Raw genomic sequence first — 55,257 nt, 5'->3', positions numbered from 1 at the left:
GTGAAGGGCGCATGTCCCGCCGCGCGTCGCCGGCGCAGCCCCTCGACCAGCAGCCCCAGCACGCCGCGCGGTGTGGCCGGGCTTTCGAGATCGGCCGCGACATCCGGATGTGCCGGGTCGGCGTCGGGACCGCTGCGGTCGATGCCGTAGGCCTTTTCGGTGACCGTCAGCGTGACGATGCGGATCGCCGGATCGGACATCGGCCCGAGAACTGCCTCGGGCGCGCCGTGCGCCGCGACCACCCGGTCGATCGCGCCGATTACCCGCGCCCGGTCGCCCTGCGCGCCGCGCTCGATCAGCGTGAACAGCCCGTCCTGCGATGCCAGCGCCTCGGCCAATTCGGCCGAGCGCAGACTGACCCCGGCAATGCGCCAGTCGCCGCCGCAGGCCGCCAGCGCCGCGTCGGTGATCGCCGCCTGATGCGCGCGGTGAAAGGCACCGGCGCCGAAATGCAGGATGCCCACCCCATGCGCCGCCGGGTCATAGCTCGGGGCCACGCCCGTAGGCAGATGCGCCAGCGCTGTGCGCGACAGCCGGCTCATGGCTTGATGCCATGCTCGGCATGGCCGAGCGCGGTCATGATACCGCGCAGCTCGGCCAATCCTTTGAGCCGTCCGATCGCGGGATAGCCGGGCTGAGCCTTGCGTTTGAGATCGTCGAGGATGTCCTGCCCGTGATCGGGGCGGAACGGGATCGAGACGTCGGCGCGGCCCTCGGCCCGGCGCCGGGCCTCCTCGCGCAGCACCGCGGCGATGAACGCCACCATGTCGGTGTCGCCGCCCAGATGCTCGGCCTCGTGGAACGAACACGGCGCGCCGTCGCCCTCGCGCGCGACGTTGCGCATGTGCAGGAAATGCACCCGGTCGCCGAGCCGCGCCATCATGCCGGGGATGTCGTTGTCGGCGCGCGCCCCGAGAGAACCGGAGCACAGCGTGATGCCGTTGGCGCGAAGCTCCACCGCTTCCATCACCGCGCGGTAATCGGTCTCGCTCGACATCACGCGCGGCAGACCGAGCAGGGAAAACGGCGGGTCGTCCGGGTGGCAACAGAGCCGAAGCCCCAGCCGCTCGGCCTCGGGCGCCACCTCGGAGAGGAAATCGACGAGATGGCCGCGCAGCGTCTCGGCGCTCATCTCCGCATATTCGGCCAGATGCGCGCGCACGTCCTCGAGCTTGAAATGCTCGGCCGCCCCCGGCAGGCCGAAGACCACGTTGGTCGCGAGACGGCGGCGCGTGTCCTCATCCATTCGCGCGAAACGCTCGGCCGCGATCTCGGCCACGCCCTCGGGAAAGCTCTCGGCCGCGCCGGGGCGCTTCAGGATATGGATGTCGAAGGCCGCGAAGTCGTGCAGATCGAAGCGCATCGCCGTGCCGCCATGCGCCACCCGGTGGGCGAGATCGGTGCGGGTCCAGTCGAGAACCGGCATGAAGTTGTAGCAGATCACCTCGATGCCCGCGGCGGCGAGGGTCTCCATGCTCTGCTTGTAGGCCGTCACGTGGTCGCGCCAGTCCCCGCTCTGCTTCTTGATGTCCTCGGACACCGGCAGGCTTTCGACCACCTCCCAGGCGAGACCCGAGGCGCTGCCATCGGCCCGCGTCGCGATCTCGCGCTGCCGCCGCGCGATATCGTCCGATGACCAGACCGCACCGGTCGGCAAATGGTGCAGCGCCGAGACCACACCCTCGACCCCGGCCTGCATCATCTCGTCGATGCCGACCCCGTCCTTTGGCCCGAACCAGCGCCACGTCTGCCGCATGATGGATCTCCTTCCCGTTGGACAGGAGCCTAGATCGCGATTCGAAAGTTTACAAGTATGCTAGTATGCTTTACCACGGAAACAGGTCTACAGAGAGTGCCATGCCAGCTTCCTCCCCCCTCGCCCTCGACGCTTCCGCCCCGGTCGGCCTTCAGCTCATCGCCAGCCTGCGCGAGCGTATCGTCACCGGCGAACTGCCCCCCGGCACCCGCCTGTCGGAGCAGGACATCGCCACCGGCTACGGCCTGTCGCGCCAGCCGGTGCGCGAGGCGTTCATCCGGCTCGCCGGGGAAAAGCTGCTAGAGGTGCGGCCGCAGCGCGGCACCTATGTGCGCAAGATCGACGTCTCGGAGGTCGAGGTCTCGCGCTTCGTCCGCGAGGCGGTCGAGGCCGACATCGCCCGCCTCGCGGCCCAAGGGGCCGATGCCGCCGACGTGGTGGAGCTGCGCCGCCAGGTGGCGGAACAGGCCGAGGCGGCGCGGGATGGAGGCCGAAGCTTCGTGCAACTCGACGAGCTGTTCCACCGCACATTGGCGAAGATCGCCGGGCGCGCGGGGGCCTGGGCGCATCTGCAGCCGATCAAGATGCACATGGACAGGGTGCGCCACCTGACCGCCGCCGAGTTCCCGCTCGACCGGCTGGTCGGCCAGCACCGCGCGATCGTCGAGGCCGTCGCCGCAAAGGACGCCGAGGCCGCCGAGACGGCGATCCGCACCCATCTGCGCGGCGTGCTCGACGACCTGCCCAAGATCGCCGAGGCGCATCCCGATTTCTTCATCGCCGACCCCGCGCAGTAGGCGCGGGGTCTTGGGCCGATCTGTCGGGGTCGAAGGGTGACCACACCGACAGGTGCCGCTATTCCTTAAGGGCGGCTGTCACCTCGATCTCCACGACGAATTCCAGTCGGGTGAAACCCGAAACGACCATCAGCGTAGAAGCCGGCAGCGCCGCGATGCCATTGAGCCATGCATCGCGCGCGGTCATGTATCCCTGCATATGGGCGCGGTCGGTGACATAGGCGTTGATGCGCAGCACGTCCTGCCGCCCGATCCCGGCTTCGGCGAGGATCGCGTCGATGTTGCCAAAACAGATCCGTGCCTGCGCCTCGGCCCCGTCCGGCACGTTCCCGTCGCGACGAAGGCCCAGCTGGCCCGAAGTGAGAAGCACACCGGCGGCCCGGCTCGCGGCACCATGGGCATAGCGGGCGAAGGGTGGCGCGAGCGCCGAAGGGGTCAGGCTCTGGATCATGTGGCGGTCTCCTGTGTTTGCGCCACGTTTGATCACATGCTCCACCCGCGCCAAAGCCCCGGGCCGGATAGCCGGTCGAAACGCGCGCGTCGTTTCGGCAAATCGCAGGCGAATGCCGAAATTTCATGCACGTGGAGCGAGAATGCGCCGCTATCGGTGACCCAGCGCTGGCATGGCCCCCCTCAGGGAGCAGAGTGCCCAAGACACTGATGGAGAACCCAGAATGTTCCGCTTCGGCCCCAAGACGCTGCCCCTCGCCCTCTTTTGCCTCACCGCCGGACCAGCCGCGGCGCAGGACCTCGTTCCCGTCAGCTTCGGGACCAATTGGGTGGCGCAAGCCGAGCATGGCGGCTTCTACCAATCCGTGGCCGACGGCACCTATGCCGAATGCGGCCTCGACGTCACCATCGTCCCGGGCGGGCCGCAGGTGAACAACCGCGCGCTGCTGCTCGCGGGACGTATCGACTACCACATGGGCGGCGATCTGTTGCAATCCTTCAACGCGGTGCACGAAGGCGTGCCGATCGTATCGGTCGCCGCGATGTTCCAGAAGCATCCGCAGGTAATCCTCGCCCATCCTGAGGCGGCCGAAACCTTCGAGGATCTCAAAGATCTGACGCTGTTGATCGGCGACAACGGCTACCAGTCCTATTACCAGTGGATGATCAACGCCTATGGCTTCACACCCGAGCAGCGGCAGCCCTACACCTTCAACCCCGCACCCTTCCTCGCCGATGCGAAGATGGGCATGCAGGGCTATCTCAGCTCCGAGCCCTACCTCGTCGAAAAGGAGGGCGGCTTCACGCCAAAGGTGTTCCTGATCGCGGATGCCGGTTTCTCGACCTATGCCACGCTGATCGAGACCATGGCCGACACGATCGAGACGCGCCCCGAACAGGTCGCCTGTTTCGTCGATGGCTCGATCAAGGGCTGGTACGCCTATCTGAACGGCGACAATTCCTCCGCGAACGAGATGATCCTCGCCGCCAATCCGGAGATGACGCGGGACAAGCTCGACTTTGCGGTCGACCGGCTAAAGGCCGAGGGCATCGTGATTTCAGGCGACGCGGAGACGCAAGGCATAGGCATCATCACCGATGCCACGGTCGAGGATTTCTACGACAAAATGGTCGAGGCCGGGGTGATCGAGGCCGGACTTGACTGGAAGGCCGCCTACACCACCGAATTCGTCGGCAAGGGCGTGAGCCTCGACGCGGCGGAGGGGCAGTGAACGACGCCGTCGCACTGACCCCCGCAGGCTGCGTAGCCGGGGCCCGGCCCGGCCTCGCAGAGCGACCGGAGCTGCTGCGGCTCGAACATGTCAAAAAGCGGTTCCGCGGCGGGGTCGAGGCGCTGCGCGACATGAACCTGACCGTGAACACGGGCGATTTCATGTCGTTGCTCGGCCCTTCGGGCTGCGGCAAATCCACGGCGCTGCGGCTCATCGCCGGGTTGATGCAGCCAAGCGCCGGGCGGATCGAGATGCTGTCGGGCAAGGGAGCGAAACATGGTCCAGATGTCGGCCCAGATATCGGCGTGGTGTTTCAGGAACCGACGCTGATGCCTTGGGCCCGGGTTGCCGAGAACGTCTGGCTGCCCTGGCGGCTGCAGGGACGCAGCTATGCCGACGCGCGCGACGATGTGCTCGAAGCGCTCAAGCTGGTCGGGCTCGAGAAATTCCAACGCGCCTTTCCGCGCGAGTTGTCGGGCGGTATGCGGATGCGCGTCTCGATCGCGCGGGCCCTCGTCACGAAACCACGGCTTCTACTGATGGACGAGCCCTTCGCCGCGCTGGACGAAATCACCCGGTTCCGGCTCAACAATGACCTGCTGGCGCTGCGTGAAGCGATCGGCTGCACGGTGATCTTCGTCACCCACTCCGTGTTCGAATCCGTGTTCCTGTCGGATCGTATCGTCGTCATGGGCGCACGCCCGGGCCGGGTAATCCGGGAGCTTGAGGTCGATGCGCCCTATCCGCGCGACGAGGCCTTCCGCACCTCTGCAACCTATGCCGCGCATTGCCGCGAAGCCTCGGATGCGCTGCACCACGCCATGGGAGAGGCGGCATGACCGAAGCCCATTACGAAGCTGGCTTCGATGGGCCGGCACGACGGGAAATCGAAGATGCCGAGGAGGTGGCGCGCGCCCGCCGCACCCGGATCACCAGGATCGCCCGCTGGACCCTGCCTTCGCTGGTGCTGATCCTCTCGGTGCTGGCATGGCATCTCTATGTCACCTTGGCCGAGGTGCCGCATTACATCCTGCCCGGCCCGCTCCTCGTGATCGAGACCATGATCGCGGACTGGCCGACGCTGTGGCCGGCGATGCAGGCGACCGCCAAGCTGACGCTTCTGGCGCTCGTTTTCGCGGTGGCGGGCGGCGTCGGGCTCGCCGTCGCCTTCACGCAGTCGCGCTGGGTCGAGATGTCGTTCTTTCCCTACGCCGTGATATTGCAGGTGACGCCGGTGATCGCCGTCGCGCCGCTGTTGCAGATCTATGTCGAGTCCGCGTTCCTCGCGGCGCTGCTCTGCGCGTGGATCGTGGCGTTCTTTCCGATCCTGTCGAACACGACGACCGGGCTGAAATCGGCGGACCACAATCTTCAGGACCTGTTCACCATCTACGGCGCGACGCGCTGGCAGCGGCTGCGCCACCTCTCGGGTCCGTCGGCCCTGCCCTATTTCCTCGGCGGGTTGAAGGTCGCGGGCGGCCTCGCGCTGATCGGCGCCGTGGTGGCCGAATTCGTGATCGGCCGGGCGGGCACCGGTCTCGGCCTCGCCTCGACCCTGCTCGAAGCCTCCTACCGCTTCAACTTCGGCCGCCTTTACGCCGCGCTCATTCTGATCTCGATCATGGGCGTCGCGATCTTCGCGGTGATGAGCCTGGTCAGCCACCTCGCGCTGTTCCGCTGGCACGAAAGCGCGCTGAAACGAGAATGACGATGTATTTCAAAGCATTCCCCGAGGGGCCGCTGACCCTTCGCAACGTGACCGTGCCTGCCTGCCTGCTGGGCGGCGGTGATGGTGGCGGCGACCTGATCCGCACCGACATCGGCATCGATACAGGCCGCGTGACCCCCCCCGGTGGCACGCCGGTCGAGATGGGCGGCGCGATGCTGCTGCCCTGTTTCACCGACATGCACACCCATCTCGACAAGGGCCACATCTGGCCCCGCGCCGCGAACCCCGATGGCAGCTTTGCGGGCGCGCTCGCCACCGTGGGCCAAGACCGCGCTGCGCGTTGGTCGGCCGAAGACGTGTATCGCCGCGCCGATTTCGCGCTGCGCTGCGCGCATGCGCATGGCACACGGGCGATCCGCACCCATCTCGACAGCCTGTCGCCGCAGGACGACATCTCGTGGCCGGTCTTCGAGCGGCTGCGCGAGGACTGGGCCGGGCGGATCGACCTTCAGGCCGCGAGTCTCGCGGGATGCGACAGCGTCGATCTGCGCGGAAGCTATCGCCATACCGCGGATCTGGTCGCGCGGGCGGGCGGGGTCTTGGGTCTCGTCACCTACCCGGTGGAAGATCTGCGCGACCGGCTGCGTGCCTTCTTCGACCTTGCCGGCACCTGCGGCCTGCCGGTCGATTTCCATGTCGACGAAACGATGGACCCCGATGCCGAGACGCTGCGCCTGATCGCCGAAACGGTGATCGAGACCGGTTTCGACGCGCCGGTGGTCGTCGGTCATTGCTGCTCGCTCTCGACCCAAGACGAGGCGCGCGCCATGGCGACGCTCGACCTCGTGGCGCGCGCCGGGCTGGGGGCGGTCAGCCTGCCGATGTGCAACCTCTATCTGCAGGACCGGCAGGCCGGGCGCACGCCGCGCCGACGCGGAGTGACCTTGGTGCATGAAATGAAGGCGCGCGGCATCCGGGTCGCCTTCGCCAGCGACAACACCCGCGACCCGTTCTACGCCTACGGCGATCTCGACATGCTCGAGGTGCTGCGCGAGGCCACGCGCATCGCCCATCTCGACCATTCCGACCCCGACTGGGCGCGCGCGGTGACGACCACCCCCGCCGAGATCTGCGGCTTCGCGCAGGCCCGGCTCGCGGTCGGCGATCCGGCCGATCTGGTGATCTTCCGCGCCCGCGACTGGACCGAGCTTTTCGCCCGCCCGCAATCCGACCGCATCGTGCTGCGCGCCGGACGCGCCATCGACCGAACCCTGCCCGATCACGCCGAACTCGACGACCTGATGGAGACCGCATGACCCCCGATATCGCCGCCGTGAAAGCGGCCCTTGCCCATCTCGACATCGAGGAACGCGACACCGCGATCCGCTCCGCAAGCCGCGACTTCTTCTGGTATTCGCCGGTGCTCAAGCCCCGGCTCGACCATGTCCGAGCCGATTTCGTGGTCCGCCCCCGCTCCGAGGCCGAGGTGATCGAGGTGCTGCGCGTCTGCCACGCGCATGACGTGCCGGTCACCACCCGCGGCGCGGGCACCGGCAATTACGGTCAGGCGATGCCGCTCGCCGGTGGCTGCGTCCTGCACCTCAAGCACATGGACAAGGTGGGCGAAATCGCGCCCGGACGGGTGATCTGCGAGCCGGGCGTGCTGCTCAAGGATCTCGATGCGGCGTGCCGCGCCCATTCGGGACAGGAGCTGCGGATGTTCTCCTCAACCTGGGCCACGGCAACGATCGGCGGCTTCGTCGCGGGCGGTTCGGGCGGCGTGGGCTCGGTCCGCTGGGGCAGCCTGCGCGATCTGGGCAACATCATCCGGCTGCGGGTCGTCACCATGGAGGCCGAGCCACGGGTGCTGGAATTCCGTGGCGAGGAGCTGGCCCGCGTCAGCCATGCCTACGGCACCAATGGCATCATCACCGAACTTGAGATGCCGCTCGCCCCGGCGCATGATTGGGTCGACCTCTTGGTGGATTTCGACGATTTCGACGCCGCAATGGGCTTTGCCGACGATCTGGCCAACGAGGACGGCCTGCTGATCAAGCTGGCCAGCGTTTACGAGGCCCCGATCGCGCATGCGTATTTCGCGCGGATCAAGCCGCATGTGACGCCGGACAGCAACCTCGTCGGGCTGATGGTTGCGCCGCATGCGATGGACGGCTTCCTGACCTTCCTCGGACGCAGGCCCGAAGGGCGGCTGATCTGGCGCTCGGACGCGCCTGACTGGGACCGCGCGCCGGGGCAGGTCTTCGAATATGGCTGGAACCACACCACGCTGCGCGCGCTCAAGGTCGATCCCGCCATCACCTATCTGCAGGTCCGCTACGCCTTTCCCGAACACCGTGTGCTGGTGCGCGCCATGCGCGAGGAGTTCGCGCCCGAAGTGCTGCAGCATCTCGAAGTGATCCGCGAGAACGGCAAGGTGAGCCTCGCCGGTCTGAGCCTCGTGCGCTTTACCACCGAGGCGCGGCTCGACGAGATCATCCGCCGCCACGAAGAGGCCGGGGCACTGGTCTTCAATCCGCATCGCTACACGCTCGAGGAGGGCGGGCGGCAAAAGGCCGATCCGCGCCAGCTCGATTTCAAGCGCGAGGCCGATCCCAAGGGCCTGCTTAACCCCGGCAAGATGATCGCCTGGGACGATCCCGATTGGAGCTATGACGCCATCTATGCCTGGCCGGGCCTGCGCGCCTCGTGACCCGCCCTGTCCGACATGTCGGCGGCCCCGACCGGATGCGATGCATCGCGCTTTGCGACACGAACCGTTACGACGCGACGGTGCGCGCGCCGCATCCGCCGCGGCTGCGGCGCGAAATGAGGGCACGGTGATGCGCGCGCTCATCATCCACTGTCACCCGCGCGAGGAGAGCTACACCGCCGCCGTGCGCGACACGGTAATGGACCGGCTCGCCGCGCGCGGTGTCGAGGCGCGCTTGATCGACCTTCATGCCGAAGGCTTCGATCCGGTCCTTTCGGCCACGGCCCATGCCGATTATCTCGACCTTTCGGTCAACCAGCGCGGGTTGGAAGAGCATATCGCGGCGCTTGAATGGTGCGATACGCTGATCTTCACCTATCCGACCTGGTGGTACGGATTGCCCGCCATGCTCAAGGGCTGGCTCGACCGGGTGCTGCTGCCCGGCGTCGCGTTCGAGATGCCGACCGAGACGGGCGGCGACATCCGCCCCGGCCTCACAAACGTCACCCGGATCATGGTCTTCACCACCTGCGGCGCGAGCCGGTGGCTCACCGCGCTGGTGGGCGCGCCGGGCCGTCGCACCCTGACGCGCGGGCTGCGGCTCATCTGCGCGCGGCGATGCCGGACCGATGTGGTGGCGCATTACCTGATGGACAGCGCAACACCCGACAGCCGCGCCGCGCACCTGTCCCGCGTCGCGGCCCGGATGGACCGGGTCCTGCGCCGCGCCACGCCAATGAAACGAGGAGCCGCGACATGACCCGCCCCCTGGACTGGGCCGCGCGCCGCGCCCCGGATTTCGCCACAATCGACCCCGAACGCGCCATCGCCATCCTGCCCACCGCCGCGATCGAACAGCACGGCCCGCATCTTCCGGTGGGCACCGACCTGATGATCGCCGATGGCATGCTCGGGCGGCTGCGCGCGAGCTGCCCCGACGATCTCGATATCGCGATCCTGCCGGTGATGGCGGTAGGCAAATCGAACGAGCATCTCTGGGCGCGCGGCACGCTGACGCTCTCGGCCAGCACGGCGCTGGACGCCTGGACCGAGATCGGCCTGTCGGTCGCGCGCGCAGGTTACCGCAAGATCGTCATCGTCAACAGCCATGGCGGCAATCTCGACCTCGTCTCGATCCTCTCGCGCGAGCTGCGCGTGCGCGCCGCGATGCTGGCGGTCAAATGCCAATGGGGGAGCTTCGGCCATCCGGCGGGGATGTTCGACGAGGACGAACTGCGCTTCGGCATCCATGGCGGCGATGTAGAGACCTCGCTGATGCTCGAATTCCACCCCGAACTGGTGGATATGGGCCTCGCCGCGCGCTTCGAGTCGCAGGCGCGGGAGATGGCGGTCCCGCCCGTCGGGCCGATCAGCTGGGGCTGGATCTCCTCCGATCTCAACCCCGATGGCACGGTGGGCGACGCCAGCGCCGCCACCGCCGATAAGGGTCGCGCCACGACACGGCATCAGGTCGCGGGCCTGATCGACCTGCTGCGCGACGTGGCCGCCGCCCCGCTTCCGATCGCGCCCGCGGGCATCGACCCCCGCCCCTAGGATCAGAGCACGAATTTCGCTCGTGACCACCAATCGGGTCGCGGTCTCAGCACTCCGGCAGGTTGACGGCGATGCCGCCGGTGGATGTTTCCTTGTACTTCGTGCTCATGTCGCGGCCGGTCTCCAGCATCACCTTGATGCAGTTGTCGAGCGGCATGAAATGCGTGCCGTCGCCGCGCAGCGCCAGCGCCGCCGCCGAGACCGCCTTGATCGCGCCAAGCGCGTTGCGCTCGATGCAGGGCACTTGCACGAGGCCGCCCGCCGGGTCGCAGGTCATGCCCAAGTGATGCTCGAGCGCGATCTCGGCCGCGTTCTCGATCTGCGCGTTGCTCCCGCCCATCGCCGCCGCGAGCCCCGCCGCCGCCATCGCCGCCGCCGAGCCGACCTCGCCCTGGCAGCCCACCTCGGCGCCCGAGATCGAGGCGTTGGTCTTGATGATCCCGCCGATCGCGGCGGCGGTGAGAAGAAAGTCGCGGCGGCGCGCGTCGCTCACCCCGTCGCAATGATCGAGCCAGTAGCGCAGCACCGCCGGCACCGTGCCCGCCGCCCCGTTGGTCGGGGCGGTGACGACGCGGCCGCCCGCGGCGTTCTCCTCGTTCACCGCCATGGCATAGACGCTCATCCATTCGTTCGCAACATGCGGCGACGGGCGGTTGCTTTGCCGTTCGGCCAGAAGGGCCGCGTGGATCGCACGGGCGCGGCGCTTGACCTTGAGGCCGCCGGGCAGGACGCCCTCCTGCGTCAGCCCCCGGTCGATGCAGGCGTTCATCGTCTCCGACAGCGCGTCGAGCTGCGCATCGAGGGCCGCCGTGCCGCGCGCCGCCTCGTTGGCGCGCTTCATCGCCGCGATGGTCAGGCCCGACCGCGCGCCCATCTCCAGCATCTCGCGCGCGGTGCGAAACGGATAGGGGACATGCGACGGCTCGGCCCCGTCCTTGGGCGCGTCGCGCGCGGCCACCATCTCGGCCTCGGTCTGCACGAAACCGCCGCCGACCGAGTAATAGGTGGTGGTCAGGAACGGGTTCCCAAGCCGGTCGAAGGCGCGAAAGATCATGCCATTGGCATGAAGCGGCAGCGCCGGGCCGTAATCGAACGTCAGATCGGCCTCGGGATCGAAGCCGAGCGGCGGCAGGGCCTCATGCCGCAGCGCCCGGCTCTCGCGCAGCTTTGCGATCATCGCCTCGGCGGCCTCGGGGTCGAGGGTTTCGGGGCGCTGTCCCAAAAGCCCGAGGATCACCGCGCGGTCGGTGGCGTGGCCCTTGCCGGTGAAGGCGAGGCTGCCATGCAGCGACACCCGGATCGAGGCCACCTCGCCCGCGCCGGGGATGCGCTCGGCCCCGCCGCGCAGATCGTCGAGAAACCGCGCGGCGGCGACCATCGGCCCCATCGTGTGCGACGAGGACGGCCCAATGCCGCGCTTGAAGATCTCGAACACCGAAACGAACATCCGGATCCCTCCCGAACGGGGGCCAAGGTCGCGGCCCGGCCGATGCCGGGCGGTTCAGAACCCGGCGGCGATCTCCGCGCGCCCGGTTTCCAAAAGCGCGCGGACATGCGGCGCGAAGCTGCGCCAGACATCGAGGCGGAAGGCGTTCTCACCGTCGCGCCACAGCACCACCTGCGCGGTGTCGAACACCGTGCGCATGGCCCGCCCCGGCGCCAGACGGTCGAGATCGCGCGGGCAGGCGATGGACAAGAGCTCCCGCGCCGCCGGGCCGCTGACCACATAGCTGATCTCGCGGTCCGAGATTTCGACCAGCGCGTGCGGCGCGGACGCATAGGCCGCCGCCCCGGCCTCGACGATGGCGTCGCGCTCGGCTTCGGGCGCGTGGATCAGCCATTCGTCCGGGCCGAGGCACAGCGCCGTGCGGTCGCCGGCCCGCGCCGTCCGACCGACCGCGCCAGGCAGCTCGAGCCCGAGCGCCCGGCCCAGCGTCGCCGCGTTCGCGCCGCGCACCCTGAGCGAGAACCGCGCCACCGGGGCCAGCTCCTCGATCCGCAGAGGCCCGGCGGCATCGGCGGTCGTGTCGGTCGCCCGGAAATCATGCGTCTGGTGGGTCATGTCCTGCCCTTTCACAGCTTCAGCCGGTCGCCATCGGGATCGTAGAAGGCGGTCGAGGTGATCTTGGCCCGCACCACGCCGCCCGGCATCGGCACATGCACCGTCTCGCCCTCGCGCTCGTGCCCGCCCTCGATCAGCGCCATGGCGATGGAGCGGCCCAGCGTGGCGCTATGATAGGACGAGGTGACGTGCCCCACCATCTTCATCGGCAGGGGCTGATCCGGGTCGAGCACGATCTGCGCGCCCTCCTCCAGCTTCACCTTGCCGTCCTCGGTCATCAGGCCGACGAGCTGGCGGCGCCCCTTGGCCACGAGGTCGGGCCGCGCGAGGCTGCGCTTGCCGACGAAATCGGGCTTCTTCTTCCCGATCGCCCAGCCGAGATTCGCGTCCTCGGGGGCCACCGTGCCGTCGGTGTCCTGCCCGATGATGATGAAGCCCTTTTCGGCACGCAACACGTGCATGGTCTCGGTGCCGTAGGGGGTGATGCCATGCGGCTCGCCCGCCTCCATCAGCGCTTCCCACAGCGTGCGCCCATGCCGCGCCGACACGTTGATCTCGAAGCCCAGCTCGCCGGTGAAGCTCAGCCGGAACAGCCGGACGGGGAAGCCCGCCACCCGGCACTCGGCCACCGACATGTGCGGCATCGCCTCGGCCGAGATGTCGACGCCCTCGACCAGCCCTTCGAGCACGCGCCGCGCGTTCGGACCGTTGAGCGCCACGGTCGCCCATTGCTCGGTGGTGGAGGTGAGCCAGACGTCGAGATCGGGCCACTCGGTCTGGAGGTAGTCCTCCATCATGTTCAGCACCCGTGGCGCGCCGCCCGTGGTGGTGGTGACGTGGAACAGGTCGTCGGACAGCCGCCCGATCACCCCGTCATCGCGGATATAGCCGTCCTCGCCCAACAGCACGGCATAGCGGCAGCGCCCCGGCGCGAGCTTGGTCCACGGGTTGGTGTACATCCGGTTCATGAATTCGACCGCGTCGGGCCCCGCCACCTCGATCTTGCCCAGCGTCGAGGCATCGAAGATGCCGGCCGAGGCGCGGGTCGCGAGGCATTCGCGCACCACCGCCGCCTCCATGTCCTCGCCCGCCTGCGGAAAATACCACGCCCGCCGCCAGAGCGAGACCGGCTCAAACACCGCGCCATTCGCCTCGGCCCAAGGGTCGATCGGCGTGCGCCGCGTCACCTCGAAGGTGGCGCCCCGGTGATAGCCCGCAAACGCGCCGAAGGTCGTCGGCGTATAGGGCGGGCGGAAGGTCGTCAGCCCGACCTCGGGCGGGGGTTTGCCCACCGCGTCGGCGGCGATCATCAACCCGTTGATGTTCGACATCTTGCCCTGATCGGTCGCCATGCCGTTGGTGGTGTAGCGTTTGACATGCTCGATCGAGCGCATGCCCTCGCGCACCGCGAGGCGGATGTCCTTGGCCGTCACGTCGTTCTGGAAATCGATGAAGGCGCGCACGCGGGACGAGCGGCGATCCGTCGGCAGCTCCTTGTGGCTTTCGCCCGTCCCGGCCCGGTCCTGCGCCACGGCAATATCCGACGCCTGCGCCTCCTTGCCCAGTGCCCGCGCCGCCTCGGCCCCCACCGCCGCGCCGTCCGACAGCGCCGCGCCATAACCCCAAAGCCCGCGCCCCGCGCCCGCGATGTGGCAGTCCTCGGTCATGCGGCCGGGCAGGAAGGTGCGGCTCTCCTCGTCCCACGCAAGGCTGCCCTTGGTGTGCGAGAAGAGATGCAGCGACGGGGTCCAGCCGCCCGACATCAGCAGGCAGTCGCAATGGATCATCCGCGGATCGCCGACCGCGCCGCCCTGCACCGGGTTCACCGTCACCGAGGCGATGCGCAACCGGCCGCGCGTTTCGGTGACGGTGTGGCGCGGCAGCACCTCGATCCCGCGCAGCCGCGCCTCGGCGCGCAGATCCTCGCGCGGGGTGGCCCGCGTATCGACGATGGCGACGATCTTGGTGCCCGCCGCCGCGAGGTCGAACGCCGTGAAATACGCGCTGTCATGCGAGGTGACGATCACCGCGCGATCGCCGACGCGCACGCCCCAGCGGTGCAGATAGCTCTGCGCCGCGCCCGCCAGCATCACGCCGGGCCGGTCGTTGCCATGAAACACCAGCGGCTTTTCCAAGGCACCCTGCGCCAGCACCACCCGCGCCGCCCGCACCCGCCACATCCGCTCACGCGGAGCGTTCGCGGGGAGGGTGTCGAGGTGGTCGGTGAGCTTTTCGCACAGCCCCACCATGTTCTGGTGGTAATAGCCGATCGCGGTGGTGCGAGTCATCAGCCGCACGCCAAGCCGCGCCAACTCGGCCCGCGTCGCCTCCAGCCAGTCCCAGGCCCCCTGCCCGTCGATCTCCACGCCGGGATCCGACAGCAGCGCCCCGCCCAATTCCGGGTTCTCGTCCACCAGCGTCACGCGCACACCGGCATGGGCCGCCTCCAGCGCCGCCATCAGCCCCGAGGGCCCGGCGCCCACGACGAGCAGGTCGGTGTGCAGATAGCGCGAGGCGTAGATGTCGGGGTCTTCCGCGACCGGCGGCTTGCCCAGACCCGCGGCGCGGCGGATCACCGGCTCGTAGAGCTTGTCCCAGAAGCTGCGCGGCCACATGAAGGTCTTGTAATAGAACCCCGCCGAGAAGAACGGGTGCAGCCCGTCATTCACCGCGCCGAAATCGAACGACAGCGAGCCGAGCCGGTTCTGGCTCTCGGCAACCAGCCCCTCGCGCAGCTCCTGCACTGTGGCGCGGGTGTTCGGCTCGAACCGGCCCCCCGTCTCACCGGCCCCGCGCGAGGTGCCGATGAGCGCGTTGGGCTCGGCGGAATCGGCCGTCACCGGCCCGCGCGGGCGGTGATACTTGAACGACCGACCCATCAGGTGGACGCCATGCGCCAAGAGCGCCGAGGCCACCGTGTCGCCGCGCAAACCGACAAAGGATTTGCCGTCGAAGCGGAAGGTCACCGTTTCGGCGTGGTTCACCCGGCCCTTGCCGGGGATGCGATACCGGCTCATTGCGCGACCTCCAGCTTTGACAGATCGGGGCGCGGCTCGCCCGCCTTGTAGGTCATGAGGAACCGGTCGCTCACCGTGTCGCGCACCGCGTTGAAGAAGCGCGCGCAGCCATGGATATGACGCCAGCGTTCGAAATGCGGCCCCTTGGGGTTGGAGCGGATGAACAGGAAATCGCGCCATTCCTCGTCCGACATCGCCGAGGGATCGAGGGGCCGCGCGATATGCGCCTCGCCCGCATAGGCGAACTCGAGCTCGGGCAGGGTCTCGTCGCAATAGGGGCAATGGATCAGCAGCATTCTCTCACCTCAATGCGCGACGGCGGCGGCGGCCGCCTCGTCGATCAGCCGCCCCGTGCGGAAACGGTCCAGCGTGAAGGCGGCGTTCAAGCTGTGCGGCTCGCCCGTCGCCACCGTGTGCGCCAGCACATGCGCGGCCCCCGGCGTCGCCTTGAACCCGCCCGTGCCCCAGCCGCAATTGACGAAGAGGTTCGGCACCGGCGTCTTGCCGATGATCGCCGAGCGATCCGGCGTCACATCCACCGTGCCGCCCCATTTCCTGAGCATCCGCATCCGGTTGAAGATCGGGAAGATCTCGCAGATCGCCGCCACCGTGTGCTCGATCAAAGGCAGCCCGCCGCGCTGGCTGTACGAGGTGTATTGATCCGTGCCCGAGCCGATCACCAGCTCGCCCTTGTCGGACTGGCTGATATAGGCGTGCACCGTGTTCGACATCACCACGCAGGGAAACACCGGCTTGATCGGCTCCGAGACCAGCGCCTGCAGCGGGAAGCTTTCGAGCGGCATCCGCACGCCCGCGCTCTCCATCACCACGCTCGTATGCCCGGCGGCCGACACCGCGACCTTCTTCGCGCCGATGAAGCCGCGGGCGGTGTCCACCCCGGTCACCGCCCCGTCGGGGCCCCGCCGGATCGCGATCACCGGGCAGTTCTGGATGATATCGACGCCCCGCGCCGCCGCCGCCCGCGCATAGCCCCAGGCCACCGCGTCGTGCCGCGCGGTCCCGGCGCGCATCTGCAGCGCCGCGCCCATCACCGGGTAGCGCGCATCCGCGCGGATGTTGAGCGGCGGGCAGAATTCCTTGGCCTCCTCGGCCGAAAGCCAGCGGTTGTCGACGCCGTTCAGCCGGTTGGAATGCACGTGCCGCTGGAAGGACTGCACGTCATGGACATTGTGCGCCAGCATCATCACGCCGCGCCGCGAGAACATGACGTTGTAATTCAGGTCCTGGCTCAGCCCGTCCCACAGATCGAGCGCGTGGTCGTAGAGCCGCGCGCTCTCGTCATAGAGATAGTTCGAGCGGATGATCGTCGTGTTGCGCCCGGTGTTGCCGCCGCCGAGCCAGCCGCGATCGATCACCGCGACATTGGTGATGCCGTGCTCGCGAGCGAGGTAATAGGCCGCACCCAACCCGTGCCCGCCCGCGCCGACGATGATGACGTCGTATTCCTTCTTGGGCTGCGCATCGGGCCACTGCTCGCGCCAGCCGGTGTGACCGGTGAGCGCGTTCTTCACGACGGCGAAGGCGGAAAAGCGGGTCATGGCGCGGTCCTCGGGCCGGGAAACATCCTTGGGGTCCACAATGCCACGAAATCCGCCCGAGCCTCTGGATGAATGCGCCATTTCGGCGTTACGATTGCGACATGACCCCTACCCCCGCCCCACGTCCCCGCCTGCGCGTCGGCTTCCTGCTGGCGCGGCGCTTCACGCTTTCGGCCTTTGCCAATTTCGTCGATGTTCTGCGCCTCGCCGCGGATGAGGGCGACCGCTCGCGCCCGATCCTGTGCAGCTGGCAGGTGATCGCCCAAGACAGCGCGCCGGTCCGCTCGAGCTGCGGCGTCTCGGTCGGCCCCGAGGAAAAGCTCGGCGATCCTTCGCGCTTCGACTACATCGTGGTGATCGGCGGGCTGATCGACGAGGGCGGCCTGCCGCCCGAGGAGATCGCGTTTTTGCGCCGCGCCGCCACCGCCCGCGTGCCGCTCATCGGCGTGTGCACCGGGGCCTTCATCTTGCACCGCGCCGGGCTGATGCAGGGCTACCGCTGCTGCGTGAGCTGGTTTCACCACGATGATTTTCTCGAACAGTTCGACGGTCTCGTCCCGGTCTCGGACCGGGTCTTCGTCGAGGACCGCGACCGGCTCACCTGCTCGGGGGGGGCCAGCTCGGCGCATCTCGCGGCACATCTGGTCGATCGGCATGTCGGGCGGGCGGCGGCGCGCAAGAGCCTGCACATCATGATCATCGACGAGGCGATGGCCGCCGACGATCCGCAGCCGGGCCTGCCGCTCGACCTCAAGACCCGCGACCCGCTGGTGCGGCGCGCGCTGCTGCACATGCAGCAAAATCTCGACGCCGCCCCCGGCGTGGGCGAGATCGCCGCGCGGCTCGGCGTCAGCCGCCGCAAGCTCGAGCGGCACATGCGCGAGGCGCTGGGGCTGAGCCCGGCGGCGGCCTTTCTCAAGGTCCGCCTCGCCCATGCGCGCTTCCTGCTCGCTCGCCCGGGTCACAGCGTCACCCGCATCGCCGCCGAGGCCGGCTTTTGCGACGTGTCGCACCTGATCCGCGTGTTCCGCCAGCACGAGGGCACGACGCCCGAAGCCTGGCGACAGGCCAACGCGGCGCAGCGCGCGCCGGTCTGACGACGGGCCCCCGTCTCGGCCCCCTATCGCGCGTCAGCCCCCGGAGCCTTGCCGCGCCGCCCGGCTGTGGCGATAGTTGCGGAGGAGCCAGACCAGCCCGCCAAGGGTCACGGCCCCCGCCATCACCACCCCGACCGAGCTGCTGATCATCGACGCGATGTCGTCGATCCGATCCGCGAAAACAAAGCCGAGCCACGCATAGCCCATGCTCCACAAGAGTCCGCCCGCGAGCGCGGTCAGCGTGAAGCCCCTCCATGACAGGCCCAAGCCCCCCGAGATATAGGCGACATAGGGGCCAAGCGGGCTGAACACGGTGCGCGACAAAAACACCGCCGCCAATCCGCGCCGCTCCACCAGCCTCTTGGCGCGGCCCAGCACGGCGGCGGTCCCGGACCGGCTTTCGAACCGCGCGATCAGCGGCGCGCCCGCGCGGCGCGCGGTCCAGAAGGCGATCTGGTCGCCCACCGCGAACCCCAGATAGGCAAAACCCACGAGCTGCCACAGCGCGAAGTCATCCGCGGCGGCAAAGCCGCCCGCCACCATGACCATCATCGAGGACGGCACCGGAAGCGCGAGGGCCGACAGGGTCACGCTGACGAGGATCAGCCACAGCCCGTAGGTCGGGATCAGCGCGAGGAAAGCGTCGGTCATCGGCCCCTCCGCGCCCGAAGCTCCCGCTGGGCCTCTTCCACCATGGCCTGAAACTCGGGCAGCGTCATTCCGGTGTCGCGCAGCGCCTGCCCGACAGAACGCGGCACAGCCTCCCTCGGCGTATCGCCGTCATGGCCGATGAGCTCGAACAGGATCGGCCGGGGCAGCCCCCAAGATCGCTCGACATAACGCAGCGACATCCACGGCTCGACCGGGCGGTCCCGATGGGCGGGGTCGGCAAAATAGACGGCCTCGGCCAGAAAATCCACGGCAAAGACCAGAGCGGCCACCAGCGCGACCAGCGTGATCAGTCCGAGAAGGCGGTGCCTGCGCCAGACAAAGCCGATGAAATCCGTCATCCGAAACGTCCCTGTCCGGCCCCGCGCGCCAGCCTATCCCGTTTCGCTCGGCTTGCCAAAGCGCATGCCCCCCCGCCCCGCGGGGGGGGGGGGACCGGAAGGGAGCGGCGTCAGCGCAGGTCTTCGGGCAGCAGCGCCTCGGGCATGTTCTGATAGCTCACCGGGCGCAGCCAGCGGCGGATCGCCAGCGTGCCGACCGAGGTGGCACCGAAATTGGTCGAGGCCGGGTAAGGCCCGCCATGCACCATCGCCTCCGCCACTTCAACGCCCGTGGGATAGCCGTTGACGAGGATGCGCCCGACCTTGCGCTCCAGCACCGGCACGAGGGTTCGGGCCAGATCGGTGTCGCCCTCCTCCATCTGCAGCGTCGCGGTGAGCTGACCGTGCAGCCCCGCCGCCACGCGCGGCATGTCCGACGCGTCGGGCAGCCGCACCACGATGCCGAGGGGCCCGAACACCTCGTCGGCCAACTCCTCGTTCGCCTCCCATGCGGCAAGATCGGTCTCGATCAGCCATGGCGTCGCGTTGCGCCCCTCGCAGGCCTGGCCAAAGCTCTTGCCAGCGGTCCGGGCCATGCGCTCGGCGCCCTCGTGGAACGCCTTGGCGATCCCATCGGTCAGCATCACCTGCGGCGCGCCCGCGCCCATCGCCTCGGTGGCGGCGGCGACCATCGCCTCGGCCTGCGGCCCTTCGGTCACGAAGACGACGCCGGGATTGGTGCAGAACTGCCCTGCCCCCATGCTCAGCGACGCGGCCCAGTCGCGACCGATCGCCTCGGCGCGGCTCTCCATCGCGCCGGGCAGGCAGAACATCGGGTTGATCGAGCCCAGTTCTCCGAAGAAGGGGATCGGCTCGGGCCGCGCGGCGCACAGGTCGTAAAGCGCGCGCCCGCCCTTGAGCGAACCGGTGAAACCCACCGCCTTGATCAGCGGATGCTCGACCAGCGCCCGCCCGACCTCGAGCCCGCCATCATGCACCATCGAGAAAACCCCGCCCGGCAGGCCGGAGGCCGCGACCGCCGCGGCGGTCGCCTCAGCCACGATCTGGCTGGTGCCCGGATGGCCGGGATGGCCCTTCACGACCACCGGGCAACCGGCGGCCAGCGCCGAGGCCGTGTCGCCCCCCGCCACCGAAAAGGCGAGCGGGAAGTTCGACGCGCCGAACACGCCCACCGGGCCGATGGGGCGCTGGATCATTCGCAGGTCCGGGCGCGGCAGCGGCGCGCGGTCGGGCAGCGCGGTGTCGTGGCGGCGATCAAGATAGGCGCCGTCGCGGATGTGCTCTGCAAAGAGCCTGAGCTGGCCGCAGGTCCGGCCGCGCTCGCCATTGAGCCGCGCCTCCGGCAGGCCGGTCTCGGCGGTGCCGATGGCGGTGATCTCCGCGCCGCGCGCTTCGATCTCGTCGGCGATCTTCTCCAACAGCGCGGCGCGCGCCTCGCGCGTGGTGGCGGCGAAGGCGGCAAAGGCGTCCTCGGCGGCGCGCACCGCGCGGTCGATCAGCGCGGACGTGCCGAGGGGATAGTCGCGCGGCTCTCCCGTGGCGGGCGAGGAGGCGAAGCTCTCGCCGCCCGTGACGGTTTCACCCGCGATGAAATGGGCTCCGGTCATGTCGTCTCCTTGTCGAATTCGAACGGGGCGACGGTGATCCGCCGCCCGAGCGTCATGGCATCGGCCACGTGGATCATCGGGGCGAGATCGACCTCGCTCTCCCGGTTCGCGACCAGCTGTGCCATGCGGGCGTAAAGCGACGGGTATTCGCCCGGATGGTCAAGCAGCTTCTGCTCGGCCCCGTCCACCTCGATCCGCGCGCCGCCGTCGCGCAGCGCGATCGACCCCTTGTTGGTCTCGATCTCGATGTCCCAGGTCTGCGGCCCCTCCTGCCGCCAGTCGAACACCGCGCCGACATTGCCGGTGAACTCCAGACGCGCCGCGATCGGCGTGTCGCGGTTCTCGGGAAACTCCAGCTCGGCCGAGACGAGATGCACAGGCTCTGGCAGGATCTCGGTCAGGATCGACAGCGCGTTGATGCCCGGATCGAACACCCCCATGCCGCCGGGTGCGAAGACCCACTCCTGACCGGGGTGCCATTTGCGCACGTCTTCCTTCCAGGTGATGCGCAGGCTCTGCACCACCCGCTCGACCAGCCGCGATTTCGCCGCCGCCACCCCTGCCGCCATGCGGCTGTGCCACGTGGCATAGAGCGTGACGCCCTGTTTCGCCGCCAGCCGCTCAAGCTCATGCACCTCGGCCAAGGTCTGGCCCGGGGGCTTTTCGAGCATCACGTGCCGTCGCGCCAGAAGCGCCTTCTTCGCGTAGTCGAAGCGCGGCTGCGGCGGCAGGCAGAGCGAAACCACCTCGATGTCGGGGCGCGCAGTGAGGAAGGCGTCGAAATCATCATGCGCCTCGACGCCCTCGATCGCGCCCGACCGGCTCACCGTCGCGGCAAGATCCCAGTCGTCGCTGGCTTGCAGGGCGGGGAGGTGTTGGTCGCGGGCGATCTTGCCGATGCCGACGAGGGCGATTTTGCGGGACGTGGTGCCGTAAGCCATCAATGGCTCTCCTTTCCGACCGCGTTGCCGCGGCAGCCAACGAGAAAGTCGAAATCGGCCCCGGTTTCAGGCCCCATCACCCGCTCGTGGTAGAGGCTGGCATAGCCCGAGGCCGGGGCCTTGGTGTGCGGTGTCCAATCCGCGAGACGCGTCGCCAGTTCCTCGTCCGAGATATCGAGATGCAGCCGCCGCGCCGCCACGTCGAGCTCGATCATGTCGCCCGAGCGCACCACCGCCAGCGGCCCGCCGCGCGCCGCCTCGGGCGAAGTGTGCAGCACCACCGTCCCGTAGGCCGTGCCCGACATGCGCGCGTCGGAGATTCGCACCATGTCGGTGATCCCCTTGCGCAGGATCTTCGGCGGCAGTCCCATGTTGCCGACCTCGGCCATGCCCGGATAGCCGCGCGGGCCGCAGTTCTTGAGCACCATCACGCACGCCTCGTCGATGTCGAGATCCTCGTCATCGATGCGCGCCTTGTAGTCGTCGATGTCCTCGAACACGACCGCCCTGCCCCGGTGCTGCATCAGCGACGGCGTCGCGGCAGAGGGCTTGAGCACCGCGCCCAGCGGCGCGAGGTTGCCCTTGAGCACCGCGATGCCGCCGGATTTCGCGAGCGCCTTTTCCACCGGCAGGATCACGTCCTCGTTCCAGTTGCGGACCTCCCGCACCTCGCCCCAGATCGTGCCGCCCGACACGGTCAGCGCCTCGCGGTGCAACAGCCCCGCCTCGCCAAGCCGCCGGATCACCACCGGCAGGCCGCCCGCGTAGAAGAACTCTTCCATCAGGTGCTTGCCCGAAGGCATCAGGTTCACCACCGTCGGCACGTCGCGGCCGCAGCGGTCCCAGTCGTCGAGCGTCAGATCGAGCCCGACCCGCCCCGCCACCGCCAGCAGGTGGATCACCGCGTTGGTCGAGCCGCCGATCGCGGCATTGGTGCGGATCGCGTTCTCGAAGGCGTCCTTCGTCATGATGTCCGAGGGCTTCAGATCGTCCTTCACCATGTCGACGATGCGCCGCCCCGTCAGATGCGCCATCACCCGGCGGCGGCTGTCCACCGCGGGGATCGCGGCGTTGCCCGACAGAGCCATGCCAAGCGCCTCGGCCATCGACGCCATGGTGCTCGCCGTGCCCATCGTGTTGCACGAGCCGGGCGAGCGCGACATCGACGCCTCGGCCTCGACGAACTCCTCCGCCGTCATCTCGCCCGCCTTCACCGCCTCGGAGAACCGCCACAGATGCGTGCCCGAGCCGACCTTCTCGCCCCGGAAATGGCCGTTGAGCATCGGCCCGCCGGACACGAGGATCGCCGGAAGATCGACCGACGCCGCGCCCATCAGGAGCGCCGGCGTGGTCTTGTCACAACCCGCGAGGAGCACCACGCCATCCATGCACTTGCCGCGGATCGCCTCCTCGACGTCCATGGCGCACAGGTTGCGATACATCATCGCCGTGGGGCGCAGGGTCGATTCCGACGGGGAGAACACCGGAAACTCGACCGGCAGACCGCCCGCCTCGTAGACGCCGAATTTCACCCGCTCCGCCAGATCGCGCAGATGCGCGTTGCACGGCGTCAACTCCGACCAGGTGTTGCAGATGCCGATCACGGGGCGGCCATCGAAGAGGTCGGCCGGGAGCCCTTGGTTCTTCATCCAGCTGCGGTGATAGATCGCATCCTTCGACGAGCCCCCGAACCATTCCTGCGAACGCAGCTTGCGGGGCCAAGGGGCGGGGGTGAAGCTCATGAAGGGCCTTTCGAAGGGTGGTGACGCGCCCTGCCCCGATCAGGGCGTCGGGCGGTTGGGTTGGCGACGGCGCGACCGGCGCGGCGTCGATCCCGAAAGCATCGCCCTCCCCAGATCGACATGTCCCCGCCTGACGACGCGCGGCGATCCTGCTTGATGAAAGGATGCATGACAAATAATGTATAAGCATGGTCACATAGCGATCCTGATATGAATACACGGCTGCTGCGACACGGTCTGAAGTTCGCGCATCTTCAGCTTCTGGCCCTTCTGGCCGAGACGGAGCGGCTCGGCGACGCCGCCGACGCGCTCGGCATCGCGCAGCCTGCCGCCTCGCGCCTGCTTTCGGAGGCCGAGCGCATCGTCGGCTGCCGTCTGCGCCTGCGCGACGGGCGCGGCATTCGCCTTACCCCCGAGGGCGAGGCCCTCGCCCGACGCGCGGCACGCATCCTGACCGAGTTGCACGACGCCGAGCGCGAGATCGGCGAGATCGGCTCCGGCCTGTCGGGCGATGTGCGGATCGGCTCGGTCACGGGACCGGCCATGGAGCGGGTGCTCCCGCTGCTGCGCAGCGCGCGCCACGCCCTGCCCAAGCTGCGCATCCATGTCGAGGTCGCCAATTCCGAGGTACTGGGCGAGGCGCTGCTCGACGGCCGGATGGACCTCGCCCTTGCGCGGCCGCCGCGCGGTCATCCCGCCGGGCTGTTCGACTTCACCCCGATCTGCGAAGAGCCTGTCGTGCTGGGGGTTCGGCCCGGGCATCCGCTGCTGTCGCGCGCGACGATCACCTATGACGATCTTCTGGCCCATGACTGGGTGCTGCCCGAGCGGGGCACCATCCTGCACGACACGGTGCAGGAACGGCTCGCCCGCCTCGGCCTGCCCGCCCCCGAGGTCAAGGTAACGACCTCCTCGTCGCTGCTGACCCTCGCGCTGGTGCAGCGCAGCGACGCGATCGCCCCCCTCGCCGTGGCGGTGGCCGAAGAGTTCGCGGGTGAGGCCTGCGCCATCCTGCCGATCGATCTGGGAATATCGGTCGCCCCCTTCGGGCTGATCACCCGCGCCGATGCCGCCCTGACCACGGGGGCACAAAAGCTGCGCGAGATGCTGATGCAGAACGCGGCGGCACCCGAGGCGATGCGTACCGCGCGCGGATAGGCGGCGTCCCGGCCCCCTGCCCGTCCCGGCCCCCTGCCCGTCCCGGCCCAATCCGAGACCACGACGGCCATTTCCGACACTGATCCGGGCGGAGCTTTGTCGCGGGATGTATCCGTCCGATGCGCTGCGACACATGGCGACAAAGCCCGCGTGGCGCGGGGGTTTGATCGCTGTCACGAAGGCCCAAGTGATCGACAGGGCGCCGATGCAGGCGCCACGTCACAGCGAAACAAGGATCGAAACCATGAAAACGACCAAACTCCTGCCGACCGCTTTCCTCGTCACCGCGCTGCTGGGCGCCGGAGCCGCCGTCGCCACCGCGCAGAACACCGCGCCGACCGACCCCGAGATCACGACCACCGAGCAGGCCGCGCCCGAACAGGGGCGCGGCGAAGAGCGCCCCGGCTTCATGGAGCGGATGCGCGGCGATCGTGATGGTGAGCGCGGCGGCAAGGGCCATGGCGAGCGCGGCGGCAAAGGCGGGCGTCACGGCGGCGGCATGATGCTGCAGCAGATCATGACCGAGGCCGACACCGATGGCGACGGCGCCCTGACCCGTGCCGAGATCGACGCCTTCCGCACCGCGCAGGTAAGCAATGTCGACACCGACGGCGACGGCGCGCTGACGATCGAAGAGTTCGAGACGCTGCACAACGACTTCATGCGCGAGCGTATGGTCGATGCCTTCCAGGCGCTCGACGCCGATGGCGATGGCGAGATCTCGACCGAGGAGCTCGACACCCGTGTGGACCGTCTCGTCGACCGGATGGACCGTAACGACGATGGCGCGATCAGCCCGGAAGATCGCCGCCGCTGATCCGCGGAGCACGATCGCCGCGCCATCATCCGGCGCGGCGACCAAAGGCGCATCGAGGGGCATCCCTTCGGTGCGCCTTCATTTATATCGGGCGATCGGTTAGGCCCGCGGTCGCAAGGCGACAACAGGAGGCGGGCCGACATGCTGCCGTGGATTCATCTCGAAACGGCGGTGGCGCCACAGGGCGACACGCTGAGGCTGTTGCGTCGGGGCGAGGAGTTTTCGATCCGCCTCGGTGACGGGAACGAGCTGATGAGCAGCCGCCTGAGCGGTTCCGAGGAGGCGCTGGCCACCCTTGCCTTCGAGCGGCTGTCTGACCGGACCGCGCCGCGCGTCCTGATCGGCGGTCTCGGCATGGGCTTCACCCTGCGCGCCGCCCAAGGGGTGGCACCGCCGGACGCCCGGTTCGTCGTCTCGGAGATCGTGCCCGAGCTTGTCGATTGGGCGACGCGGTACATGGGCCCGGTCTTCGGTGACTGCCTGTCCGACCCACGCGTCGAGGTCCGCATCGACGATGTCGGCGAACAGATCCGCGCCGCCTCGGCCGGCTATGACGCGATCTTGCTCGATGTCGACAACGGCCCAGACGGGCTGACGCGCGAGGGCAACGACGCGCTTTACGGCGAGGCCGGGCTGCGCGCGGCCAAGCGGGCGCTCAGGCCCGGCGGCGTCCTCGCCATCTGGTCGGCCGCCGATGATCCCCGGTTCACACGGCGGCTCGGAAACTGCGGCTTCAAGGTGCAGGCGCAGGGCGTGCGCGCCGGTCGCACCAAGCGCGGCGCGCGGCACATGATCTGGCTCGCCACCCGCCCGGCGGGCTGATCCCGAACCGCGACCCGAGAGCGCGATTGCCGCCGTCCGGTGGAAATTGCCAATTGGCAATCGGCGAATTTCAGAGCGGGTTGGCCTCGGCGAAACGCCGGAAATAGGCAAGGAACGCGCGGTCGGGATCGTCCGCCGGGTCCTTGCCCTGCGACCAGTCCCGCCATTGGCCTTCTATGTTGTAGATATCGTAGCCCGGAAACCGCAGCCGCGCCGTTTCGTAGGTTTCCGTGCGCAGAGCGACCCCCTTGCGGTCGAGCCAGGCGGGCCGGGCGCGCGGCTCGGCGCGCGCGGATGCGGGTGCGGGTGCGGGGCGGGGTGTCTCGGGGGCGCTGTCCTCGGCGGAACGGGCCCGGCGGCCGGTGCTGGCAAAGCTCAGGGCGCGCTCGGCCTTGCCGGTCGCGTCGCCATCCTTGCGCCACCATTTCAGCTCCACATGGGTCACGCTGCGCCCGGTCTTGATCGGCGCGATCTCCACCATGTAATCCGACAGCGCGCAGACCTCGGCCACCGCCGGGTCGATCGCGCGCAGCCGCAGGTTCGACCACGAAGTCAGCTTGCCGCGCGGCACGCCCAACACCCCGCGCAGCCCGTCGAGGGTGAAGGTCTCGGACGACTTCCAGCGCAGGTTGCCGCGCTTTTGCACCATCTCGTAGAGGGTCAGCGCGTATTTCGACGACAGCGCGAACATCACCTCGCGTTGCAGCCGCGCGAATACGGTGGAGTTGCCGATCACCTTGCGCAGCCGCGCCGGGATCTCGTATTCGAACAGCCCGTCGCCGCGCGCCATCTCGACGTTGCCGCCGAGAAGCTGCACCCGCTCGACCGCCGGCTTGCCGTCCCAGATCACCTCCATCTTGACGATCGCGCTCATCAGCCGTTCGATGGACTCGCCGACCCGGTCGTTGGAGTTGTGATTGCCGCGCAGGTCCAGCTTGGAGATGACATGCATCACCGGCTTGTCGATCGCCTCCCAGGCGTTTTCGAGGAGCTGGTTGTAGATCCGCCGGTCAGCAAGCGTCAGGGGCGTCACCTCGACCAGATCGACAAGCTCGCCCGGCTTGATCAGGGTGTCGGCGCTGGGTCGGGCGTCGACCGTGCGATAGGAGGGCTTGGGCAACTTGGCCATGTGGGCGACCGCTCGGATTACCTGTTTCGCTTACTTATGTATGCCCGCGATTGTAAGTCAATCGCTCTCTCCCGATCTGGGGCAAACCCGATACGTAAGGCTTCAGGCAACGCGCGGTGCAGCAGGCGAATCGCAGCACCCTTGAAAACAGGGCTTTGCGGGGCGCGATGATTCTTCCACAGGGCCGCACCCCAAACGTAAGACTTCGCTGTCCCGAAACGTATCGCCAGCCATCCCGAAACGTATCGCCAGCTATCCCCAAAAGTAGGCCAAACCATCCCGAGACGTAAGCCAAAGGGCCTCGGGAGCCTTGCTCCGCAGGGGCGGGGCCGCCATGAACAGAGAACCCTAGAATCCAGAACAGGGTTTTTGGATTCGGTTTTAGGGGGGAAGAGTGCCTTTCGACCCCGTCATGCTACAAATCGGGAGGGGCAGGGCCGAAGCGGCGCGGATATTACCGCACCCTCGGTCCCAGCGGCGCCAAGTGCGGTTTTCGGGACACCCTGCGCGGAGGTTCGGTCTTTGGGACAGGGCAGGGCCCGGAACCGCACTTTACCTCGGCGCGCGAGACAGGCACTTTCCATGAAAAATCGGGGACAGAGAGACCGTGGCAGAGCCAGAGACCCATCCCATCGGCTTGGACGAGATCGACGCGCTGGCCAGCCGCGCCGGGCGGGTGATCGAAAAGCTGCGCGCGCGGGTGTTCTCGCCCGGCACCAGCAAGAGCCTCGATCTGCGCTTCAACGTGCGCAGCGCCGCCGAGATGTGCGGCCGCACCGAAAAGGCGCTGCGCGATGCCGAGGCCGACGGGCGTCTGCCCGAGCCCGAGAAGGACCCCGACACGGGGCGGCGCACCGGCTATTCGCTGGCCGAGGTGAACCGCATGCGCGAGGTCTTCGGCACGCTGCCGCGCCGCGCGCCCACCGATCCGGCCACGGTGCTCGCGGTCCAGAACTTCAAGGGCGGCGTCGGCAAGTCGACCGTGGTGGTGCATCTCGCGCAGTATCTCGCGCTCAAGGGTTACCGCGTCTGCGTCGTCGATTGCGACAGCCAGGCCTCGACCACCAGCGTCTTCGGCCTCAACCCCGACGTCGATGTCGACGAGGAGGAGGACACGCTCTACCCGTTCTTTCGCCATGGCGGCCCGACCAGCCTGCATTACGCGCTACGCGCCACCTACTGGCCCGGCATCGCGCTGATCCCGGCCAATCTCGGGCTCTATGACGCGGAATACGAATTCGCGGCGCGGATGGTGCGCGAACAGGATTTCGTTCTCGACCGGCTGCGCGCGGGGATCGCGTCGATCTCGGACCAGTTCGACGTGATCCTGCTCGACCCGCCGCCGGCGCTCGGGATGATCTCGCTGTCGGTGCTGCGCGCGGCCAACGCGATCATCGTGCCGGCCCCGCCCAACAACATCGATTTCGGCTCGACCGCGCATTTTTTGCGGATGATGTCCTCGACGCTGGGCGAGCTTGCGCAACACGGGGGTGCGCGGGGCTATCATTTCGTCAAGATATTGGCGACCAAGATGAACGACCAGAAGAGCGCCCACATGGCGATCAAGCGGATGATGGACGCGGTGTTTCCGCAAGACATGCTCGGCGCCGTTCTGAAAGACAGCGCCGAGATCGACAACGCCTCGGCCAACCTGATGACGGTCTACGAGCTGACCGGCCCGGCCACGCGCAGCGAGACACACAAGCGCTGCCGGGTCTATCTCGACGCGGTGGGCCGCGAGGTCGAGACCGAGATCCGCAAGACATGGCCGAGCCATCAGGCGGCGCTGCGCAAGGAGGGTATCCTGTGAGCAAGAAGCACAACGACATCTTCGACGACGTTCTCAAGGGGCTTGACGACGGCGACGCCCCGGCCGAGGCGCCCGAGGAGGCGGCGGGCCGCGCGCAGACGCGGTTCCTCAAACGCTCCACCGCCATGTCCGAGCAGGTCACCGGCGGGCGGCAGGAAAAGGTCCTGCGCCTCGTCGATCCGGCGAGCTGCGTGATGTGGGCCGGTCACAACCGGGCCTACGACCTGCTGACGCCCGAGAACTGCGCCGACCTGATCGAGGGGATGAAGGCCCAGGGCCAGCAGGAGTTTCCGGCCATCGTGCGGCGGCTGCGTTCGGCGGGGCAGGGGACGGGGCCGGAGTTCGAGGTGATCTGCGGCGCGCGGCGGCACTTCGCGGTGAGCTGGCTGCGCGCCAACACCTATCCGCAGTTCCGCTATCTCATCGAGGAGCGCGAGCTGACCGACGAGGAGGCGTTCCGCCTCGCCGATATCGAGAACCGCGACCGCGAGGACATCTCGGATTACGAGCGCGCCCGCGACTATGCCCGCGCGGTCGAGGCCTATTACGGCGGCCGCCAGAACCTGATGGCCGAGCGGCTTCAGGTCTCGCCGGGTTTCCTGTCGCGGTTCCTGCAACTGGCGCGGCTCGAACCCGAGATCGTCGCCGCCTTCGGCTCGATCCGCGACATCAAGGAGGTGCATGCGCGCCAGCTTCGCCCGCTCCTCGCTGATCCGGCGCTGCGCCAGGCGGTGCTGGCCGAGGCCCGCGCCATCGCGCAGGAGGAGGGGGCGCTGCCCGGACCTTCGGTGCTGTCGCGGCTGCGCGCGGCGGGCAAGCCTGCGGCGCCGCGCAAGTCCGCCGACACGGTGATCCCGCATCGCGAGGGCGACGTGCGGATCAAGAAGACCGGCAAGGGCTTTGCCATGGAATTCCCCGGCCATCTGTCGGATGCGGCCCTGCGGGCGGCGCTCGAAAGCTTTCTGAAGCTGCGCAGATCGCGCTGATTGCCAATTGGCAATTGCGCTGGCGAGCGGCTCGGCAGGCGTGGAAATGTTTCCGTAATGTTCTTGCGGGATAGATTCCTCAGCGCGCTGCCTCGATGATCTCGGCCAGGACCGAGATCGACAACACGCGGGGATCGCGGGTGCCGGGGATCAGCCCGATCGGCCCGCGAACCCGGTCGATCGCGGGTTTGGCGACGCCGCGATCTTGCAGCCCCTCGCAACGGCGCGCATGCGCGGTGCGGCTGCCCTGCGCGCCGATCCAGAAGGCGTCGCTGTCGAGGGCCGCGGTCAGGATATCCAGCTCGCGCTCGTGGTCGTGAAAGAACAGCACCACCGCCGAGCGCGGGTCGAGCTCTTCGGGTCGGGCGCGGTCGGGCCGGGCGACGGGATAGCCCGCGGCGGCGGCGAGCATGGCAAACCCGTCGGCCTCGGGACCCTCGCCGAAGACCACCATGCGCGGATCGGGGCGCAGGCGCAGATCCGGCAGGCCGGGCAGGGCGAGCGTCGTTTCGCGCCGATCGTCGATCCGCTCAAGCGTGGCGCGCAGCGGCGCGGGATCGCGGATCGGCAGCAGCGTGACCTCGATGCCGCTGCCGCAGGGCAGCCGGATATCGACGAAGGACGACCCCTTGCCGTAGAGGAGCGTGCGGGGGGCGTCGGTCTCGGCCACCTGTTGCGCGTGCAGCGCGAGGTCGCCCTCGATGCAGCCCGATGACAGGCCTCCCACCGGGTCGGCGGATGTCGGGAAGGCCATGAGCGCGCCCAAGGGCCGGTAGAACGCGCCGTCGATCCCGGTGATCATCGCGATCACCCCGCCCGCCGGTGCAAGCGCCTCGAGCATCGGACGCGCCTCGGAGGCCGAAAGGAGCGGCCCCGTCGAAACGGCATGGGCGGGAAACCGGGAGGTCTGGTTCAAGGCGCGCTCCTGCCCGCTGATGCGAGCGGCTCGGAAGGGGGACGGCGGCGGGCAGGGCCCGCCACCGGTCGAGTCAGTTCGCGGTTTCGGTTTCCGTCTCGGCGTCCATATCCGCTTCGGTCTCGGTCTCGGTCTCGGTCTCGGTCGTCATATCACCGGTTTCCGTTTCCATCCCGGTTTCCATCCCGGTCGCGGCATCCCCGGATGCGGCACCGTCCTCGGCCTCGTCGCCGGTTTCCTCACCGGTCTCGTCGCCGGTTTCCTCACCAGCTTCGAAATCGGGGCTGAAACTCACCAGATAGGCGGTGATGTCATGGGCCGTCTGCTCGTCGCGCACCTTGTAGGCCATCTTGCTGCGGGCGCGCGGATCGTCGAGCGCTTCGCGCAGGAAGCCGGTCGGGTCCTGAAGATAGGCCACGGTGTTGTCGACGCCCCAGACCATGCCTTCGATGTCGTCGCTCATGGGCGCGGTGCCGGTCGGGTCCTCGGCGGGGTCCATCTCGCCATAGGCGATGATCGCGTCGCTGTAGCGGAAATCCTCGACCGCGCCGGGGGTGCGTCCGATGACTCCGTGCAGGTTCGGGCCGATCTTGCCGTTGCGCCCGGCAAGAACCTCGCCCGCGTCATTGGCGATGACGTGGCACGACACGCATTGGCGGGCGAACTGCGCCTCGCCCTCGGCGGCGTCGCCGGTGATGTCCTGCGCCATGGCCGCGCTTCCCAGAAGGGCCGTGAATGCCGTGAGGGTGAGGGTCTTCATCGGGATGTCCTTTCGAGGTTTCGACGCGGGACCGGGCAGGAGCAAAGCGCCGCCCCGCTGCGCCGGATCAGGGCCAAAAGCCTTGAGCGCCCGACCCGGTTCCAAGAATGCCGCAACGACAGACAAGAAATTGCGGCGCAATCGGGCGCTCGGCATGGACTTTGCCTGCCTTCGCGCCAGTTAGATCAGCCGAAACCGCGCAGTGGCGGGCGTCTCTCGTTTCCGCTTTCCGCGCGGCCCCGGCTCAAAAAGGAGGCCCTCATGGTCAAACTCATGGTCAACGGCGTCGAACGCGCCTTCGACGGCGACGAGGATACACCGCTCCTGTGGTACCTGCGCGACGAGCTGGGGCTGACGGGCACGAAATACGGCTGCGGCATCGCCGCCTGCGGTGCCTGCACCGTGCATATCGACGGCGCGCCGTCCTTTGCCTGCATCACCCCGGTCGGCGTGCTCGAAGGCGCGCAGGTCAAGACCATCGAGGGGCTGTCCGAAAAGGGCGACCACCCGGTTCAGGAGGCGTGGCGCGATCTCAACGTCGCACAATGCGGCTATTGCCAGGCCGGTCAGATCATGCAGGCCGCCGCCCTCGTCGATCAATACGACACCGTGACCGATGATGACATCGACGCGGTGATGAGCGCCAACATCTGTCGCTGCGGCACCTATCCGCGCATTCGCGCGGCGATCAAGCAGGCGGCGGGTCAGCAGGCCTCGGGAGCCGCGATGGATGCGGACGTTCAGGAAGCGGAGCAGAAGTGATGCGTAACGGGTCGATCATCAATGTGAGCCGCCGCGCGCTTCTGGGCGGCATCGGGGCGGGGGGCTTCGTCCTCGCCGTCGGTCTGCCGCGTCCGAGCCGGGCGCAGGAGGAAGAGCCGGAATTCGGGCGCGACGCCATGCCCAATGGCTGGCGCGACGATCCCAACATCTTCATCGCCATCGCGCCCGACGGCATCGTCACCGTGACCTGCCACCGCTCCGAGATGGGGCAGGGCGTGCGCACCTCGATCGCCATGGTCGTGGCCGACGAGCTTGGCGCCGAATGGGAGAACGTGCGCGTCGATCAGGCGCCGGGTCTCGAAGAGAAATACGGCAACCAGGACACCGACGGCTCGCGCAGCCTGCGGCACTTCTTCATGCCGATGCGCCGCGCCGGGGCCGCCGCGCGCACCATGCTCGAACAGGCCGCCGCCGACCAATGGGGCGTCGATGTCTCGGAGGTGAAGGCCGAAGGTCACAAGGTCGGGCATGCCGGGTCCGGCAAATCGCTGGGCTATGGCGAGCTGGCCGCCGCCGCGATGGATCTCGAGGTGCCCGCGCGCGACAGTCTCGTGCTCAAGGACCCGTCCGAGTTCCGCTATATCGGCACGTCCAAGATCGGCCTCGTCGACAACATGGATATCACCACCGGCAGCACGACCTACGGGATCGACGTGAAGCGCGACGGCATGCTCTATGCCGTGGTCGCGCGTCCGCCGGTCTATGGCGGCCGGGTAGCGAGCTATGACGACAGCGCGGCGCTGGCGATCGAGGGCGTCGAAAAGGTCGTGAAGATCGACGCCTCCGATTTCCCGACCGAGTTCGCGCCGCTGGGTGGCGTCGCGGTGATCGCGAAGAACACCTATCTCGCCATGAAGGGGCGCGACGCGCTCACCATCGAGTGGGACGAAGGGCCGAACGCCGATTACGACAGCGCCGCCTACCACGAGGAGCTGACGCAGGCGGCCGCCTCCCGCGAGGGCAAGGTGATCCGCGACGAGGGCGATTTCGACGGCGCGATCGGTTCGGCCGATCAGGTGGTCGATGCGGAATACTACATCCCGCACCTAGCGCAGGCGCCGATGGAGCCGCCCGCCGCCGTGGTCGAGATCAAGGATGGCCGCGCCGAGGCCTGGGCCTGCACGCAGGCGCCGCAGGTGACGCGGCTTCGTCTGGCCGAACGGCTCGGCCTCGCCGAGGAGAACGTGACCGTCAACGTGACGCTTCTGGGCGGCGGCTTCGGGCGCAAGTCCAAGCCCGACTTCGTGCTCGAGGCGGGCATCCTGAGCCAGGCCATGGACGGCGCGCCGGTCAAGCTCACCTGGTCCCGCGAGGACGACATCCAGCACGGCTACTACCACACCGTGTCGGTCGAGAAGATGCAGGCCGGTCTCGACGCGGACGGCAAGCCCACCGCATGGCTGCACCGCACCGCCGCGCCGACCATCGGTTCGATCTTCGCGCCCGATCCGATGCAGAAGCTGCCTTTCGAGCTTGGCATGGGTCTTCTCAACATGCCGCTGGCGATCGAGAACATCCGCGCCGAGAACCCGCAGGCGGCGGCGCATGTGCGCATCGGCTGGTATCGCTCGGTGTCGAACATCCCGCATGCCTTCGCGATCCAGTCCTTCGTCTCGGAACTGGCCCATGCGGCGGGGCGCGATCCCAAGGACTACCTGCTCGAGGTGATCGGCCCGGCGCGCCAGATCGATCCGACCAATCAGGGCGACGTGTGGAACTATGGCGAGAATCCCGACGCCTATCCGATCGACACCGGCCGCATGGCGGCGGTGGTCGAAGCGGCGGCCGAGGGCATCGAATGGGGCCGTGACATGCAAGAGGGGCGGGGCCTCGGCATCGCCGGGCATTACAGCTTCGTCAGCTATGTCGCCGTGGCCGCCGAGGTCGAGGTGGTGGACGGTCAGGTCGTCGTGCCGCGCGTGTCGATCGCCATCGATTGCGGCGCCAACGTCAACCCCGACCGGATCCGCAGCCAGATGGAGGGCGCGGTGATCATGGGCGTGGGACAGGCGCTGATGACCGAGGTCACCTTTGCCGATGGCCGCGCCCAGCAGGCCAACTTCGACACCTATCTGGTGCCGCGCATGGACGCCGCGCCCAAGCGGATCGACGTGCATATCGTCGGCTCCGACGCCGCCTATGACCGCCCGCTCGGCGGTGTCGGCGAACCGGGCCTGCCGCCGGTCGTTCCGGCCATCACCAACGCGATCTTCGCGGCGACCGGTCAGCGTATCCGGCAGCTTCCGATCGCCGATCAACTGCGCAGCTGAGGGAACCCGAGATGAACAGGACGAAGATCACCGTGGCGGCGCTGGCCGCCAGCCTGCTGGCGGGCCCCGCGCTCGCGCATGATTGCACGGGCCGGATCGACGAGTTCGAGCGCCTGCTCGACACCGCGGCCGAGCAGGCGATCTCCGCCTCCTCGGGCGGTCAGGCCGTCGCCGGCGCGCGCGAGGCGCAGGCGATCGAGGACACCGAGCGCAGCGACGTCGTGCCGGTGCAGGAGACCGAGGAAGAGGTCGAGGCCGTCGAGGACGCCGACGAGGCCGGCAATGGCGGCGAAAAGGTCATTGAGGCTCGCGCCGCGCTTCAGCAGGCGCGCGAGCTGGCCGAAGAGGGCGACGACGCGGCCTGCGCCGAGGCCGTCGACGAGGTCATCCTGACCCTGCTCGAAAACTGAGCCGCGGGCGCGTCGCCGGGCCGGGGTTGTCCCCGGTCCGGCGACGCGCCGTCGGCATCCATCGCGACCCCCATGTTCGGGGCCGCGGCACCGCCTGCGTATTGACAGGCGTCGTGCGAATGCGCCGTTGCGGACGGCCCGGCTTGTCACTGACATGGGGATGACCACCATGACGCGAGACTTTCATGCACAGCGACATCCTCCGCCTCGGCCTGATCGGCGACAACATCCGCGCCTCGCGCTCACCCTTGCTGCACCGCGTCGCGGGCGAGATGCTGGGCCTGCTCACCACCTATGACAGCCTGATCCCCGCCGATCTGGGGCAGGGCTTCGACGCGGTCTTTGCCGAGTGCGCGCGCCGCTATCGCGGCATCAACGTCACCTATCCCTACAAGGAGATCGCGGCGCGCAAGGTCGCGGTCGAGGACCCGTTGGTGCGCGGCATCGGCGCGGTCAACACGGTGCTGTTCGAGGCGGACGGCCCCAAGGGGCACAACACCGACTACACCGGGTTTCGCGCGGCCTATGCGCGGCTGCGCAGCGCGGCCCGCCCCGGCACGGTGCTGATGATCGGCACCGGCGGGGTCGGGCGCGCGGTGGGTTTCGGCCTCGCGGGGGAGGGGGCTGCGGCGTTGCGGCTGGTCGATCGCGATCCGGCCAAGGCCGAGGCGCTGGCCGCAGCCCTACATGCCGCGGCCCCCGGGATGAGGGTCGAGGTGCATGCCGACGCCGCCGCCGCCGCCATCGGGGCCGACGGGCTGATCAACTGCACCCCGCTCGGCATGGAGGGGCATCCCGGCACGCCGCTTGCGCGCGCGGCGATGGCGGGGGCGGGCTGGGCCTTCGACGCGGTCTATACGCCGGAGCAGACCCGGTTTCTCACCGAGGCCGGGGCCGAAGGGCTGCAGATCCTCTCGGGCTGGGAGCTCTATTTCCATCAGGGCGTCCATGCCTCGCGCCTCTTCACCGGTCGAAGCCTCGACGAGGACGCCCTGCGCGCCCGTCTCAGGGACGGGTGAGCGCCGCGGGGCTTGGGCCGAGGTCAGCCCATGTCGGCGATGGCAGCGCGCAGCGCTTGCGCCGTGCCGCCATCGCCCATCGAATGGCCCGCATCGGGGACGTCGACGATGCGGGCGGCATCCCAGCGCCGCGCCAGCGCGTGGGCGGTGGCGGGCGGGCAGAGCAGGTCGTAGCGGGCCTGCACGATGACGCCGGGAATGCCGCGCAGCCGGTCGGCGCGAGACAGCAGCGGCGCGTCGAGAAAGCAGTCGTTGCGAAAGTAATGCGCCTCCATGAAGGGGGTGGCGGGCAGGCCGCGGGCGGGATCGCCGAGGACGGCAAGATCGAGCCGCGTGGCGGCGGGGCGGATCTGCGACAGGATGCGTTCGGTGTCGTGCCATGCCCATGCGGCGGCGCGATGACGCGCGGGGTCGGGATCGAGGATGCGCGCCCAGTAGGCGCCCAGCGGATCGGCGCGCTCGGACGGGGTCAGGAGCGACACGAAATCCTCCCACAGGCCGGGATGAAAGCGCGGCAGCGTGTCGAGGAACACGGTTTCGAGCTCGGCCCGCGTGCCGAGGAACACCGAGCGCAGCACGAGGCCGCGCACGCGGTCGGGATGCGCCTGCGCATAGGCCAGCGCTAGCGTCGCGCCCCATGATCCGCCCACCACCAGCCAGCGGTCGATGCCGAAATGCCGACGCAGGCGTTCGATGTCGGCCACCAGATGCGCGGTGGTGTTGGCGTCGCGGCCGCGCCGGGGCGCAGACCGGCCCGCGCCGCGCTGATCGAACATGAGAAGGCGAGTGCGGGGGCCGAACAGCGCGCGATGCGCGGGCTGGCAGCCGCTGCCGGGGCCGCCATGCAGGAACACCGCCCGAGGCGCGTCCTCGGGGCCGGTCAGCTCGGCATAGATCTCGTGCCCGTCGGTCATCGCGACATGGCCCGCGAAGGCCGGATCAGCCCGCGTCATCGGCCGGTTCCGTCACTGGTTCAAGTGTGCCGCCGGCGAAGTTGCGATAGGTGAAGCGGTCGCTGCCCGCCGCGCTGTCGCGCAGCGCCGCGGCGAAGATCTCCTCGTGGCGCGGCGACAGGGCGCAGGCGGGGTCGGTCGCCCCCGCCTCGCCGGTCAGCGCGAAGGCCTGACAGCGGCAGCCGCCATAATCCTCCTCCTTGTGGGCGCAGCCCCGGCAGGGTTCCGGCATCCAGTCGGTGCCGCGATAGAGGTTGAGCGCGTGCGAATGCTCCCAGATCCACGCGAGGGGGCGGTCGCGCACGCTGTCGAAGTCGAGCGCGGTGATCGTCTCGGCGGCGTGGCAGGGCAGCACCTTGCCCGAGGGCGAGATGTTGAAGAACTGCCGCCCCCAGCCGCCCATGCATTTCTTGGGGCGCGCGGCGTAGTAGTCGGGCTCGACATAGTCGATGACGAGGCGCGGCCCGAGCCGCGCGCGCGCCGCCTCGACCACGGCGCTCGCCGTCTCGATCTGCGCCAGCGTCGGCATCAGGGCGGCGCGGTTCCTGAGCGCCCAGCCGTAATACTGCACGTTGGCGACCTCGAGCCGGGCCGCGTCGAGCGCGACCGCCATCTCGATGATCTCGGGCAGCTGGTGCAGGTTCTGGCGGTGCATCACCGCGTTGACGGTGAGCGGCAGGTCCAGATCGCGCACCCAAGTGGCCGCTTCCAGCTTCCTGGCATGGCCCTTGCGATAGCCGCCGATGCGGTTGCCCAGACCCTCCTCGCTCGATTGAAAGCTGATCTGCACATGATCGAGACCGGCCTCGGCCAGAGCCGCAAGACGTTCGCGCGTCAGGGTCACGGCGGAGGTGATGAGGTTGGTATAAAGACCGACCTCGGCGGCGCGGGCGACGAGGCGTTCGAGATCGCGCCGCACCAAGGGTTCGCCGCCCGAGAAATGCACCTGAAGAACCCCGAGATCGGCAAGCTCGCCCAGCACCCGCAACCAGTCCTCGGTGGAAAGCTCGGCCTGCGCGCGCTCCATCTCGACCGGGTTGGAGCAGTAGGGGCATTGCAGCGGGCAGCGATGAGTGATCTCGGCCAGCACCGCCACGGGGATGCCGAAGCGGGCGGTGGCGGCGGGCGACAGCCCGCCCATGGTGTCGCCGTCCATCATGACGCCTCGCTCATGTCGCGCAAAAACCCCTTGGCCGCGAGATCGTCGAGCATCGCGGCGATGTCGGTCAGGATCGCCGCCCGAGGCGCGTCGTAGCGGCGCGCGAGGGCGGCGGCGATCTCGTCCAGCGTCGTTGCCCCATCGCAGAGCTTCAGCACCTCGACCGCCGTCTCGTCGGGCACCAGCACGCGTTCGGGGGCGAGCAGCACCCAGATGCCGCGCGCGCGGTCGTGCCTGAGCTTTACGAAGCGGGGCAGGGCGGGGCGGCTTTGGGGCCCCAGAGCGGCCCGCGCCTCGCTCATGCCGCCCCCTCCGGCCGGAACGCGCCGGGCGGAGGGTGGCCGGTGACATAGGCGTGGTAAAGCGCGTCGAGCTGCACCCAGAGCACGTCGGTCTTGAAGATCAGCGCCTCGCAGACCAGAGCGCGCGCTTCGGGCGTGCGGGCATGGGTCTTGACGTAGTCGAGGGCGAAGCCCGCGTCGCGCGGCGCCTGCCCGAGACGGCGCTGGAAATAGGTCATGATGCCGGGGTGGATGAAGTCGTAATGCTCCAGCATCCCCGAGATGCGCCGTTCGTGCAGGCTCGGGGCGAAAAGCTCGGTCAGCGAGGAAGCGATCGCTTCGAGCGGCGAGCGGGTGCCGACGAAGCTGACATAGGCGTCGACCGCAAAGCGGGTGGCGGGCAGGATGCCGCGCGCCGAGGTGACATAGCCCTCGTCGAGGCCGAGACCGGTGGTCAGCGCCAGCCAGCGGTCGAGGCCGCCCTCGTCGCCGGGCGAGCCGTCGTGATCCTCGATCCGGTGGCGCCATTCCATCCGGGTCTCGCGGTCGCGAAACCGCGACAGCACCATCGCGTCCTTGATCGGGATCGAGGACTGGTAATACCAGCGGTTCAGCGCCCAGGCCTGCACCTGTCCCAGATCGAGCCGCCCGCCATGCAGCATGTCGTGGAACGGGTGCAGATCGTGGTAACGCGCGGCCCCGATGGCGCGCAGCCGCCGCTCCAGCGCCGCGGCGCTTTCCAGCGGCTCCTCCGTATAGGCAAAGGAGCTGTCGAAGCTCATTTCGGTCATGGGAAGATCTCCTCACCGGCGCGGGGCACCCGCCATCCCGCCGCCTCGGCCTCGGCCCTCTCGGCGCTGTGCGGGCGCAGCAGCGGGTTCGAGTTGTTGATATGCACGAAGAGCTTTCGCGCGATGCCCAGATCGGCGAGGCGGGCGATCGCGCCGTCGGGCCCCGAGACCGAGATATGGCCCATGCGCCGCCCGGTCTTGTGGTGCAGCCCCTGCTCGATCAGTTCGTCGTCGCGCCACAGCGTGCCGTCGAACAGCACCATCGCCGCACCGCGCAGCCGTTCAGCCAGATCCGGAGTGACGCGGCCGCAGGCGGCGATGATGAAGACCTTTGGCCCGCCATCGGTGGTGCCGACGCGCAGGCCCAGAGTGTCGCCGGGGCGCTCCGCGTCGGGCTCCGCCTCGCCTTCGAGATACCATGCGGGCTTGCCCGGCACTTCGAAGGCCTCGACCACGAGGCCCGAGGCGCGGCCATCGGGCAGGCGCGGCTCGAACGGGGCGTCGGGCGCGATCTCGCGGCGGGCGACGAGGTCGGGATGCAGCACGCCGAACAGGCTGTTCTCGGCCAAGACCCCGAGCACGCGGGCGTGGCCATAGATGGTCAGGGGCGTGCCCTCGCGCAGCGACAGCAGCCCCGCCACCGCGTCGACCTCGCCATTGGTGAGGATCACGCCCGCGACCGGGCTGTCGCGCAGCCGCCCCGCGCGCGGGTGCAGGCAGGGCGTGGCGTTGATCTGCTGGCGGATGTCGGGCGAGGCGTTGACCAGGAACCAGTTGTCGCCATCGGCGCTGATCGCGATGCCGGCCTGACCCTGCTGGGTTTCGGGTGCGGCGCGCGCGGCGCGGCAGCCCTCGCAATTGCAGTTCCATTGCGGGAATCCCCCGCCCGCCGCGGCGCCGAGAACGACGATCCTGAGCATCAGGGGCCTCCCTTGGGCCGTGGCGGGCGGGGCGCGGTCGTCACGACCGCTTGGCGCAGGCGTACATGTTGATTTCCATGCCGACTTCGACTTCGACGATGACGGGGGCCTTCCAGGTCATTGGTCACTCCTAGCGTTGCGATCCGCCGGCGGGACCGGCGGCGGGCGGCGATGGCCCGTGACGCCGAGCCTAGCAGCGGCGACGGGGCGTCAGTATTGGCGGAAGGTCGTAGAGACGGCGCGATCCGTCGCGCCCATCGTGCCATGCCGTCGCGGGTTTCTGGCGGGGTGTCTGGCCGGGTCTCTCGAAAATCTTGAAGGACCGTCTCGCGCTGCGTGGTTTCGCACGGGGCGCGGCGCGCTATGCTCGGGGCCGGACAACAGGGGGGCCTCGCGATGGGCGGGTATCTGACGACGCATGTTCTGGACACGGCGCGGGGCTGCCCGGCGGCGGGGCTCGGGGTCGAGCTGGCGCGGATCGACGAGGCGGGGCGCAAGGTGCTGCGCCGCCTTGTCACCAATGCCGACGGGCGCACCGACACGCCGATCCTGCCCGAGGCCGAGTTCGCGAGCGGCACCTACGAGCTGGTCTTCGCGGTGGGCGATTATCTCGACGCCTGCGGTGTCGACAGCAGCAGCCCGCGGTTCCTCGACCTCGTGCCGCTGCGCTTCGGCCTGTCGGAGGCCAAGCACTACCACGTGCCGCTTCTGGTCTCGCCCTTCGGCTATTCGACCTATCGCGGCAGCTGAAACCTGCGGGCCCGACCGCCCGCCAGACCCCGACCGGCCCAGCCGATGGAGAGAGCCATGACCACGCCCAGCTATTTCGCCCAGACGGGAGGCCACCCCGAGCAGACCGCGCTGATGACCGGGCGCGCGGTCTTTACCGAGGCCTATGCGGTGCTGCCGGCGGGCACGATGCGCGACATCACCACGAGCTTTCTGCCCCTGTGGGAGGGCACGCGGCTTTGGGTCATCGCGCGGCCGCTTTCGGGCTTTGCCGAGACCTTCTCGCAATACGTGATGGAGGTGCAGCCCGGCGGCGGTGCCGCGCGCGGCGAGACGGCGGCGGGGGTCGAGGGGGTGATCTTCGTCACCGAGGGCGCGCTCGAGATCGAGATCGACGGCGCGCGCCACGAGATGGGGCCGGGCGGCTATGCCTATCTGCCCGCCGACATGGGTTGGAGCCTGCGCGCCACGGGGGGTGGCCCGGCGCGGTTCCACTGGATCCGCAAGCTCTATGAGCCGGTCGAGGGGCTGGACCGGCCCGACCCGATCGTCACCTCGGACGCGCGGGTGACGCCGACCGAGATGCCGGGCACCGAAGGCCGCTGGGCCACGACGCGCTTCGTCGATCCGTCCGACATGCGCCACGACATGCATGTCACCATCGTCACCTTCCAGCCCGGCGGGGTGATCCCCTTCGAGGAGACGCATGTGATGGAGCACGGGCTCTACGTGCTCGAGGGCAAGGCGGTCTACAAGCTCAACCGCGACTGGGTCGAGGTCGAGGCGGGCGATTTCATGTGGCTGCGCGCCTTCTGCCCGCAGGCCTGCTACGCGGGCGGGCCGGGGCCGTTCCGCTATCTGCTCTACAAGGACGTGAACCGCCACGCCGCCTTTCCGGCGCGGCGCTGAGGCGTCAGCCGGGCTCGGAGGCCGCGGCCTCCGCCATCGCCGCCTCCTGACGGGCCGAGATCTCGCGCCGGATCTCGCGGCGCAGCTCGGCAGCGCGCAGGCGCTTGCGCTCCAGCGCGTCGCCCGGCTCCCATGGCGGCACCGGGACCGGGCGGCCCCGCTCATCGACCGCGACCATGGTGAAATAGCACGAATTGGTGTGCCGCCGCGTGCCGCGCCGGATGTTCTCGGCCTCGACCCGGATGCCGATCTCCATCGAGGTGCGGCCCGTGTGGTTCACATGCGAGCGGAAGGTCACCAGCTCGCCGACATGGATCGGTTCCTTGAAGGTGACCTGATCGACCGAGAGCGTCACCGCGTATTCGCCCGAGTAGCGCGAGGCGCAGGAGAACGCGACGCGGTCGAGCAGCGCCAGAAGCGCGCCGCCATGCACCTTGCCGCTGAAATTCGCCATGTCCGGCGTCATCAGCACCGTCATTTCCAGACCGCTGCGATCCATGCCCCTATTCCCTTGCCTGCCGTCCCGACGCCGCCCCGACATCAGGGGGCGGTTCAGCCTAGCGCGACCGCCGCGCCGCGCCAATCGGCGATGCGGCGCGGGGCAGGGGGGCAGCGTGTCGGCGTGATCCCGCGCCCCTGTCCATGCCGTTGTCCGCGCCCTTGTCATACCGGCGCGGGAGGCGGCATCGGCTGTTGACAAGCACGGGGCTGAAGGGCCTATCATCTCAACATGCAAGACGAGGTTTCGAATAATGAAACCCGTGATCCGTGACGGGAGCCGCGACGGGAGCCGTGCCATGAGCAGCCATCACCGGCCTCCCTTTGGCCCCGCCACGCGGCCACTCGCGGCCTTCACTCACACCACATGGGGAAACGCGGGCGCGTGCCCTTCCCCGACAGGCGGACCGACATGACCGAACTCACCCGCACATTGGGCTGTTGCTACTACCCCGAACACTGGCCGCGCGCGATCTGGGCCGAGGATGCGCGCCGCATGGCCGAGACCGGGCTGACCTGGGTGCGGATCGGCGAGTTCGCATGGGGGCGGCTGGAGCCCGGCCCCGGCGATCTGCGCTTCGACTGGCTCGACGAGGCGATCTGGACGCTGGGCGAGGCGGGGCTGAAGGTGGTGCTGGGCACGCCGACGGCGACGCCGCCGCGCTGGGTTCTCGACCGGCATCCCGACATGCTCGCGGTCGATGCGCAGGGCCGTCCGCGCAAGTTCGGCTCGCGCCGTCATTACTGCTTCAGCCATGAAGGTTTCGCCGCCGAGAGCGACCGCATCGTCACGCTTCTGGCCGAGAGATACGGGCGCAACGAACATGTCGCGGCGTGGCAGACCGACAATGAATATGGCTGCCACGACACGACGATCTCCTATTCCGACGCCGCGCGGCGCGCCTTTCAACGCTGGCTGCGCGGGCGGTATCCGGGTGCCGGCAATGATGGCGACATCGACGCGCTCAACGCCGCGTGGGGCAACGTGTTCTGGTCGATGGACTACCGCGACTTCGACGAGATCGACCTGCCCAACCTCACCGTGACCGAACCCAACCCGGCCCATGCGCTGGCCTTCCGGCGGTTTTCCTCCGATCAGGTCGTGGCCTTCAACCGCCGGCAGGTGGAGATCATCCGCGCCCATTCCAAGGCGCCGATCACCCACAACTACATGGGTCGGGTCACCGATTTCGACCATTTCGCCGTTGGCGAGGATCTCGATTTCGCGTCGTGGGACAGCTATCCCTTGGGCTTTCTCGAAGACCGCGCCGGGGCCGACGCGGAAACCCAGCGGTCCTATGCGCGGCAGGGCGATCCGGATTTTCAGGCGCTGCATCACGATCTCTACCGCGCCGTGGGGCGGGGCCGGATGTGGGTGATGGAGCAGCAGCCGGGGCCGGTGAACTGGGCCCCGCACAACCCCGCGCCGCATCCCGGCATGGTCCGGCTCTGGAGCTGGGAGGCCTTTGCCCATGGCGCGGAATGCGTCAGCTATTTCCGCTGGCGGCAGGCCCCCTTCGCCCAGGAGCAGCTGCATTCGGGCCTGCTGCGCCCCGACAGCCAGCCCGCGCCGGGGCTGGAGGAGGCGCGTCAGGTCGCGCGCGAGATCGCGCAGGCCCCCGCCGTCGCCAACGCCGCCTCCGAGGTGGCGATCCTGTTCGATTACGACGCCGATGCCGCCTGGGCGGTGCAGCCGCACGGGCAGGGGCTGAGCTATTTCGGCCTCGTGCTCGATCTTTACAAGGCGATGCGCGGCCTTGGCCTGTCGATCGACATCCTGCCCGCCACCTGCCGCGACTTCTCGGGCTACCGGCTCATCGCCGCGCCGGGGCTGATGCATATGAGCCATGCGTTGAAGCAGGCGTTGGCCCATGCCGAGGCCGAAGTGCTGATCGGGCCGCGATCGGGGGCGCGCGACGGCGAGTTCTCGATCCCGCTGCCGCTGCCGCCCGCGATGCCGGGGCTGGACGTGGTGGTGAGCCATGTCGAAAGCCTGCGCCCCGACAGCCCCGAGCCTCTCGATCAGGGCGGGGCCTTCATCCTCTACCGCGAGGCGATCGAGGGCGCGGCCAAGGTGGTCGAGCGGACCGCCTCGGGGGCGCCGGCGGTGATGCGCGAGGGGCGGCTGACCTATCTGGGCGGCTGGCCCGACAAGGCGGCCGCGCGGCGCGTCGTCTCGGCGCTCTGCACACGGGCGGGGCTCGACGTGGTCGAGCTTCCCGAAGGGGTGCGCCGCCGCGACACCGGGACGGAGCGGTTCTGGTTCAACCATGCGACCGAAGCGGCGCGCGTCGAGGGGCTGGACCTGCCGTCGCTGTCGGTGACGCGGATCGCGCGAGACGGCTAGAGCCGCGGCGCGATCCGTTCGGCGGCGTCGAGAAGCGCCGCGTCGCGAAACCCGGGCGCGGTGAGCATCAGCCCCGCGCCGGGCGTGGCCTTGATCGGAAGCGAGATCGAACAGCCGTCGATCACGTTGGCCAGCGAGGTGTTGCGCAGCGCCAGCAGGTTCAACCGATCGAAGGCGGCGGGAGCGTCGAAGGCCGAAAGCTGCGGCGGCAGGATCGCCACCGTGGGCAGCACGATGCCCGCCTCTCCCAGCTCGTCGCGGGCTTGGGCCGCGATGGAGGCGCGCTGCGCGAGGCTCTTGGCATAGGTGACGGCATCGACCTCGTCGGCGCGGTCCATGCGCGCCCTGACCCTCGGGTCGATGAGATCGGGCGACGTCTCGTAGGGTCCGGCGTGATGCACGCGGCTCTCCACCGCCGCGAACTGCCAGATCGGCAGCCTTGCATAATCGGCGAGAAAGCCCGGGTCGCGGCGCTCGATCCCGAAGCCCAGATCGGCGAGGATCGCGAGGCAGGCCTCGAAGGCGCGGGCGACCTGCGGGTCGAGATCGGTCATGCCGAAGCTCTTGGGCACGATGAGGCGGCGCAAGGGCGCGGCTTGCGCGACGGGTTGCATGGCGGGGGTCGCCAGCACCTCCTGCGCGCGCCTGAGCGTCGCCACGTCGCGCGCCATCGCCCCGACGCTGTCGAGCGTGTGCGACAGCGCAGCGGCCCCTTGGTCCGGGATGGTGGCCGCCGTCGGCTTCATCCCCACGACGCCGCAGAAGGCCGCCGGGATGCGCAGCGAGCCGCCGGTATCGGTGCCGAGCGCGATGTCGATCTGCCCCGAGGCCAGCGCCGCCGCGCCGCCGGAGGTCGAGCCTCCCGCGATCGCGCCGTGGACGATGGGCGACATCGGCGTGCCGAAATGCGGGTTCAGCCCGAGGCCGGAATAGGCGAACTCGGTCATGTTGGTGTGGCCCAGCAGCTCGGCCCCGGCGGCGCGCAGGCGGGCCACGGCCTCGGCGTCACGGGTGGCGGCGGGCTGTGCGGCGCGAGCGTGCGAGCCCGCGCGCGTCACGTATCCCGCCACGTCGAACAAATCCTTCACGCCGACCCGCAGCCCCGACAGCGGCCCTTGGGGCGTCGGGGCGGGCGCGAAGTCTTGGGTGAAGTTCGGGGGCAGGTACGCGCTCACAGGGGACTCCTTTGACATCGATGGGTCGCGGCGAGGTCGGACGGGCCTCGGCCGGTCTTTGTGGCGTTTCAGCCCGCCTGCCGCGCCAGCTGGCAGATGTGGCGCACGGCAGCGGCGTAGCCTTCGAGGCCCAAGCCCGCGATCACGCCGTCGGCGCGAAGCGAGACGTAGGAATGATGGCGGAAGGCCTCGCGCTTGTGGACCTGGCTGATATGCACCTCGATCACTGGCGGATCATAGGCGTTGAGCGCGTCGAGGATCGCGATCGAGGTGTGGGTGAAGGCGCCGGGGTTGATGACGATGCCGCAGGAGGTCTCGCGCGCCTCGTGGATCCAGTCGATGATCTGGCCCTCGTGGTTCGATTGCAGCAGCCGGATCTCGAAGCCCTCGCCCGCCACCGCCTCGCACAGCGCCGCCACGTCCTGAAGCGTCTCGTGGCCGTAGATCTCGGGCTGGCGCTTGCCCAGAAGGTTCAGGTTCGGGCCGTTGAGCACGTAGATCGTCTTCATGGGGTCTCCTGTCGGATCGGCGCCGTCATGCTGCGACATGGCGGGGTGGGGCGGGGCAGGGCGGGGCGGGGTGGAACCCGCGCGCCCATCTCTAGCGGAACTGCCGCCCGGATGTGGAGTGGTAAACGCCCGCGCCGCCCGATCGGAGCGGGCCGGGCACCTGTCTCAGTCATAGCCCAGAAGATCCCCGGTCAGCCGCACGAAACAGCGCAGCCCGGTTTCGATCAGCGCGTCGGGAAAGTCGTAAACGGGCTTGTGCAGGGCGGGCCGGTCCAACCCCGCGCCCAGCAGCATCAGCGCCGATGTCGCGCCGATCCCGAAGCGGCCGAAATCCTCGGAGGCGCGCATCGGCTGGCCTTGGGGGCCATGCGGTATGGCCTCGGCTTCGAGCGCGGCGGCGAGGCGGGCCACCGCCTCGGGCGCGTTCTCGCAATGGGCGACCACGTCATGATGCGTGATCTCGATCCCGAGGCCGTGCCGCTCCCTTAGAAGCGCATCGGGGCGCGCGGCCTTGATCCGTGCTGCGACCCGCGCCGCCGTCGCGGCCTCGTGCCCCGACACCTCCGGATGCCGATGCAGCTCGCGCCGCCACGAGACGAGATCGGCGAGGGCCGCCGCGTCGAGCCGTGGCATGTCGCTGTGGTCCGGCATGGGTTCCTCCTCGCGCCTGTCGTCCTTCCGGTGTTCCAGTTCGGGGACTGTGAGGTCAAGCGGGGGGAGGGGATTATGCCTAGGACGAGCGATGGTTGAACCGTTGATCCGCAATGGTGTCAGAGTAAGGGCGCTCGTGGCCAGCATCGGGCTTGCAGGCGTGAAACGTGGCCCTGCGAGGCCGGTGCGTCAGGTCAGGATGTCGCGCAGTGTGGCCGGGGGCACGGAATGTTCGCGCAGGTCGAGCGCGCTGTGCAGATCGACAAGGTGGCTGTGCATGAGCTCGGCCGCCCGAGCGCCCTGTCCCGCCGCCACCGCCTCGATCAGCGCATGATGGGCATGTCTTTCGCAAAGCGCGCTCTGGCGCCGCCAATAGAGCGCGATGACTAGGGACGAGCGCGCGACAAGCTCCTCGACGAAGCCCGCCACGATCGTCTGGTCGGCGATCCGTGCCAGATCGATGTGAAACCGGCCCGACAAGTGAAGCGCCCGGCCGTTGTCTCCGGCCTCGATGGCTGCGTGCTCGGCCATGATATGGGCTCGTAGCTGGTCGATGTCTTGCGGCTCGGCACGTTCGGCGGCGCTCTGCGCGGTACGTGGCTCCAGCAAGGCGCGCGCCTCGAACACCTCTCGCGCCTCGCGTGGCGAGGGAGAAGCGACGAAGGCCCCGCGATTGCGCCGGATCGTCACCAGACGCTGATGCGACAAGGTTTGCAGCGCCGCCCTAACGACGGTTCGCGAGACACCGTAGATCGCGCCGATCTCGTCTTCGCCCAGCTTGGCCCCCGGCCCGAGCCGATGCTCATGGATCGCGCGGGACAACCCGTCGGCAATCATCTCGGCGCTGGTGGGCTCGATGCGGCTGGTCCGGGTCATGGCGGCACTCCTCGGCACCGGTCTGCCACAAGGGGCGCCACTCGCCCAGAGCGCGATATACGATTCGATCAGCGTATGGATTGTATACGATGTGATGCTCAGAATGCCGCCAATCCGTATCATCGGTGCCCGAATAAACGCCAAAGCCCGGCGTTTCGGCGGGGCTGCGGTCCCCCGCGCTTGTCCGCCCGAGGCCCGCTGTGACGCAGTCGGGGGACACAAGAAGGAGCCCGCCCATGCAGCCGCACGAGCTCGAACTGATATCCCTCACCAAGCGCTACGGCAAAGCGCTGGCCGTCGATGCGATCGACTACCGCTTTGGCGCGGGGGTCTATGCCTGCCTGCTCGGCCCTTCCGGCTGCGGCAAATCCTCGACCCTGCGGATGATCGCGGGACATGAAAGCGTGAGCGAGGGCTCGATCGTGCTTGATGGGCGCGACGTGTCCCGCCTGCCCCCCGCACGTCGCGGCACGGCGATGATGTTCCAGAGTTACGCGTTGTTTCCGCATCTGTCGGTGCGCGACAACGTCGCCTTCAGCCTGCGCATGAAGGGCGTGGACAAGGCCGAGCGCCATGCCCGCGCGATGGAGATGCTGGAACTGGTCGACATGAAGGACCACGCCGATCGCCGCCCCGCGCAGCTTTCGGGTGGTCAGCAGCAGCGCGTGGCGCTGGCCCGCGCGCTGATCACCCGGCCGCAGGTGCTCTTGCTCGACGAGCCGCTCTCGGCGCTCGATCCGTTTCTGCGCATCCGCATGCGGGCCGAGCTGAAGCGGCTTCAGCGTGAGCTGGGCATCACCTTCATCCACGTCACCCACGGGCAGGACGAGGCCTTGGCGCTGGCCGACGAGATCATCGTGATGAACGCCGGCCGGATCGAACAGGCGGGGCCCGCGCGCGAAGTCTGGTCGCGGCCCGCCACCGGCTTCGTCGCCCGCTTCATCGGGGGCCACAACGTCCTCGATGCGCCCGGCGGCATCGTCGCCGTGCGTGCCGATGCGATCCGGCTCGCCACCCCTGGCGCGGCCGCCTTCACCGGGCACGTGACCGGTGTCGAATATCAGGGCGCGCATGTCGCGCTCACGGCGCAGGCCGACGGACAGGCGGTCACCGCGCTTCTGCCCGAGGCTGCCTTCTTCGATGCCCCCATCGCGCCGGGCGCGGCGGTGGGGCTGACCTGGGACGCCGCCAGCGCCCACCCGATCCGCGCCTGACACACCAGAACAACCGGGACACTGACATGACCAAGAGCCTCAGCCGCCGCGCGCTTCTCAGGAACGCCGCCGCCGCCACCGCCGCATCGACGCTCGGCGCGCCGATGATCTGGGCGCAGAACATCAAGGACATCACGCTGCGCCAGTTCGGCACCGGCGTGTCGAACCTCAACGCCGTCGCCGACAAGGTGAAGGAGGATCTCGGTTTCACGCTCGAGATGACCGCGCTCGACAGCGACAGCGTCACCCAGCGCGCCGCGACCCAGCCCGACAGCTTCGACATTGCCGACATCGAATACTGGATCTGCAAGAAGGTCTGGCCCACCGGCAACCTGCAGGCGATGGATGTGAGCCGGATCGCGAATTACGACAAGATCGTCGGCATCTTCAAGGACGGCAAGCTCGGCCCCGACAGCGAGATCGCCCAAGGCACCGCGCCGCATAGCGTGGGCTTCATCGAAGAGCCCGGCGCCACGGGCTTTGCCGCCGAGCAGACCAACTGGATGACGCTGATCCCGACGATCTACAACGCCGACACGCTGGGCATCCGCCCCGACCTGATCGGCCGCCCCGTCGAGAGCTGGGCCGAGCTTTTGAACCCCGAGTTCAAGGGCCGCGCCTCGATCCTCGACATCTCCTCGATCGGCATCATGGACATGGCCATGGTCTGCGAAGCGATGGGCGAGATCGCCTATGGCAACAAGGGCAACATGACCCGCGAGGAGATCGACAAGACCATCGCGATCTTCTCGGAGGCCAAGCGCAACGGGCAGTTCCGCGCCTTCTGGAAGAGCTTCGACGAAAGCGTGAACCTGATGGCCTCGGGAGAGGTGGTGATCCAATCGATGTGGTCGCCCGCCATCACCGCCGTCAAGACCCGCGGCATCGATTGCGTCTATCAGCCCTTGAAGGAGGGCTACCGCAGCTGGGGCGGCGGCATCGGCCTGTCCAGCTCGCTGTCGGGGATCGAGCTCGACGCGGCCTACGACTATATCAACTGGTATCTCGACGGCTGGGTCGGCGGCTACCTGATGCGGCAGGGGTATTACTCGGCGGTGCCTGAAACCTCCAAGGCCCACATGTCCGAAAACGAATGGGGCTACTGGTTCGAGGGAGAGCCCGCGACCGATGTGATCACCAGCCCCACCGGCGACGTGCTGGCGCAGGCCGGTGACGTGCGCGATGGCGGCAGCTTCGAGGAGCGCATGGGCCGGGTCGCCTGCTGGAACTCGGTGATGGACGAGAACCAGTACATGAACCGCAAGTGGAACGAATTCATCGCCGCCTGACGTCCCCGCGCGGGCGCATCGATCGCGCCCGCGCCCTTCCCCAAACAGGAGCAGTCCATGACCGACGCCGCTTTGGCCGATCCGGCCCCCGCCCGCGTGCGAGGGGCCATGAAACACACGCGCGAATGGTCGCGCTTGATGGCCTATGCGCAGGCCGCGCCGCTCGCGCTGATCCTGCTGGTCTTTCTCGTCCTGCCGATCATGGTGATCGTCACGGTGAGCTTCTGGGAGGCGACCGAATTCTCGATCATCCCGGCGTTCTCCCTCGAGAATTACGCCTACCTGTTCTCCTCCGAAGTGGTGGGGCGGGTGTTTCTCGCCACCTTCCGCTATGCGGCGATCACGTGGGCGCTGACGCTGGCCATCGGCTTTACGGTGGCGTGGTTTCTAGCCTTTCACATTCGCAGCCTGACTTGGCAGATCGCACTGTTTCTGCTCTGCACCATCCCTTTCTGGACCTCGAACATCATCCGCATGATCTCGTGGATTCCGTTTCTGGGCCGCGAAGGGATCGCCAATTCGGCGCTCATGTCGTGGGGGGTGATCGACCAGCCGCTCGATTGGCTGCTGTTCTCGGACTTCTCGGTGATCCTCGCTTTCGTGCATCTCTACACGTTGTTCATGGTGGTGCCGATCTTCAACTCGATGATGCGCATCGACCGCGCTCTGCTCGAGGCGGCGCATGACGCCGGGGCATCCGGCGCGCAGGTGATGTGGAACGTGGTCATCCCGCTGTGCAAGCCCGGCATCATGATCGGCACGATTTTCGTGCTGACGCTGGTGATGGGCGATTTCATCACCGTGCGCTTCATGTCGGGCAGCCAGTCGGCCAATGTCGGCCGCCTCATCTCCAATGACATCGCGCTTCTGGCCTATCCGTCTGCGGCGGCCACGGCGGTGGTGCTGCTGGCCTCGGTGCTCTTGGTGATCGGGCTGCTGATGCGCTTCGTCGATATCCGCAAGGAGCTTTGACATGACCTCCCGCCCGCGCAGCTTCTACGTCCTCTCGGCCTTCTTCGCGCTTTTCGTGCTGTTCCTCTACGGCCCTGTCGCCACCATCGGCATCCTGTCGTTTCAGGGGCCGGGCGGCGGCCTTACATTCCCGATGCGCGGCACCTCGCTGCACTGGTTTCGCGAGCTTTTTGCGCAGCAGGCGGTGGGCGACATCTGGGGCAGCTTTCGCCGCAGCCTCGCGCTTGGGCTGTTGGTCATGGCGGTGACGGTCATGGTCTCGACGCTGGCGGGTCTGGCGTTCCGCAAGCGGTTTCGCGGCGCGGGCGCGCTATTCTACCTCGCCGTCGCCTCGCTGGTGGTGCCCTCGATCCTCGTGTCGCTCGGCGTCGGGCTGATGTTCGATCAGGCCGGTCTCAAGGTGCATTGGGCGACCTCGGGCTTCGGCGCGCAGCTCACCTGGACGTTGCCCTTCGGCCTGTTGATCATGTTCGCGGTGTTCAACCGTTTCGATCCCTCCTTCGAGGAAGCGGCGCGCGATCAGGGTGCGAGCGCGTGGCAGGGCTTTGCGCATGTGGTGCTGCCGATCATCGCGCCGTCGCTGATCGGCGTGGCCCTGTTCGGCTTCACGCTCTCCTACGATGAATTCGCCCGCACGCTGCTGACCGCGGGCAGCCGCAACACCCTGCCGCTCGAGGTGTTCGGCATGACCACCAACGTCACCACGCCGGTGCTCTACGCGCTCGGCACGCTGACGACGCTGTTCTCGCTCGCCATCATCGGGGCCTGTCTCGCGGGGCTATGGGTCTTTGGGCGCCGGGGCCGCGGATGAGCATCGTCGTGATCAACCCCAATGCCACCATCTCGATGACGCGGGCCGCGCTCGAAGCCGCGCGCCGCGCGGTGCCGGGGGTCGTCTTCGAGGGCTGGACATCGCATGACGGCCCGCCGGTCATCGAGGGGCCGGAGGATGGCGCGGCCTGCGTGCCGCCCCTCCTGCGGCTGGTGGAGCGCGCGTCCGAGCAGGGTGCAGAGGCGATCATCATCGCCTGCTTCGACGATACCGGGCTGCGGAAGGCGCGCACCCTTGCCCGCTGTCCGGTGATCGGCATTGGCCAGGCGGCGTTTCATACGGCGGCCCTGATCGCGGACAGGACGGCCGTGGTGACGACCGTTCGGGCGGCGGTGCCGGTGATCGAGGCGAATATCGCGGCCTTCGGGCTCGATCGGGCCGTCGGCCCGGTTCGCGCCAGTGGCATCCGCGTCGCCGATCTGGAGCATGATCCGCATGCGGCACTTTCAATATTGAGCATCGAGATCGACCGCGCCGTCAGCGAAGGCGCCGACGCGGTGATCCTCGGCTGCGCCGGCATGGTCGGCGTGATCGACGCCCTGCGCGCCCGGTCGCCGGTGCCGTTGGTCGAGGGTGTCGAGGCGGCAGCGCGGCTGGCGCATGCCTGCATAGCATTGAGATCGCCGTCCTGCCCTGCGGACCAAATCGGCTCAGGATCATAAAACGGTCGTTTGGAAACACCGGCAATGGTCACATTGCCCATACCGAACGGATGGAGGAGGGGAGATGGCGGACCCAGATCCCCTTGCCCATAAGGCCGCAGACTGAAACCTGCGATTTCGTTCCGATCTGGCGCAGGCCCGGATTGGACAGGATCACCCTTCCAGATTCCTCCACTGAGGGCCTGCTGAAACGCGTTTGCGATCCATCTAGACAATTGAAAATAAGCCGTTCCATCCTCAGATAGACCGGAAAATATTTGGATTTGGCAGGGGCTTGCCGGATGACATTCAACGATCCAGAAAGCGCTCGTAGCGCCGTGTCCACATTTCTGCGGGCCGAAGTGCTGGCTGCGCGGCTCGAAGCCATGGCCCGCGTAGAGCCGGAGGTCGGTAACCTCTGGCGCTCGGAACTCGCGTTGGCGGAGGCGGTTGCAAGCGCAGGGCTCGAGGGCATCCGGATCTCCGAGGGCGACCTGCTGCCGCGTGTCGCGCAGAATGGGCGGCAGGACGCAGATCCGACCGGAGCGGAGCTGGCGCTGAGCCTGATCCGCGTGCTGAAGGCGCCGGGCAATCCGCTGCTGCGCCCGGTCGAGACCGTGCGGCGCTTCGAGTGGACCGCGGGCACTGGCATGGGGCCGGGCCTTGACCCGGACGAGGAGCCAGAGGGGCATCGGCTGACCGATGCAGAGATCGAGGGCATCTTCGCAAGGCTGGCTGCTGGCGACATGCCGATCCTGACTGCGGCGCGGGCGGCGGCCGCCTACGCGGCGCTGTCGCAGCGCGCCAACCCCATCGTCGAACGGCTGATCTTCATGGCGGTCGACAGCAGCCTGCGTGGCCGCGCCGCGCGCGGGACTGGTTCTGAGGACACCCTGCGGGGACTGTCAGGCCGGGTCAATGCGCACTGGGTTTCGGCACCCGCGCTCGCCCTGAGCCACAGGCGCTTCCTGCCTTGGTCACCTGGCAGCGAGACCGGGCTCATGGATCTCGGCACCGGTCTGGCGCGGGTCTCCGAGGCGGAGATCGGGCGTTTCGCGCTCTCACGCGACTGGTTGCGGCGCGGGAGAGAGGCGGCACAGGGCAGAGGTGGGCGATCACGCATGGCCGACGCCGTCCATGCCTTCGGCACCGCGCCGGTGTTGAGCTCGGCGCTGCTCGCCGAGACGATCGGCGTGTCGATCCGCACCGCGCTGACGATCCTGGACGAGATGACGGATCTCGGCCTCCTGAAAGAGATCACCGGCCGCCGGACAGCGCGGATTTGGGCGGTGCCAAGTTTGGGCGCACGCCTCGCGGCCCGCCCACCCCGACGACCCGGCATGCGGGCCCGCGCCGTCATGCCGCCGGCCGAGATGCACGAAACGGCACGCAGCCGCAGCCGGGAGCAGAAAGAGGCATCGGCGCAGGCGATGGCGCACGCTTTCGCGGATCTCGAAACGGCGCTCGACCAAGCGAACGCGCTGCTGATCGGCTTGCGAGGGGAACCGTCGAGTTAGGTCGGCGCGGCGCCAGATATCCGAGGGGCCTTGATCAGATCAGCACGGTATACTGCCCACTGCGCGTCATGTGACCGCTTCGCATGCCAATCTCCTCGATGTCCCGCGTTCCGGACGAAGCGGGTCGGCAGGTGGCGCGGGGAGGCGTTCGGCGTGGTGGTGGTTGGCGAGACCATGGCCCGGATCCGGGTGTGCGGATTGTAGCGGCCGTGCGCCGGGCACCGATGGACTGCGGGCTGCGAGCGTAGCCGGGGAGGGGCGGGGGCAATGCGCTGGTCATGATGGGCCCTAGACCCGACCATGTGCAGGATGTCGTGGGGCCATCCGAAGGCGAGACTGCCGGTGAACATGACGACCCTGCCGAGATATGAAGCGCTTTGGTCTGCAACCACAAGCGTCGCCTCGACAAGGTCACCGGCATCATGGCAGCGGGCACAACGGTCTGGTCTGCGCCTCGAGCGAGCGTCTAAATGGCATCAAGGGTAACGACGGTGGTACCAGTCTGAAGGGTATCGACAATCTGGACGGTGCTGGCAGAGCAGCAAAGGTTTTGATCGGATCGACCCTGCTCAAGGCCCTTTTTCTGGCCTTCACCTATATTGTCGGGGTGGAAATCCGCATTGTTCACTTTTCAGGCAAACGCTTTTTCCGGTCCACTCGTTGGAAACACCTGCTCATAGGCACTGTTCGCGAGGCCCCCGATCCATCGGCGGCTCCCCTCTGTGGGGCCGATTTGGGCCCTTACCCCCTTTGTTGTTCAGTCAAAACACCTGTTATCCATATTTTTACCCTATTATCCACGAGAAAAAGCAGGAGGCGCGCCAAATCTGGGTGAGACAGTTTCGCGGGACCTGTCGGATTTCAACCGCCCCGCCACAGCCAGTTCAATCGCGCCTCTCGGGAAACGAGTT

55 protein-coding genes (1 of these 55 only partly in view) are annotated in these 55,257 nt (G+C 68.5%); 28 read left to right on the top strand and 27 right to left on the bottom strand.

Features of this window, described 5'->3' with window-relative positions; translation table 11 throughout:
- On the bottom strand, window positions 1–542 hold the beginning of the coding sequence (locus tag ACJASC_RS10675; RefSeq protein ID WP_415145874.1) for a mannitol dehydrogenase family protein. It extends 925 nt beyond the left edge of the window; 542 of the gene's 1,467 nt are visible here — the first part of the coding sequence; it begins with the start codon at window positions 540–542; its stop codon lies off the left edge, out of view.
- Complete coding sequence (gene uxuA, locus ACJASC_RS10670) at window positions 539–1,756, bottom strand: mannonate dehydratase (protein ID WP_415145872.1); 1,218 nt, start codon at window positions 1,754–1,756, stop codon at window positions 539–541. The genes ACJASC_RS10675 and uxuA overlap by 4 nt, the downstream gene beginning before the upstream one ends.
- Before the next feature lie 101 nt (window positions 1,757–1,857).
- On the opposite strand from uxuA, the gene ACJASC_RS10665 reads away from it, so the two are divergent.
- Window positions 1,858–2,553 (top strand): GntR family transcriptional regulator, encoded by a 696-nt coding sequence (locus ACJASC_RS10665; RefSeq protein ID WP_415145870.1) that lies wholly within the window; start codon window positions 1,858–1,860, stop codon window positions 2,551–2,553.
- A gap of 58 nt (window positions 2,554–2,611) precedes the next feature.
- Here the strand turns inward: ACJASC_RS10665 and ACJASC_RS10660 are convergent, their stop codons facing one another.
- On the bottom strand, window positions 2,612–3,004 hold the full coding sequence (locus ACJASC_RS10660; protein ID WP_415145868.1) for a RidA family protein: 393 nt from the start codon (window positions 3,002–3,004) through the stop codon (window positions 2,612–2,614).
- A 223-nt stretch (window positions 3,005–3,227) separates the two neighbouring features.
- On the opposite strand from ACJASC_RS10660, the gene ACJASC_RS10655 reads away from it, so the two are divergent.
- The 7 genes from ACJASC_RS10655 (at window position 3,228) to ACJASC_RS10625 (ending at window position 10,168) form a co-directional block, all read left to right on the top strand.
- On the top strand, window positions 3,228–4,235 hold the full coding sequence (locus tag ACJASC_RS10655; RefSeq protein WP_415145866.1) for an ABC transporter substrate-binding protein: 1,008 nt from the start codon (window positions 3,228–3,230) through the stop codon (window positions 4,233–4,235).
- The gene (locus tag ACJASC_RS10650) at window positions 4,232–5,074 is read left to right on the top strand and encodes an ABC transporter ATP-binding protein (RefSeq protein ID WP_415145864.1); all 843 of its coding nucleotides are present in this window, start codon (window positions 4,232–4,234) and stop codon (window positions 5,072–5,074) included. Before ACJASC_RS10655 ends, ACJASC_RS10650 begins: the two co-directional genes overlap by 4 nt.
- Window positions 5,071–5,943: an ABC transporter permease gene (locus tag ACJASC_RS10645; protein ID WP_415145862.1), complete on the top strand. Its 873-nt coding sequence runs from the start codon at window positions 5,071–5,073 to the stop codon at window positions 5,941–5,943. Before ACJASC_RS10650 ends, ACJASC_RS10645 begins: the two co-directional genes overlap by 4 nt.
- Before the next feature lie 2 nt (window positions 5,944–5,945).
- Window positions 5,946–7,220: a cytosine deaminase gene (locus ACJASC_RS10640; protein WP_415145860.1), complete on the top strand. Its 1,275-nt coding sequence runs from the start codon at window positions 5,946–5,948 to the stop codon at window positions 7,218–7,220.
- Complete coding sequence (locus ACJASC_RS10635) at window positions 7,217–8,614, top strand: FAD-binding oxidoreductase (RefSeq protein ID WP_415145858.1); 1,398 nt, start codon at window positions 7,217–7,219, stop codon at window positions 8,612–8,614. The genes ACJASC_RS10640 and ACJASC_RS10635 overlap by 4 nt, the downstream gene beginning before the upstream one ends.
- A 130-nt stretch (window positions 8,615–8,744) precedes the next feature.
- Window positions 8,745–9,374: an NAD(P)H-dependent oxidoreductase gene (locus ACJASC_RS10630; RefSeq protein WP_415145856.1), complete on the top strand. Its 630-nt coding sequence runs from the start codon at window positions 8,745–8,747 to the stop codon at window positions 9,372–9,374.
- Window positions 9,371–10,168, top strand: coding sequence for a creatininase family protein (locus tag ACJASC_RS10625; protein ID WP_415145854.1), 798 nt, complete (start codon window positions 9,371–9,373; stop codon window positions 10,166–10,168). Before ACJASC_RS10630 ends, ACJASC_RS10625 begins: the two co-directional genes overlap by 4 nt.
- 46 nt (window positions 10,169–10,214) lie before the next feature.
- Here the strand turns inward: ACJASC_RS10625 and ACJASC_RS10620 are convergent, their stop codons facing one another.
- Genes ACJASC_RS10620 through ACJASC_RS10600 form a run of 5 tightly spaced genes read right to left on the bottom strand, consistent with a single transcriptional unit; the run spans window position 10,215 to window position 16,806 of the window.
- Window positions 10,215–11,615, bottom strand: coding sequence for an L-serine ammonia-lyase (locus ACJASC_RS10620; protein ID WP_415145852.1), 1,401 nt, complete (start codon window positions 11,613–11,615; stop codon window positions 10,215–10,217).
- A 54-nt stretch (window positions 11,616–11,669) separates the two neighbouring features.
- Complete coding sequence (locus tag ACJASC_RS10615) at window positions 11,670–12,230, bottom strand: sarcosine oxidase subunit gamma (RefSeq protein WP_415145850.1); 561 nt, start codon at window positions 12,228–12,230, stop codon at window positions 11,670–11,672.
- Between the two features lie 11 nt (window positions 12,231–12,241).
- On the bottom strand, window positions 12,242–15,247 hold the full coding sequence (locus ACJASC_RS10610; protein ID WP_415145848.1) for a sarcosine oxidase subunit alpha: 3,006 nt from the start codon (window positions 15,245–15,247) through the stop codon (window positions 12,242–12,244).
- The gene (locus ACJASC_RS10605; protein ID WP_415145846.1) at window positions 15,244–15,543 is read right to left on the bottom strand and encodes a sarcosine oxidase subunit delta; all 300 of its coding nucleotides are present in this window, start codon (window positions 15,541–15,543) and stop codon (window positions 15,244–15,246) included. Before ACJASC_RS10605 ends, ACJASC_RS10610 begins: the two co-directional genes overlap by 4 nt.
- 9 nt (window positions 15,544–15,552) lie before the next feature.
- The gene (locus ACJASC_RS10600; RefSeq protein ID WP_415145844.1) at window positions 15,553–16,806 is read right to left on the bottom strand and encodes a sarcosine oxidase subunit beta family protein; all 1,254 of its coding nucleotides are present in this window, start codon (window positions 16,804–16,806) and stop codon (window positions 15,553–15,555) included.
- 101 nt (window positions 16,807–16,907) lie between these two features.
- Between ACJASC_RS10600 and ACJASC_RS10595 the strand changes: the two genes are divergently transcribed.
- A complete protein-coding gene (locus ACJASC_RS10595; protein WP_415145842.1) occupies window positions 16,908–17,903 on the top strand; it encodes a GlxA family transcriptional regulator in 996 nt (331 codons plus the stop codon).
- Window positions 17,904–17,936: 33 nt separating this feature from the next.
- On the opposite strand, the gene ACJASC_RS10590 is transcribed toward ACJASC_RS10595, so the two are convergent.
- The 5 genes from ACJASC_RS10590 to araD all read right to left on the bottom strand — a co-directional run bounded on the left by ACJASC_RS10590 (window position 17,937) and on the right by araD (window position 23,203).
- On the bottom strand, window positions 17,937–18,554 hold the full coding sequence (locus ACJASC_RS10590) for a DedA family protein (protein ID WP_021694907.1): 618 nt from the start codon (window positions 18,552–18,554) through the stop codon (window positions 17,937–17,939).
- Entirely contained in the window at window positions 18,551–18,913 is a 363-nt protein-coding gene (locus ACJASC_RS10585; protein ID WP_415145840.1) for a hypothetical protein, read from the bottom strand. The genes ACJASC_RS10590 and ACJASC_RS10585 overlap by 4 nt, the downstream gene beginning before the upstream one ends.
- A 110-nt stretch (window positions 18,914–19,023) precedes the next feature.
- The gene (locus ACJASC_RS10580) at window positions 19,024–20,520 is read right to left on the bottom strand and encodes an aldehyde dehydrogenase (NADP(+)) (RefSeq protein ID WP_415145838.1); all 1,497 of its coding nucleotides are present in this window, start codon (window positions 20,518–20,520) and stop codon (window positions 19,024–19,026) included.
- Entirely contained in the window at window positions 20,517–21,461 is a 945-nt protein-coding gene (locus ACJASC_RS10575; RefSeq protein ID WP_415145836.1) for a Gfo/Idh/MocA family protein, read from the bottom strand. The genes ACJASC_RS10580 and ACJASC_RS10575 overlap by 4 nt, the downstream gene beginning before the upstream one ends.
- Window positions 21,461–23,203: an L-arabinonate dehydratase gene (gene araD / locus ACJASC_RS10570; RefSeq protein ID WP_415145834.1), complete on the bottom strand. Its 1,743-nt coding sequence runs from the start codon at window positions 23,201–23,203 to the stop codon at window positions 21,461–21,463. Before araD ends, ACJASC_RS10575 begins: the two co-directional genes overlap by 1 nt.
- A 210-nt stretch (window positions 23,204–23,413) precedes the next feature.
- Between araD and ACJASC_RS10565 the strand changes: the two genes are divergently transcribed.
- From ACJASC_RS10565 to ACJASC_RS10555, 3 genes are all read left to right on the top strand, one after another.
- Window positions 23,414–24,361: a LysR family transcriptional regulator gene (locus tag ACJASC_RS10565; protein ID WP_415145832.1), complete on the top strand. Its 948-nt coding sequence runs from the start codon at window positions 23,414–23,416 to the stop codon at window positions 24,359–24,361.
- A gap of 244 nt (window positions 24,362–24,605) precedes the next feature.
- On the top strand, window positions 24,606–25,178 hold the full coding sequence (locus ACJASC_RS10560; protein ID WP_415145830.1) for an EF-hand domain-containing protein: 573 nt from the start codon (window positions 24,606–24,608) through the stop codon (window positions 25,176–25,178).
- Window positions 25,179–25,319: 141 nt separating this feature from the next.
- A complete protein-coding gene (locus ACJASC_RS10555) occupies window positions 25,320–26,000 on the top strand; it encodes a spermidine synthase (RefSeq protein WP_415145828.1) in 681 nt (226 codons plus the stop codon).
- A gap of 70 nt (window positions 26,001–26,070) precedes the next feature.
- On the opposite strand, the gene ACJASC_RS10550 is transcribed toward ACJASC_RS10555, so the two are convergent.
- Window positions 26,071–27,129, bottom strand: a complete 1,059-nt coding sequence (locus ACJASC_RS10550; protein WP_415145826.1) for a replication initiation protein — start codon at window positions 27,127–27,129, stop codon at window positions 26,071–26,073.
- 607 nt (window positions 27,130–27,736) lie between these two features.
- Here ACJASC_RS10550 and ACJASC_RS10545 point away from each other — a divergent pair.
- Window positions 27,737–28,939: an AAA family ATPase gene (locus ACJASC_RS10545; RefSeq protein WP_415145824.1), complete on the top strand. Its 1,203-nt coding sequence runs from the start codon at window positions 27,737–27,739 to the stop codon at window positions 28,937–28,939.
- On the top strand, window positions 28,936–29,925 hold the full coding sequence (locus tag ACJASC_RS10540; RefSeq protein WP_415145822.1) for a ParB/RepB/Spo0J family partition protein: 990 nt from the start codon (window positions 28,936–28,938) through the stop codon (window positions 29,923–29,925). Before ACJASC_RS10545 ends, ACJASC_RS10540 begins: the two co-directional genes overlap by 4 nt.
- A gap of 79 nt (window positions 29,926–30,004) precedes the next feature.
- Here ACJASC_RS10540 and ACJASC_RS10535 read toward each other — a convergent pair whose 3' ends face one another.
- Together ACJASC_RS10535 and ACJASC_RS10530 are read right to left on the bottom strand one after the other, a co-directional pair.
- Window positions 30,005–30,841: an XdhC family protein gene (locus tag ACJASC_RS10535; protein WP_415145820.1), complete on the bottom strand. Its 837-nt coding sequence runs from the start codon at window positions 30,839–30,841 to the stop codon at window positions 30,005–30,007.
- 73 nt (window positions 30,842–30,914) lie between these two features.
- Entirely contained in the window at window positions 30,915–31,601 is a 687-nt protein-coding gene (locus tag ACJASC_RS10530) for a c-type cytochrome (protein ID WP_415145818.1), read from the bottom strand.
- Between the two features lie 261 nt (window positions 31,602–31,862).
- On the opposite strand from ACJASC_RS10530, the gene ACJASC_RS10525 reads away from it, so the two are divergent.
- The 4 genes from ACJASC_RS10525 to ACJASC_RS10510 all read left to right on the top strand — a co-directional run bounded on the left by ACJASC_RS10525 (window position 31,863) and on the right by ACJASC_RS10510 (window position 36,083).
- Window positions 31,863–32,363, top strand: a complete 501-nt coding sequence (locus ACJASC_RS10525; RefSeq protein ID WP_415145816.1) for a (2Fe-2S)-binding protein — start codon at window positions 31,863–31,865, stop codon at window positions 32,361–32,363.
- A complete protein-coding gene (locus tag ACJASC_RS10520) occupies window positions 32,363–34,654 on the top strand; it encodes a xanthine dehydrogenase family protein molybdopterin-binding subunit (RefSeq protein ID WP_415145814.1) in 2,292 nt (763 codons plus the stop codon). Before ACJASC_RS10525 ends, ACJASC_RS10520 begins: the two co-directional genes overlap by 1 nt.
- Before the next feature lie 11 nt (window positions 34,655–34,665).
- A complete protein-coding gene (locus ACJASC_RS10515; protein WP_021694924.1) occupies window positions 34,666–35,064 on the top strand; it encodes a hypothetical protein in 399 nt (132 codons plus the stop codon).
- Window positions 35,065–35,249: 185 nt separating this feature from the next.
- Window positions 35,250–36,083 carry a shikimate dehydrogenase family protein gene (locus tag ACJASC_RS10510; protein WP_415145811.1) on the top strand — a complete coding sequence of 278 codons (834 nt, stop codon included), beginning with the start codon at window positions 35,250–35,252 and terminating at the stop codon, window positions 36,081–36,083.
- A gap of 23 nt (window positions 36,084–36,106) precedes the next feature.
- Here the strand turns inward: ACJASC_RS10510 and ACJASC_RS10505 are convergent, their stop codons facing one another.
- Genes ACJASC_RS10505 through pqqA form a run of 6 tightly spaced genes read right to left on the bottom strand, consistent with a single transcriptional unit; the run spans window position 36,107 to window position 40,308 of the window.
- The gene (locus ACJASC_RS10505; protein WP_415145809.1) at window positions 36,107–37,036 is read right to left on the bottom strand and encodes an alpha/beta fold hydrolase; all 930 of its coding nucleotides are present in this window, start codon (window positions 37,034–37,036) and stop codon (window positions 36,107–36,109) included.
- Window positions 37,023–38,192, bottom strand: coding sequence for a pyrroloquinoline quinone biosynthesis protein PqqE (gene pqqE, locus ACJASC_RS10500; protein WP_415145807.1), 1,170 nt, complete (start codon window positions 38,190–38,192; stop codon window positions 37,023–37,025). Before pqqE ends, ACJASC_RS10505 begins: the two co-directional genes overlap by 14 nt.
- A complete protein-coding gene (gene pqqD / locus ACJASC_RS10495; protein WP_021694928.1) occupies window positions 38,192–38,497 on the bottom strand; it encodes a pyrroloquinoline quinone biosynthesis peptide chaperone PqqD in 306 nt (101 codons plus the stop codon). Before pqqD ends, pqqE begins: the two co-directional genes overlap by 1 nt.
- Window positions 38,494–39,258, bottom strand: coding sequence for a pyrroloquinoline-quinone synthase PqqC (gene pqqC / locus ACJASC_RS10490; protein WP_415145981.1), 765 nt, complete (start codon window positions 39,256–39,258; stop codon window positions 38,494–38,496). The genes pqqD and pqqC overlap by 4 nt, the downstream gene beginning before the upstream one ends.
- Window positions 39,259–39,263: 5 nt before the next feature.
- The gene (gene pqqB / locus ACJASC_RS10485; RefSeq protein WP_415145805.1) at window positions 39,264–40,187 is read right to left on the bottom strand and encodes a pyrroloquinoline quinone biosynthesis protein PqqB; all 924 of its coding nucleotides are present in this window, start codon (window positions 40,185–40,187) and stop codon (window positions 39,264–39,266) included.
- A gap of 40 nt (window positions 40,188–40,227) precedes the next feature.
- Window positions 40,228–40,308 carry a pyrroloquinoline quinone precursor peptide PqqA gene (pqqA, locus tag ACJASC_RS10480; RefSeq protein ID WP_045320211.1) on the bottom strand — a complete coding sequence of 27 codons (81 nt, stop codon included), beginning with the start codon at window positions 40,306–40,308 and terminating at the stop codon, window positions 40,228–40,230.
- Window positions 40,309–40,583: 275 nt separating this feature from the next.
- Between pqqA and uraH the strand changes: the two genes are divergently transcribed.
- Both uraH and ACJASC_RS10470 read left to right on the top strand, forming a co-directional pair.
- Window positions 40,584–40,937, top strand: coding sequence for a hydroxyisourate hydrolase (gene uraH / locus ACJASC_RS10475; RefSeq protein WP_415145803.1), 354 nt, complete (start codon window positions 40,584–40,586; stop codon window positions 40,935–40,937).
- Window positions 40,938–40,994: 57 nt separating this feature from the next.
- On the top strand, window positions 40,995–41,825 hold the full coding sequence (locus ACJASC_RS10470) for a bifunctional allantoicase/(S)-ureidoglycine aminohydrolase (RefSeq protein WP_415145801.1): 831 nt from the start codon (window positions 40,995–40,997) through the stop codon (window positions 41,823–41,825).
- Between the two features lie 4 nt (window positions 41,826–41,829).
- Here ACJASC_RS10470 and ACJASC_RS10465 read toward each other — a convergent pair whose 3' ends face one another.
- Window positions 41,830–42,324, bottom strand: coding sequence for an acyl-CoA thioesterase (locus ACJASC_RS10465; RefSeq protein WP_415145799.1), 495 nt, complete (start codon window positions 42,322–42,324; stop codon window positions 41,830–41,832).
- Between the two features lie 411 nt (window positions 42,325–42,735).
- Here ACJASC_RS10465 and ACJASC_RS10460 point away from each other — a divergent pair, with 411 nt between their 5' ends.
- On the top strand, window positions 42,736–44,670 hold the full coding sequence (locus tag ACJASC_RS10460; RefSeq protein ID WP_415145797.1) for a beta-galactosidase: 1,935 nt from the start codon (window positions 42,736–42,738) through the stop codon (window positions 44,668–44,670).
- On the opposite strand, the gene ACJASC_RS10455 is transcribed toward ACJASC_RS10460, so the two are convergent.
- The 4 genes from ACJASC_RS10455 to ACJASC_RS10440 form a co-directional block, all read right to left on the bottom strand.
- Entirely contained in the window at window positions 44,667–45,845 is a 1,179-nt protein-coding gene (locus ACJASC_RS10455; protein ID WP_415145795.1) for an amidase family protein, read from the bottom strand. The two genes, ACJASC_RS10460 and ACJASC_RS10455, sit on opposite strands and share 4 nt — an antisense overlap.
- A 68-nt stretch (window positions 45,846–45,913) precedes the next feature.
- Window positions 45,914–46,354, bottom strand: coding sequence for a type II 3-dehydroquinate dehydratase (gene aroQ / locus ACJASC_RS10450; protein WP_415145793.1), 441 nt, complete (start codon window positions 46,352–46,354; stop codon window positions 45,914–45,916).
- Between the two features lie 165 nt (window positions 46,355–46,519).
- A complete protein-coding gene (locus ACJASC_RS10445; protein WP_415145791.1) occupies window positions 46,520–47,005 on the bottom strand; it encodes a zinc-binding metallopeptidase family protein in 486 nt (161 codons plus the stop codon).
- A 189-nt stretch (window positions 47,006–47,194) separates the two neighbouring features.
- Window positions 47,195–47,881 (bottom strand): GntR family transcriptional regulator, encoded by a 687-nt coding sequence (locus ACJASC_RS10440; protein ID WP_415145789.1) that lies wholly within the window; start codon window positions 47,879–47,881, stop codon window positions 47,195–47,197.
- Window positions 47,882–48,117: 236 nt separating this feature from the next.
- On the opposite strand from ACJASC_RS10440, the gene ACJASC_RS10435 reads away from it, so the two are divergent.
- The 7 genes from ACJASC_RS10435 to ACJASC_RS10405 all read left to right on the top strand — a co-directional run bounded on the left by ACJASC_RS10435 (window position 48,118) and on the right by ACJASC_RS10405 (window position 55,181).
- Window positions 48,118–49,095: an ABC transporter ATP-binding protein gene (locus ACJASC_RS10435; RefSeq protein WP_415145787.1), complete on the top strand. Its 978-nt coding sequence runs from the start codon at window positions 48,118–48,120 to the stop codon at window positions 49,093–49,095.
- Window positions 49,096–49,121: 26 nt separating this feature from the next.
- The gene (locus ACJASC_RS10430; protein WP_415145785.1) at window positions 49,122–50,384 is read left to right on the top strand and encodes an ABC transporter substrate-binding protein; all 1,263 of its coding nucleotides are present in this window, start codon (window positions 49,122–49,124) and stop codon (window positions 50,382–50,384) included.
- A gap of 108 nt (window positions 50,385–50,492) precedes the next feature.
- Complete coding sequence (locus tag ACJASC_RS10425) at window positions 50,493–51,356, top strand: ABC transporter permease (RefSeq protein ID WP_415145978.1); 864 nt, start codon at window positions 50,493–50,495, stop codon at window positions 51,354–51,356.
- Between the two features lies 1 nt (window position 51,357).
- The gene (locus ACJASC_RS10420) at window positions 51,358–52,167 is read left to right on the top strand and encodes an ABC transporter permease (protein WP_415145783.1); all 810 of its coding nucleotides are present in this window, start codon (window positions 51,358–51,360) and stop codon (window positions 52,165–52,167) included.
- A complete protein-coding gene (locus ACJASC_RS10415) occupies window positions 52,164–52,850 on the top strand; it encodes an aspartate/glutamate racemase family protein (RefSeq protein WP_415145781.1) in 687 nt (228 codons plus the stop codon). Before ACJASC_RS10420 ends, ACJASC_RS10415 begins: the two co-directional genes overlap by 4 nt.
- 281 nt (window positions 52,851–53,131) lie before the next feature.
- Window positions 53,132–54,346, top strand: a complete 1,215-nt coding sequence (locus ACJASC_RS10410; protein WP_415145779.1) for a Fic family protein — start codon at window positions 53,132–53,134, stop codon at window positions 54,344–54,346.
- Between the two features lie 367 nt (window positions 54,347–54,713).
- Window positions 54,714–55,181, top strand: a complete 468-nt coding sequence (locus tag ACJASC_RS10405; RefSeq protein ID WP_415145777.1) for a hypothetical protein — start codon at window positions 54,714–54,716, stop codon at window positions 55,179–55,181.
- Window positions 55,182–55,257 lie beyond the last annotated feature (76 nt).

The organism is Limimaricola cinnabarinus, assembly GCF_047631075.1.
GTDB lineage: Bacteria > Pseudomonadota > Alphaproteobacteria > Rhodobacterales > Rhodobacteraceae > Limimaricola > Limimaricola cinnabarinus.
The sequence above is the reverse complement of the archived record's forward strand: the minus strand, read 5'-3'. Positions and strand labels throughout refer to the sequence as shown.

Coding starts and splice junctions, on each gene's coding strand:
- uxuA (WP_415145872.1), bottom strand. CDS start 1,756: ATGCGGCAGACGTGGCGCTGGTTCGGGCCAAAGGACGGGGTCGGCATC.
- ACJASC_RS10665 (WP_415145870.1), top strand. CDS start 1,858: ATGCCAGCTTCCTCCCCCCTCGCCCTCGACGCTTCCGCCCCGGTCGGC.
- ACJASC_RS10660 (WP_415145868.1), bottom strand. CDS start 3,004: ATGATCCAGAGCCTGACCCCTTCGGCGCTCGCGCCACCCTTCGCCCGC.
- ACJASC_RS10655 (WP_415145866.1), top strand. CDS start 3,228: ATGTTCCGCTTCGGCCCCAAGACGCTGCCCCTCGCCCTCTTTTGCCTC.
- ACJASC_RS10645 (WP_415145862.1), top strand. CDS start 5,071: ATGACCGAAGCCCATTACGAAGCTGGCTTCGATGGGCCGGCACGACGG.
- ACJASC_RS10640 (WP_415145860.1), top strand. CDS start 5,946: ATGTATTTCAAAGCATTCCCCGAGGGGCCGCTGACCCTTCGCAACGTG.
- ACJASC_RS10635 (WP_415145858.1), top strand. CDS start 7,217: ATGACCCCCGATATCGCCGCCGTGAAAGCGGCCCTTGCCCATCTCGAC.
- ACJASC_RS10630 (WP_415145856.1), top strand. CDS start 8,745: ATGCGCGCGCTCATCATCCACTGTCACCCGCGCGAGGAGAGCTACACC.
- ACJASC_RS10625 (WP_415145854.1), top strand. CDS start 9,371: ATGACCCGCCCCCTGGACTGGGCCGCGCGCCGCGCCCCGGATTTCGCC.
- ACJASC_RS10620 (WP_415145852.1), bottom strand. CDS start 11,615: ATGTTCGTTTCGGTGTTCGAGATCTTCAAGCGCGGCATTGGGCCGTCC.
- ACJASC_RS10615 (WP_415145850.1), bottom strand. CDS start 12,230: ATGACCCACCAGACGCATGATTTCCGGGCGACCGACACGACCGCCGAT.
- ACJASC_RS10610 (WP_415145848.1), bottom strand. CDS start 15,247: ATGAGCCGGTATCGCATCCCCGGCAAGGGCCGGGTGAACCACGCCGAA.
- ACJASC_RS10605 (WP_415145846.1), bottom strand. CDS start 15,543: ATGCTGCTGATCCATTGCCCCTATTGCGACGAGACCCTGCCCGAGCTC.
- ACJASC_RS10600 (WP_415145844.1), bottom strand. CDS start 16,806: ATGACCCGCTTTTCCGCCTTCGCCGTCGTGAAGAACGCGCTCACCGGT.
- ACJASC_RS10595 (WP_415145842.1), top strand. CDS start 16,908: ATGACCCCTACCCCCGCCCCACGTCCCCGCCTGCGCGTCGGCTTCCTG.
- ACJASC_RS10590 (WP_021694907.1), bottom strand. CDS start 18,554: ATGACCGACGCTTTCCTCGCGCTGATCCCGACCTACGGGCTGTGGCTG.
- ACJASC_RS10585 (WP_415145840.1), bottom strand. CDS start 18,913: ATGACGGATTTCATCGGCTTTGTCTGGCGCAGGCACCGCCTTCTCGGA.
- ACJASC_RS10580 (WP_415145838.1), bottom strand. CDS start 20,520: ATGACCGGAGCCCATTTCATCGCGGGTGAAACCGTCACGGGCGGCGAG.
- ACJASC_RS10575 (WP_415145836.1), bottom strand. CDS start 21,461: ATGGCTTACGGCACCACGTCCCGCAAAATCGCCCTCGTCGGCATCGGC.
- araD (WP_415145834.1), bottom strand. CDS start 23,203: ATGAGCTTCACCCCCGCCCCTTGGCCCCGCAAGCTGCGTTCGCAGGAA.
- ACJASC_RS10565 (WP_415145832.1), top strand. CDS start 23,414: ATGAATACACGGCTGCTGCGACACGGTCTGAAGTTCGCGCATCTTCAG.
- ACJASC_RS10560 (WP_415145830.1), top strand. CDS start 24,606: ATGAAAACGACCAAACTCCTGCCGACCGCTTTCCTCGTCACCGCGCTG.
- ACJASC_RS10555 (WP_415145828.1), top strand. CDS start 25,320: ATGCTGCCGTGGATTCATCTCGAAACGGCGGTGGCGCCACAGGGCGAC.
- ACJASC_RS10550 (WP_415145826.1), bottom strand. CDS start 27,129: ATGGCCAAGTTGCCCAAGCCCTCCTATCGCACGGTCGACGCCCGACCC.
- ACJASC_RS10530 (WP_415145818.1), bottom strand. CDS start 31,601: ATGAAGACCCTCACCCTCACGGCATTCACGGCCCTTCTGGGAAGCGCG.
- ACJASC_RS10525 (WP_415145816.1), top strand. CDS start 31,863: ATGGTCAAACTCATGGTCAACGGCGTCGAACGCGCCTTCGACGGCGAC.
- ACJASC_RS10520 (WP_415145814.1), top strand. CDS start 32,363: ATGCGTAACGGGTCGATCATCAATGTGAGCCGCCGCGCGCTTCTGGGC.
- ACJASC_RS10515 (WP_021694924.1), top strand. CDS start 34,666: ATGAACAGGACGAAGATCACCGTGGCGGCGCTGGCCGCCAGCCTGCTG.
- ACJASC_RS10510 (WP_415145811.1), top strand. CDS start 35,250: ATGCACAGCGACATCCTCCGCCTCGGCCTGATCGGCGACAACATCCGC.
- ACJASC_RS10505 (WP_415145809.1), bottom strand. CDS start 37,036: ATGACGCGGGCTGATCCGGCCTTCGCGGGCCATGTCGCGATGACCGAC.
- pqqE (WP_415145807.1), bottom strand. CDS start 38,192: ATGGACGGCGACACCATGGGCGGGCTGTCGCCCGCCGCCACCGCCCGC.
- pqqD (WP_021694928.1), bottom strand. CDS start 38,497: ATGAGCGAGGCGCGGGCCGCTCTGGGGCCCCAAAGCCGCCCCGCCCTG.
- pqqC (WP_415145981.1), bottom strand. CDS start 39,258: ATGAGCTTCGACAGCTCCTTTGCCTATACGGAGGAGCCGCTGGAAAGC.
- pqqB (WP_415145805.1), bottom strand. CDS start 40,187: ATGCTCAGGATCGTCGTTCTCGGCGCCGCGGCGGGCGGGGGATTCCCG.
- pqqA (WP_045320211.1), bottom strand. CDS start 40,308: ATGACCTGGAAGGCCCCCGTCATCGTCGAAGTCGAAGTCGGCATGGAA.
- uraH (WP_415145803.1), top strand. CDS start 40,584: ATGGGCGGGTATCTGACGACGCATGTTCTGGACACGGCGCGGGGCTGC.
- ACJASC_RS10470 (WP_415145801.1), top strand. CDS start 40,995: ATGACCACGCCCAGCTATTTCGCCCAGACGGGAGGCCACCCCGAGCAG.
- ACJASC_RS10465 (WP_415145799.1), bottom strand. CDS start 42,324: ATGGATCGCAGCGGTCTGGAAATGACGGTGCTGATGACGCCGGACATG.
- ACJASC_RS10460 (WP_415145797.1), top strand. CDS start 42,736: ATGACCGAACTCACCCGCACATTGGGCTGTTGCTACTACCCCGAACAC.
- aroQ (WP_415145793.1), bottom strand. CDS start 46,354: ATGAAGACGATCTACGTGCTCAACGGCCCGAACCTGAACCTTCTGGGC.
- ACJASC_RS10445 (WP_415145791.1), bottom strand. CDS start 47,005: ATGCCGGACCACAGCGACATGCCACGGCTCGACGCGGCGGCCCTCGCC.
- ACJASC_RS10440 (WP_415145789.1), bottom strand. CDS start 47,881: ATGACCCGGACCAGCCGCATCGAGCCCACCAGCGCCGAGATGATTGCC.
- ACJASC_RS10435 (WP_415145787.1), top strand. CDS start 48,118: ATGCAGCCGCACGAGCTCGAACTGATATCCCTCACCAAGCGCTACGGC.
- ACJASC_RS10430 (WP_415145785.1), top strand. CDS start 49,122: ATGACCAAGAGCCTCAGCCGCCGCGCGCTTCTCAGGAACGCCGCCGCC.
- ACJASC_RS10425 (WP_415145978.1), top strand. CDS start 50,493: ATGAAACACACGCGCGAATGGTCGCGCTTGATGGCCTATGCGCAGGCC.
- ACJASC_RS10420 (WP_415145783.1), top strand. CDS start 51,358: ATGACCTCCCGCCCGCGCAGCTTCTACGTCCTCTCGGCCTTCTTCGCG.
- ACJASC_RS10415 (WP_415145781.1), top strand. CDS start 52,164: ATGAGCATCGTCGTGATCAACCCCAATGCCACCATCTCGATGACGCGG.
- ACJASC_RS10410 (WP_415145779.1), top strand. CDS start 53,132: ATGACATTCAACGATCCAGAAAGCGCTCGTAGCGCCGTGTCCACATTT.
- ACJASC_RS10405 (WP_415145777.1), top strand. CDS start 54,714: ATGAAGCGCTTTGGTCTGCAACCACAAGCGTCGCCTCGACAAGGTCAC.